The 55,540-nt window shown below is 67.5% G+C and carries 55 protein-coding genes (2 of these 55 cut by a window edge); 32 read left to right on the top strand and 23 right to left on the bottom strand.

What is annotated here, in order from left to right:
* Positions 1-1,049, bottom strand: partial view of a leucine--tRNA ligase gene (leuS, locus tag P0Y43_RS11950; RefSeq protein WP_275637468.1) — the 5' end (the start) only. 1,558 nt of this gene lie to the left of the window's left edge; only the first 1,049 of its 2,607 coding nucleotides appear in the window; the start codon lies at positions 1,047-1,049; the stop codon falls past the left edge of the window.
* Between the two features lie 237 nt (positions 1,050-1,286).
* Here leuS and P0Y43_RS11955 point away from each other — a divergent pair, with 237 nt between their 5' ends.
* On the top strand, positions 1,287-1,601 hold the full coding sequence (locus P0Y43_RS11955; protein ID WP_275637469.1) for a hypothetical protein: 315 nt from the start codon (positions 1,287-1,289) through the stop codon (positions 1,599-1,601).
* A 4-nt stretch (positions 1,602-1,605) separates the two neighbouring features.
* Here P0Y43_RS11955 and P0Y43_RS11960 read toward each other — a convergent pair whose 3' ends face one another.
* The gene (locus P0Y43_RS11960) at positions 1,606-1,734 is read right to left on the bottom strand and encodes a hypothetical protein (protein ID WP_275637470.1); all 129 of its coding nucleotides are present in this window, start codon (positions 1,732-1,734) and stop codon (positions 1,606-1,608) included.
* Here P0Y43_RS11960 and P0Y43_RS11965 point away from each other — a divergent pair.
* Positions 1,733-2,494 carry a YdcF family protein gene (locus tag P0Y43_RS11965; protein WP_275637471.1) on the top strand — a complete coding sequence of 254 codons (762 nt, stop codon included), beginning with the start codon at positions 1,733-1,735 and terminating at the stop codon, positions 2,492-2,494. The genes P0Y43_RS11960 and P0Y43_RS11965 overlap by 2 nt on opposite strands.
* A 113-nt stretch (positions 2,495-2,607) precedes the next feature.
* Here the strand turns inward: P0Y43_RS11965 and lnt are convergent, their stop codons facing one another.
* The 8 genes from lnt to P0Y43_RS12005 all read right to left on the bottom strand — a co-directional run bounded on the left by lnt (position 2,608) and on the right by P0Y43_RS12005 (position 10,282).
* The gene (lnt, locus tag P0Y43_RS11970) at positions 2,608-4,125 is read right to left on the bottom strand and encodes an apolipoprotein N-acyltransferase (RefSeq protein ID WP_275637472.1); all 1,518 of its coding nucleotides are present in this window, start codon (positions 4,123-4,125) and stop codon (positions 2,608-2,610) included.
* Between the two features lie 8 nt (positions 4,126-4,133).
* Positions 4,134-4,973 carry an HlyC/CorC family transporter gene (locus P0Y43_RS11975; protein ID WP_275637473.1) on the bottom strand — a complete coding sequence of 280 codons (840 nt, stop codon included), beginning with the start codon at positions 4,971-4,973 and terminating at the stop codon, positions 4,134-4,136.
* Between the two features lie 26 nt (positions 4,974-4,999).
* The gene (ybeY, locus tag P0Y43_RS11980) at positions 5,000-5,473 is read right to left on the bottom strand and encodes an rRNA maturation RNase YbeY (protein ID WP_275637474.1); all 474 of its coding nucleotides are present in this window, start codon (positions 5,471-5,473) and stop codon (positions 5,000-5,002) included.
* Positions 5,466-6,464: a PhoH family protein gene (locus P0Y43_RS11985; RefSeq protein ID WP_275637475.1), complete on the bottom strand. Its 999-nt coding sequence runs from the start codon at positions 6,462-6,464 to the stop codon at positions 5,466-5,468. Before P0Y43_RS11985 ends, ybeY begins: the two co-directional genes overlap by 8 nt.
* Before the next feature lie 294 nt (positions 6,465-6,758).
* On the bottom strand, positions 6,759-7,310 hold the full coding sequence (locus P0Y43_RS11990) for a tetratricopeptide repeat protein (protein WP_275637476.1): 552 nt from the start codon (positions 7,308-7,310) through the stop codon (positions 6,759-6,761).
* Between the two features lie 235 nt (positions 7,311-7,545).
* Positions 7,546-8,829, bottom strand: coding sequence for a glutamate-1-semialdehyde 2,1-aminomutase (gene hemL / locus P0Y43_RS11995; RefSeq protein WP_275637477.1), 1,284 nt, complete (start codon positions 8,827-8,829; stop codon positions 7,546-7,548).
* 17 nt (positions 8,830-8,846) lie between these two features.
* Positions 8,847-9,470 carry a thiamine phosphate synthase gene (gene thiE, locus P0Y43_RS12000; protein ID WP_275637478.1) on the bottom strand — a complete coding sequence of 208 codons (624 nt, stop codon included), beginning with the start codon at positions 9,468-9,470 and terminating at the stop codon, positions 8,847-8,849.
* Positions 9,471-9,484: 14 nt separating this feature from the next.
* Positions 9,485-10,282: a hydroxymethylpyrimidine/phosphomethylpyrimidine kinase gene (locus tag P0Y43_RS12005; protein WP_275637479.1), complete on the bottom strand. Its 798-nt coding sequence runs from the start codon at positions 10,280-10,282 to the stop codon at positions 9,485-9,487.
* A 264-nt stretch (positions 10,283-10,546) separates the two neighbouring features.
* Here P0Y43_RS12005 and P0Y43_RS12010 point away from each other — a divergent pair, with 264 nt between their 5' ends.
* From P0Y43_RS12010 to P0Y43_RS12025, 4 genes are all read left to right on the top strand, one after another.
* Entirely contained in the window at positions 10,547-12,523 is a 1,977-nt protein-coding gene (locus P0Y43_RS12010; RefSeq protein ID WP_275637480.1) for a sensor histidine kinase, read from the top strand.
* 160 nt (positions 12,524-12,683) lie between these two features.
* Positions 12,684-14,327 (top strand): acyl-CoA dehydrogenase family protein, encoded by a 1,644-nt coding sequence (locus tag P0Y43_RS12015; RefSeq protein ID WP_275637481.1) that lies wholly within the window; start codon positions 12,684-12,686, stop codon positions 14,325-14,327.
* Between the two features lie 82 nt (positions 14,328-14,409).
* Positions 14,410-15,897, top strand: a complete 1,488-nt coding sequence (gene amn / locus P0Y43_RS12020) for an AMP nucleosidase (RefSeq protein WP_275637532.1) — start codon at positions 14,410-14,412, stop codon at positions 15,895-15,897.
* A 6-nt stretch (positions 15,898-15,903) separates the two neighbouring features.
* Positions 15,904-16,533, top strand: a complete 630-nt coding sequence (locus tag P0Y43_RS12025; RefSeq protein ID WP_275637482.1) for a pseudouridine synthase — start codon at positions 15,904-15,906, stop codon at positions 16,531-16,533.
* A 46-nt stretch (positions 16,534-16,579) separates the two neighbouring features.
* Here P0Y43_RS12025 and P0Y43_RS12030 read toward each other — a convergent pair whose 3' ends face one another.
* Together P0Y43_RS12030 and P0Y43_RS12035 are read right to left on the bottom strand one after the other, a co-directional pair.
* Positions 16,580-16,783 carry a DUF2788 domain-containing protein gene (locus P0Y43_RS12030; protein ID WP_275637483.1) on the bottom strand — a complete coding sequence of 68 codons (204 nt, stop codon included), beginning with the start codon at positions 16,781-16,783 and terminating at the stop codon, positions 16,580-16,582.
* An 18-nt stretch (positions 16,784-16,801) separates the two neighbouring features.
* Entirely contained in the window at positions 16,802-17,278 is a 477-nt protein-coding gene (locus P0Y43_RS12035; protein ID WP_016712159.1) for an Lrp/AsnC family transcriptional regulator, read from the bottom strand.
* A 400-nt stretch (positions 17,279-17,678) separates the two neighbouring features.
* Here P0Y43_RS12035 and P0Y43_RS12040 point away from each other — a divergent pair, with 400 nt between their 5' ends.
* On the top strand, positions 17,679-18,512 hold the full coding sequence (locus tag P0Y43_RS12040) for a DUF6515 family protein (protein ID WP_275637484.1): 834 nt from the start codon (positions 17,679-17,681) through the stop codon (positions 18,510-18,512).
* 60 nt (positions 18,513-18,572) lie between these two features.
* Here the strand turns inward: P0Y43_RS12040 and P0Y43_RS12045 are convergent, their stop codons facing one another.
* Both P0Y43_RS12045 and P0Y43_RS12050 read right to left on the bottom strand, forming a co-directional pair.
* Complete coding sequence (locus tag P0Y43_RS12045; protein WP_275637485.1) at positions 18,573-19,442, bottom strand: cation diffusion facilitator family transporter; 870 nt, start codon at positions 19,440-19,442, stop codon at positions 18,573-18,575.
* A 25-nt stretch (positions 19,443-19,467) separates the two neighbouring features.
* Positions 19,468-19,887, bottom strand: coding sequence for a polyribonucleotide nucleotidyltransferase (locus tag P0Y43_RS12050; RefSeq protein ID WP_275637486.1), 420 nt, complete (start codon positions 19,885-19,887; stop codon positions 19,468-19,470).
* A 118-nt stretch (positions 19,888-20,005) separates the two neighbouring features.
* On the opposite strand from P0Y43_RS12050, the gene hrpB reads away from it, so the two are divergent.
* Positions 20,006-22,531 carry an ATP-dependent helicase HrpB gene (gene hrpB / locus P0Y43_RS12055; RefSeq protein ID WP_275637487.1) on the top strand — a complete coding sequence of 842 codons (2,526 nt, stop codon included), beginning with the start codon at positions 20,006-20,008 and terminating at the stop codon, positions 22,529-22,531.
* A 55-nt stretch (positions 22,532-22,586) separates the two neighbouring features.
* Here the strand turns inward: hrpB and P0Y43_RS12060 are convergent, their stop codons facing one another.
* Positions 22,587-22,949 carry a cupin domain-containing protein gene (locus P0Y43_RS12060; protein WP_275637488.1) on the bottom strand — a complete coding sequence of 121 codons (363 nt, stop codon included), beginning with the start codon at positions 22,947-22,949 and terminating at the stop codon, positions 22,587-22,589.
* 208 nt (positions 22,950-23,157) lie between these two features.
* Between P0Y43_RS12060 and P0Y43_RS12065 the strand changes: the two genes are divergently transcribed.
* The 8 genes from P0Y43_RS12065 to P0Y43_RS12100 all read left to right on the top strand — a co-directional run bounded on the left by P0Y43_RS12065 (position 23,158) and on the right by P0Y43_RS12100 (position 31,915).
* The gene (locus tag P0Y43_RS12065; RefSeq protein ID WP_275637489.1) at positions 23,158-23,982 is read left to right on the top strand and encodes a nuclear transport factor 2 family protein; all 825 of its coding nucleotides are present in this window, start codon (positions 23,158-23,160) and stop codon (positions 23,980-23,982) included.
* Positions 23,983-24,085: 103 nt separating this feature from the next.
* The gene (locus P0Y43_RS12070) at positions 24,086-25,561 is read left to right on the top strand and encodes an aldehyde dehydrogenase family protein (RefSeq protein WP_275637490.1); all 1,476 of its coding nucleotides are present in this window, start codon (positions 24,086-24,088) and stop codon (positions 25,559-25,561) included.
* Positions 25,562-25,613: 52 nt separating this feature from the next.
* Complete coding sequence (locus tag P0Y43_RS12075; protein WP_275637491.1) at positions 25,614-26,312, top strand: haloacid dehalogenase type II; 699 nt, start codon at positions 25,614-25,616, stop codon at positions 26,310-26,312.
* 24 nt (positions 26,313-26,336) lie between these two features.
* Positions 26,337-27,632, top strand: a complete 1,296-nt coding sequence (locus P0Y43_RS12080; protein ID WP_275637492.1) for an NAD(P)/FAD-dependent oxidoreductase — start codon at positions 26,337-26,339, stop codon at positions 27,630-27,632.
* A 108-nt stretch (positions 27,633-27,740) separates the two neighbouring features.
* Positions 27,741-28,793, top strand: a complete 1,053-nt coding sequence (locus tag P0Y43_RS12085) for an ABC transporter substrate-binding protein (protein WP_275637493.1) — start codon at positions 27,741-27,743, stop codon at positions 28,791-28,793.
* 79 nt (positions 28,794-28,872) lie between these two features.
* Positions 28,873-29,937 (top strand): ABC transporter ATP-binding protein, encoded by a 1,065-nt coding sequence (locus tag P0Y43_RS12090; protein WP_275637494.1) that lies wholly within the window; start codon positions 28,873-28,875, stop codon positions 29,935-29,937.
* Complete coding sequence (locus P0Y43_RS12095) at positions 29,934-31,115, top strand: ABC transporter permease (RefSeq protein ID WP_275637495.1); 1,182 nt, start codon at positions 29,934-29,936, stop codon at positions 31,113-31,115. The genes P0Y43_RS12090 and P0Y43_RS12095 overlap by 4 nt, the downstream gene beginning before the upstream one ends.
* Positions 31,112-31,915, top strand: coding sequence for an ABC transporter permease (locus P0Y43_RS12100; RefSeq protein WP_275637496.1), 804 nt, complete (start codon positions 31,112-31,114; stop codon positions 31,913-31,915). The genes P0Y43_RS12095 and P0Y43_RS12100 overlap by 4 nt, the downstream gene beginning before the upstream one ends.
* 102 nt (positions 31,916-32,017) lie before the next feature.
* Here P0Y43_RS12100 and P0Y43_RS12105 read toward each other — a convergent pair whose 3' ends face one another.
* Positions 32,018-32,785, bottom strand: coding sequence for an alpha/beta fold hydrolase (locus P0Y43_RS12105; protein ID WP_275637497.1), 768 nt, complete (start codon positions 32,783-32,785; stop codon positions 32,018-32,020).
* Between the two features lie 108 nt (positions 32,786-32,893).
* Between P0Y43_RS12105 and P0Y43_RS12110 the strand changes: the two genes are divergently transcribed.
* A complete protein-coding gene (locus tag P0Y43_RS12110; RefSeq protein ID WP_275637498.1) occupies positions 32,894-34,336 on the top strand; it encodes an HD domain-containing phosphohydrolase in 1,443 nt (480 codons plus the stop codon).
* A gap of 7 nt (positions 34,337-34,343) precedes the next feature.
* Here P0Y43_RS12110 and P0Y43_RS12115 read toward each other — a convergent pair whose 3' ends face one another.
* Positions 34,344-34,856, bottom strand: a complete 513-nt coding sequence (locus tag P0Y43_RS12115) for a hypothetical protein (RefSeq protein WP_275637499.1) — start codon at positions 34,854-34,856, stop codon at positions 34,344-34,346.
* A 95-nt stretch (positions 34,857-34,951) separates the two neighbouring features.
* Positions 34,952-35,608 (bottom strand): YciC family protein, encoded by a 657-nt coding sequence (locus P0Y43_RS12120; RefSeq protein WP_275637500.1) that lies wholly within the window; start codon positions 35,606-35,608, stop codon positions 34,952-34,954.
* 154 nt (positions 35,609-35,762) lie between these two features.
* Here P0Y43_RS12120 and P0Y43_RS12125 point away from each other — a divergent pair, with 154 nt between their 5' ends.
* A complete protein-coding gene (locus tag P0Y43_RS12125) occupies positions 35,763-36,494 on the top strand; it encodes a DUF2076 domain-containing protein (protein WP_275637501.1) in 732 nt (243 codons plus the stop codon).
* Positions 36,495-36,565: 71 nt separating this feature from the next.
* Positions 36,566-37,045: an NYN domain-containing protein gene (locus P0Y43_RS12130; RefSeq protein WP_275637502.1), complete on the top strand. Its 480-nt coding sequence runs from the start codon at positions 36,566-36,568 to the stop codon at positions 37,043-37,045.
* Positions 37,046-37,061: 16 nt separating this feature from the next.
* Here P0Y43_RS12130 and P0Y43_RS12135 read toward each other — a convergent pair whose 3' ends face one another.
* Positions 37,062-37,520: an Lrp/AsnC family transcriptional regulator gene (locus P0Y43_RS12135; protein WP_275637503.1), complete on the bottom strand. Its 459-nt coding sequence runs from the start codon at positions 37,518-37,520 to the stop codon at positions 37,062-37,064.
* Between the two features lie 153 nt (positions 37,521-37,673).
* Here P0Y43_RS12135 and yedA point away from each other — a divergent pair, with 153 nt between their 5' ends.
* Together yedA and P0Y43_RS12145 are read left to right on the top strand one after the other, a co-directional pair.
* Positions 37,674-38,576 carry a drug/metabolite exporter YedA gene (gene yedA, locus P0Y43_RS12140; RefSeq protein ID WP_275637504.1) on the top strand — a complete coding sequence of 301 codons (903 nt, stop codon included), beginning with the start codon at positions 37,674-37,676 and terminating at the stop codon, positions 38,574-38,576.
* Positions 38,577-38,660: 84 nt separating this feature from the next.
* Entirely contained in the window at positions 38,661-39,974 is a 1,314-nt protein-coding gene (locus P0Y43_RS12145; protein ID WP_275637505.1) for a DEAD/DEAH box helicase, read from the top strand.
* 128 nt (positions 39,975-40,102) lie between these two features.
* On the opposite strand, the gene P0Y43_RS12150 is transcribed toward P0Y43_RS12145, so the two are convergent.
* Both P0Y43_RS12150 and P0Y43_RS12155 read right to left on the bottom strand, forming a co-directional pair.
* Complete coding sequence (locus tag P0Y43_RS12150; protein WP_275637506.1) at positions 40,103-41,338, bottom strand: TIGR03862 family flavoprotein; 1,236 nt, start codon at positions 41,336-41,338, stop codon at positions 40,103-40,105.
* A 148-nt stretch (positions 41,339-41,486) separates the two neighbouring features.
* Positions 41,487-42,401, bottom strand: coding sequence for a histone deacetylase family protein (locus P0Y43_RS12155; RefSeq protein ID WP_275637507.1), 915 nt, complete (start codon positions 42,399-42,401; stop codon positions 41,487-41,489).
* Between the two features lie 226 nt (positions 42,402-42,627).
* On the opposite strand from P0Y43_RS12155, the gene P0Y43_RS12160 reads away from it, so the two are divergent.
* The 4 genes from P0Y43_RS12160 (at position 42,628) to P0Y43_RS12175 (ending at position 45,828) form a co-directional block, all read left to right on the top strand.
* A complete protein-coding gene (locus P0Y43_RS12160) occupies positions 42,628-43,197 on the top strand; it encodes a GNAT family N-acetyltransferase (RefSeq protein WP_275637508.1) in 570 nt (189 codons plus the stop codon).
* A 74-nt stretch (positions 43,198-43,271) separates the two neighbouring features.
* A complete protein-coding gene (gene tesB, locus P0Y43_RS12165; protein WP_275637509.1) occupies positions 43,272-44,141 on the top strand; it encodes an acyl-CoA thioesterase II in 870 nt (289 codons plus the stop codon).
* Complete coding sequence (locus tag P0Y43_RS12170) at positions 44,138-44,728, top strand: HAD family hydrolase (protein ID WP_275637510.1); 591 nt, start codon at positions 44,138-44,140, stop codon at positions 44,726-44,728. The genes tesB and P0Y43_RS12170 overlap by 4 nt, the downstream gene beginning before the upstream one ends.
* Before the next feature lie 89 nt (positions 44,729-44,817).
* Entirely contained in the window at positions 44,818-45,828 is a 1,011-nt protein-coding gene (locus P0Y43_RS12175; protein ID WP_275637511.1) for a zinc-dependent alcohol dehydrogenase family protein, read from the top strand.
* Positions 45,829-45,869: 41 nt separating this feature from the next.
* Here P0Y43_RS12175 and P0Y43_RS12180 read toward each other — a convergent pair whose 3' ends face one another.
* Together P0Y43_RS12180 and P0Y43_RS12185 are read right to left on the bottom strand one after the other, a co-directional pair.
* Positions 45,870-46,466 carry a putative adenosine monophosphate-protein transferase Fic gene (locus P0Y43_RS12180; protein WP_275637512.1) on the bottom strand — a complete coding sequence of 199 codons (597 nt, stop codon included), beginning with the start codon at positions 46,464-46,466 and terminating at the stop codon, positions 45,870-45,872.
* A gap of 3 nt (positions 46,467-46,469) precedes the next feature.
* On the bottom strand, positions 46,470-46,637 hold the full coding sequence (locus tag P0Y43_RS12185) for a YhfG family protein (protein WP_275637513.1): 168 nt from the start codon (positions 46,635-46,637) through the stop codon (positions 46,470-46,472).
* A gap of 206 nt (positions 46,638-46,843) precedes the next feature.
* Between P0Y43_RS12185 and P0Y43_RS12190 the strand changes: the two genes are divergently transcribed.
* From P0Y43_RS12190 to P0Y43_RS12220, 7 genes are all read left to right on the top strand, one after another.
* Complete coding sequence (locus P0Y43_RS12190) at positions 46,844-47,959, top strand: ABC transporter substrate-binding protein (protein ID WP_430540243.1); 1,116 nt, start codon at positions 46,844-46,846, stop codon at positions 47,957-47,959.
* Positions 47,956-49,017: a FecCD family ABC transporter permease gene (locus tag P0Y43_RS12195; RefSeq protein WP_275637514.1), complete on the top strand. Its 1,062-nt coding sequence runs from the start codon at positions 47,956-47,958 to the stop codon at positions 49,015-49,017. Before P0Y43_RS12190 ends, P0Y43_RS12195 begins: the two co-directional genes overlap by 4 nt.
* Positions 49,014-49,775 (top strand): ABC transporter ATP-binding protein, encoded by a 762-nt coding sequence (locus P0Y43_RS12200; RefSeq protein ID WP_275637515.1) that lies wholly within the window; start codon positions 49,014-49,016, stop codon positions 49,773-49,775. Before P0Y43_RS12195 ends, P0Y43_RS12200 begins: the two co-directional genes overlap by 4 nt.
* A gap of 271 nt (positions 49,776-50,046) precedes the next feature.
* A complete protein-coding gene (gene gabP / locus P0Y43_RS12205; RefSeq protein WP_275637516.1) occupies positions 50,047-51,441 on the top strand; it encodes a GABA permease in 1,395 nt (464 codons plus the stop codon).
* 147 nt (positions 51,442-51,588) lie between these two features.
* A complete protein-coding gene (locus tag P0Y43_RS12210) occupies positions 51,589-52,602 on the top strand; it encodes a PDDEXK nuclease domain-containing protein (protein ID WP_275637517.1) in 1,014 nt (337 codons plus the stop codon).
* A 264-nt stretch (positions 52,603-52,866) separates the two neighbouring features.
* Entirely contained in the window at positions 52,867-54,216 is a 1,350-nt protein-coding gene (locus P0Y43_RS12215) for an NAD(P)/FAD-dependent oxidoreductase (RefSeq protein ID WP_275637518.1), read from the top strand.
* Between the two features lie 16 nt (positions 54,217-54,232).
* A protein-coding gene (locus P0Y43_RS12220) for a gamma-aminobutyraldehyde dehydrogenase (RefSeq protein WP_430540244.1) crosses the window boundary here: on the top strand, positions 54,233-55,540 show its 5' portion. Its footprint extends 123 nt past the window's final position; 1,308 of the gene's 1,431 nt are visible here — the first part of the coding sequence; its start codon is at positions 54,233-54,235; its stop codon lies off the right edge, out of view.

Raw genomic sequence — 55,540 nt, forward strand, 5'->3', positions numbered from 1 at the left:
AAGTCACGCTCGTCGTGCGCCGGCACGGCCATCACGGCGCCGTCGCCGTAGTGCATCAGCACGTAGTTGGCGACCCACACCGGCAGCTTCTCGCCGGTCAGCGGGTGCTGGACGAACAGGGAAGTGGCCATGCCTTTCTTCTCCTGGGTCGCCAGGTCCGCCTCGGCGACGCTGCCGCTCTTGCATTCGTCGATGAACGCCTGCAGTGCCGGGTTGCCCTGGGCGGCCTGGGTGGCCAGCGGGTGCTCGGCGGCCACCGCCACGTAGGTGGCGCCCATCAGGGTGTCGGGACGGGTGGTGAAGACTTTCAGCGCCCCGGCGTGGCCAATGCTGGCCTGGTCGTAGGGGAACTGCACTTCCATGCCGCGCGACTTGCCGATCCAGTTGCGCTGCATGGTCTTGACCTGCTCAGGCCAGCCCGGCAGCTCGTCGAGGCTTTCCAGCAGCTCGTCGGCGTAGTCGGTGATGCGGAAGTAGTACATCGGGATTTCGCGCTTCTCGATCAACGCGCCCGAACGCCAGCCGCGGCCGTCGATGACCTGCTCGTTGGCCAGCACGGTCTGGTCGGCCGGGTCCCAGTTCACGGTACCGTTCTTGCGGTAGATCACGCCTTTTTCGAACAGGCGGGTGAACAGCCACTGCTCCCAGCGGTAGTAGTCCGGCTTGCAGGTGGTGACTTCGCGCGACCAGTCGAAGGCCAGGCCCAGGCTCTTGAGCTGGGCCTTCATGTAGGCGATGTTCTCGTAGGTCCATTTGGCCGGTGCGACGTTGTTTTTCATCGCGGCGTTTTCCGCCGGCATGCCGAAGGCATCCCAGCCCATCGGCTGCAGGACGTTCTTGCCCAGCATGCGCTGGTAGCGGGCGATCACGTCGCCGATGGTGTAGTTGCGCACGTGCCCCATGTGTAGCTTGCCGCTCGGGTACGGGAACATCGACAGGCAGTAGAAGGTGTCCTTGCCTGGCTGTTCGGTAACAGCGAACGATTGTTGCTCGTCCCAGAATGTCTGGGCGGCGGCTTCGATATCACGGGGCTGGTATTGTTCGTGCATGGCTACTTTGTATAGAGAAATGAGAGACCCTGTTTCCAGGCAGCGGAACCTCGCTGCGTCCGGCACTCCGGTGTCGTGAGAGTGAACGCCGTAGCATACATGAGCGCCGCGCGTCGTGGGAAACCCAAGTTGCGAATGGCGCCGCGCGGGCCGTTGGTCGCGGCGCACGGCTGCTTTTTGCAGTGACGCTAAGCTCATCTGTGGGGGAGATATTCTTATCTTCAATGAGGTGAACGGATGGGAGAGTCGCAGCTACCCGCAATCAAACCGGAGCTTTACGAACGCCTGATCGACCGCCTGGGCCTGGCACTCGAAGTGGCCAGGACCTCCGTGCGATTGCGCGACGAAATGCCTGCCGAACTGGAACTGCGCGGCCTGAGCCACGCGGAGTTCCAAGTGATCAAGGCCTACCTGGACTCGCTTCCGGAAGGCCGTTTCGTCAGTGCCGGTGCCTACCAGCAACCGGAGCCCGCCAAGGGCAAGATCGTCTGGCTCAAGGACAAGCAGCACCTTGCCGCAACGGCACGATCCAGAACGCAACCTTCCAGATAGCCGTTCAGGATTCAAGGCGCAGGTCGTCTTGCGCCGCTTCTTCGATACCTTCGCACTGATCGGCGCCGGCCTCGCTCTTGTTGCCCGGCGCCGATCCTCTTAGGCTGCACGCCTTCCATGGAGGTGTGTTCATGCCCATTCGCTTCTTCATCAAACAGTGGTTGATGCCGCCCGGCGTGTTGTTCCTGTTGCTGCTCGCGGCCTGGTGGTTGCGCCGACGGCGCCCGCGTCTGGCGGCGACATGCTTCACGCTGGGGCTGGGCGGGTTGTGGCTGATGAGTCTGCCGCTTGTGATGGAGGAAACCGCACGGCGGTTGGAGACCGAGCCGGCCCTGGCTGTCGAGCAGTGGGCCGGCCTGGCTGCGCGTGCCGACGTGATCGTGGTGCTTGGCGCCGGGCGCGAGCGTGGCGACCCGGCTTGGGGTGGGCAGGACCAGCCGACCGGGGTCGCGCTGGAGCGCCTGCGCTATGCCGCGCAACTGGCCAGGGCTTCAGGGCTGCCGGTGCTGACCAGTGGCGGGCTGCACTTCGGGGCCCCGCCCAGCGAGGCACGGATCATGGCCGAGCGGTTGCAGGCGGACTTCGGCGTGGCGGTGAAGTGGCAGGAAGAGGCCAGCCGCACCACCTGGGAGAACGCTCGGTTCAGCGCCGAGCTGTTGCAGTCGCTGGGCATTCGCCGGGTGGTGGTAGTGACCCAGGCCTGGCACATGCAGCGTTCACGCTGGAGTTTCGAGCGGGTCGGCTTCGAGGTGGTGCCGGCGCCGGTGGGATTCCTGGGGGGCGACCATGCGCGGCCGTTCGCTGGCTTGCTGCCGGAGAGCCGGGCGATGTGGCAGAACGGGCAGTTGCTGAACGAGGTGGTGGGGTTGGTGGGGTATCGGGTGTTCTATTGAGGTCGGTTGAAGCAGGGCTGGCCCTATCGCGAGGCAAGCCCGTTCCCACACGTGCGGCGATGTCCGTGTAGGAGCGGGCTTGCCCCGCGATAGGGCCGCATCAGGCGATACGCTCAAACGGTCCTGGCGATACGCCCGGCCAGCAGCGCCCAGCCCATCAGCAGCGCACAGACGATCACCAGCGGCCACGAGCGCCATTGCAGGTAGGGCGTCAACTGCTGCATCGGCACCACCTCGCCATACAGCACCGCGCGCTGGAACTGCGGGACCTGCGCGGTGATTCTGCCGAACGGGTCGATCAGTGCGGTCACGCCGTTGTTGGTGGCGCGGATCATCCAGCGGCCGGCCTCCAGGGCGCGCATCTGCGCCATCTGCAAGTGCTGCAGCGGGCCGATCGAGGTGCCGAACCAAGTGTCGTTGCTGATGGTCAGCAGCAGGTCGCTGCGCGCGGCAAGCCCGGCGGCGAACTCGGGGTAGACCACCTCGTAGCAGATGTAAGGGGCCACCTGGTAACCCTTGGCCTGCAGCAGTGGCTGGTCCTCGGGGCCGCGGGCGAAGTCCGACATCGGCAGGTTGAAGAACTCGATCAGGCCGCGCAGCACATCTTGCAGGGGCACGTATTCGCCGAAGGGCACCAGCTTCTGCTTGAGGTAGGTACCGTCGCCTTCGCCGGTCACGGTGATGCCGTTGTAGTAGCGGCGTTGGTGATGGACCACTTCACGTACCGGTACGCCTGTGATCAGCGCGGTATGCCGGTCGGCGGCGAAGTTGCCCATCACGCTCAGGTAGCCTTCGGCCTGGTCCTTGAGCACCGGCACGGCGGTTTCCGGCCACACCAGCAAGTCGACCGGCTTGCTGCTGAAGCTCATGTCCCGGTACAGCGCCAATTGCGCGTTGACGTGGGCCGGGTCCCATTTCAGCTCTTGCTCGACGTTGCCTTGCAGGGCCGCGACCTTCAGCGGCTCACCAGCCGGACGGGTCCAGGCGTGCTCCTTGAGTGCCACGCCGATCGTCCACGGCGCCACCAGCAGCGCGGCACCGATGGCCAGGAACGCCGGGCGCGCGCGTAGGCGGTTGAGGTTGCACAGCAGGGCCGCGGTCAGGGCCAGGGAGAACGAAATCAGCCATACGCCGCCCAGTGGCGCCAGGCCCGCGAGGGGGCCATCGAGCTGGCTATAGCCAGCGTACAGCCAGGGGAAACCGGTGAGGAACCAGCCGCGGAAGGCCTCTTGCAGCAACCACAGCGCGGCGAAGCACAGCGCGTCGGCCAGTGGCGCCTCATTGCGGCGCAACCAGCGCGCCCAGAGCCAGGCGGGCAGGGCGAAGAACCAGGCCAGGCAGGCGAAGAACGCCACCAGCAACAGGATCGCCAGCAGCGGCGAAGCGCCGCCGTAGGTGTTCATGCTGACGTAGATCCACCAGGTGCCGGCGCCGTACAGGCCGAAGCCGTAGCACCAGCCACGGCCCAGCGCCTGGCGCGGGGTGAGGTCGCGCAGGCCGAGGTAGAAGGCGACGATGGCCAGCAGCGCGAGCGGCCACAGGTCGAACGGTGCCAGGGCCAGGGTGGTGGCGGCGCCGGCCGCCACGGCCAGCAGGTTACCGGGCCAGCCGGGGCGGGTGATCCAGCGCATGGTTTTCCTTAACGGGTGATCGGGGTCAGGCGCAGCAAGTGTATCCGCCGGCTGTCGGCGTTGAGAATACGGAAGCGGTAGGCGCCGATCTCGGTGGTCTCGTTGCGCTTGGGCAGGTGGCCAAAGGCGCTCATCACCAGGCCGCCGACGGTGTCGAACTCGTCGTCGGAGAAGGTGCTGTCGAAGAAGCTGTTGAAATTGTCGATCGGCGTGAGGGCCTTGACCAGGAAGTCGCCGCTGGGCAGCGGCTTGATGTAGCTGTCCTCCTCGACGTCATGCTCGTCCTCGATGTCGCCGACGATCTGCTCGAGCACGTCCTCGATGGTCACCAGCCCCGCCACGCCGCCGTATTCGTCGATGACGATGGCCATGTGGTTGTGGTTGGCGCGGAACTCGCGCAACAGCACGTTCAGGCGCTTGGACTCCGGCACGAAGGTGGCGGGGCGCAGCAGGTCCTTGATGTTGAAATGGTCGCCGTTCTCCTTGAGGATCAACGGCAGCAGGTCCTTGGCCAGCAGGATCCCGAGCACATCGTCATGGCTTTCGCCGATCACCGGGTAGCGCGAGTGCGCGGCGTCGATCACCGCCGGCAGGAATTCGCGGGGCGACTGGCTGGCCTTGATGCTGATCATCTGCGAGCGCGGCACCATGATGTCGCGCACCTGCAGGTCGGCGACCTGGATGGCGCCTTCGACGATGGTCAGCGCTTCACTGTCGAGCAGCTTGTTCTGATGGGCTTCGCGCAGCAGCTCGAGGAGCTCCTGGCGGTTTTTCGGCTCATGGGCAAAAGCCTGGGTCAGTTTACCCAGCCAGGACTTTTGCCCGTTGCTCGATCGGTCTTCGCTCATGGCGGTTACTCGTGATCCTTGCAGTATCAGTGTGTGATTGATTCGGTTTCGTCGTCGGCGTAAGGGTCCGGGTGACCCAGTTCCGCCAGCAATGTTCGTTCCAGCGCTTCCATCTCTTCGGCCTCATCGTCCTCGATGTGGTCGTAGCCCAGCAGGTGCAGGCAACCGTGGATCACCAGGTGCGCCCAGTGCGCCTGCAGCGCCTTGCCCTGCTCGGCGGCTTCGCGCTCGACCACGGGCACGCAGATGACCAGGTCGCCCAGCAGCGGGATGTCGAGCAACTCGTCGGGCACGTCGGCGGGGAAGGACAACACGTTGGTCGCGTAGTCCTTGTGCCGGTAGGTGTGGTTCAGCTCGCGGCCCTCGGCTTCGTCGACCAGGCGAATGGTCATTTCCGAATCGGCGCTGCGCTGGCGCAGGGCCAGCTCGCACCAGCGGCGAAAGGCGTCGTCATCCGGGGCAGCGGCGTCCGTGGCCCGTTGCAGGTCGAGTTCAAGCATCTTTGGCGTGTGCCTCGGGCTTGGCCTGGCGGGCGTCGAAGCGGTCGTAGGCTTCGACGATGCGTTGCACCAACGGGTGGCGCACCACGTCCTTGGGCTGGAAATGGGTGAAGCTGATGCCCGGCACGTCCTTGAGCACCTCGATCACGTGCGCCAGGCCCGACTTGGTGCCGCGCGGCAGGTCGACCTGGGTGATGTCGCCGGTGATCACCGCGGTCGAGCCGAAGCCGATGCGGGTGAGGAACATCTTCATTTGCTCGAGGGTGGTGTTCTGGCTTTCGTCGAGGATGATGAAGCTGTTGTTCAGCGTGCGACCGCGCATGTAGGCCAGCGGGGCGATCTCGATCACCTGGCGCTCGATCAGCTTGGCCACGTGCTCGAAGCCGAGCATTTCGTAGAGCGCGTCGTACAGCGGGCGCAGGTACGGGTCGATCTTCTGTGCCAGGTCACCGGGCAGGAAGCCCAGTTTCTCGCCGGCTTCGACCGCCGGGCGCACCAACAGGATGCGCCGCACCTGCTCGCGCTCCAGGGCGTCGACGGCGCAGGCCACGGCCAGGTAGGTCTTGCCGGTGCCGGCCGGGCCGATGCCGAAGTTGATGTCGTTGGCCAGGATTTCCTTGACGTAGCGCTGCTGGTTGACCCCGCGCGGGCGGATGTTGCCCTTGCGCGTGCGCAGCGACACGCTGACTTCGTTGACCGCCGGGTTGTCGATGTTCTCGACCGTCGACTCCTGCAGGTACAGGTGCACGGTTTCCGGTGACAGCTCGGTGGCCTTGGCCTCGCGGTAGAGGCGGCGCAGCAGTTGCTCGGCAGCGGAGGTGGTCTTGGGTTCGCCGATCAGTTCGAACTGGTTGCCGCGGTTGCGGATCTCGATGGCCAGGCGTTGCTCGATCAGGCGCAGGTGCTCGTCGAACTGGCCGCACAGGTTGGCGAAACGGTGGGCCTCGAAGGGTTCGAGGATGAAGCGATGGGGTTGGATGGGAGCGTTCAAGGTCGTTTTTAGCCGCTCGTCGGCAATGGGTGTGAGCTCAAGAATAACCCTTGATCGGCGGTGGCGAAAGCACCCAAGCGATCAAGGGTCGATGCAGGCCTCTGCCGCAGTGCCAGCGCTCGATGAGTCCGTGCGTCAACCCGTGCATGCGGCTGCGTGCCTTCGCTGCGTACCGCGAGCCGTTGCTCGCTCGGTACTGGATTGTCGCACGGGAATTTGACGATTCGGTTATTCGCCGCACGCTCCGGTCGTTTGCCGGGGCGCGAAAGGCCAAGGCTTTAGGGCGCGCGGGCGTCAGGGGAGGGGCGAGAAGGGGGTACGGCCTTCAGCGCTTTGCAGCTCCAGCAGGTATTTGCGGAAGATCTGGCCGAGCACTTGGGTGGCGTGTTCGAGTTCGTCGCGAGGCATCTGCTCGGTGACTTCGTCGGCCATGTCCAAGGCATCCTCGGCGCCGTTGACCGCGGCGATCTTCAGCAGGATGTAGGCCTGTACGTTGTTGGCCTTGACCCCTTCGCCATGGAAGAACATGCCGCCGAGGCGGTACTGGGCCTGGGCGTGGCCCTGCAGCGAGGCCTTGCCGAACCAGTCGAGGGCCTTGCCCAGGTCTTTCGGGGCCTGGTTGCCGCTGTAGTAGAACTCGCCCAGTTCGTATTGCGCTTGGGCGTCCCCGGCGCCCGCCGTTCGCTCGCAGGCCTTCAGGGCGTTCTCCAGCTCCGAAGGCTGGGCATTGAGGGTGCAGCGGCCCGTTGCTGGAATCAGCAACGAGTTACCGCCCTCCGCCAGGGCCAGCAGGGGCTGAAGAAGCAACAGGCAGCCCATGGTCAGGGCGCGGCCGGTGCGGTTCATGGGGATCGACTTACCTCTGCAAAGCTGCGGCCAATGTCTCTGGTGGCACATTATGGGATAAGCAGCGCCTACCTTACAAAGTTTTACTCGATTTTCTGAAGAGAGGAATTAGTAGGCCTGGGTGTGACGGGGTTCATGTTTTGCAATGCTGGGGTGGTCATCGCGGGGCAAGCCCGCTCCTACAGAGACGGCGTGGTCCTTGTAGGAGGGGCTTGCCCCGCGATAGGGCCGGCCCTTACTTCAGTGCGGCGAACGCCCGCTCGGCTGCATCCAGGGTGATCGCCAGTTCCTTGTCGCCATGGGCGATGGAGGTGAAGCCCGCCTCGAACGCGCTCGGCGCCAGGTACACACCGCCGTCGAGCATCAGGTGGAAGAAGCGCTTGAAGCGCTCGGCATCGCTGGCCATCACGTCGTCGAAGGTGACGATGTCATCGGCACCGGTGAAGTACAGGCCGAACATCGCACCCGCCTGGGTGGTGACGAATGGCACGCCCGCGGCATCGGCGCGTTGTTGCAGGCCGTCGAGCATGCGGCTGGTGAAGGCGCTGAGTTCGTCGTGGAAGCCTGGGCGGCTGATCAGGCGCAGTGTGGCCAGGCCCGCGGCCATGGCCAGCGGGTTGCCCGACAGGGTGCCGGCCTGGTAGACCGGGCCGAGTGGGGCGATGCAGCCCATGATCTCGCGCTTGCCGCCGAAGCAGCCGACCGGCATGCCACCGCCGACGATCTTGCCGAAGGTCGACAGGTCCGGCTTGATGCCGTAGTGCCCTTGGGCGCCGCCCAGGGAGACGCGGAAACCGGTCATCACTTCGTCGAAGATCAGCACCACGCCGTGCTTGTCGCATTGCTCGCGCAGGCCTTCAAGGAAGCCCGGTGCTGGCGGTACGCAGTTCATGTTGCCGGCCACCGGCTCGACGATGATGCAGGCCACGCTCTGGCCGACATCGGCGAGGGTTTTCTCCACGGCGGCGAGGTCGTTGAACGGCAGGGTCAGGGTGTGCTTGGCGAAGTCCGCCGGCACACCGGCCGAACTCGGCACACCTTGGGTCAGCAGGCCGGAGCCGGCTTTTACCAGCAGGCTGTCGGAATGGCCGTGGTAGCAGCCTTCGAACTTGATGATGGCGTCGCGGCCAGTGTAGCCACGGGCCAGGCGGATGGCGCTCATGGTCGCCTCGGTGCCGGAGCTGACCATGCGCACCATCTCCATCGACGGCACCAGCGAGCAGACCAGGTCGGCCATTTCGGTTTCCATCGCGGTCGGCGCGCCGTAGGACAGGCCGTGCTGCAACTGGTTGCGCACCGCGTCGAGCACCTCCGGGTGGCCGTGGCCGAGGATCATCGGGCCCCATGAGCCGACGTAGTCGACGTAGCGCTTGTCGTCCTCGTCGATCACATAGGCGCCTTCGGCATGCTTGAAGAACAGCGGGGTGCCGCCGACGCTCTTGAAGGCGCGCACCGGCGAGTTGACACCACCGGGGATGTGTTTCTGGGCTTGGGCGAACAGGGTTTCGGAACGGGACATGGGGTCTTCTCTCGAAATCAGGAAGCGAACAGGGCGTTGAAGGCGCGGGCGCGGCGGGTGACTTCCTGCGCGTTGTCGGCACCGAACAGGCCGTGGATCACCGCCAGCAGGTCGGCGCCATGGGCGACCAGCGGGGCGGCGTTGTCGAGGGTGATGCCGCCGATCACCGCGATCGGCAGCTTGACCTGGGCGCGCGCCTGTTCCAGCAGCTCGACGCTGGCGGCCGGTGCGCCGGGCTTGGTCACGGAATTGAAGAAGCGGCCGAAGGCCACGTAGCTGGCACCTTCGGCGGCGGCCTGGGCGGCCAGCTCGAGGCTGGCGTGGCAGGTCGAGCCAATGATGGCATGGCGCCCGAGCAGGGCGCGGGCCGGGGTCAGCGGGCCGTCGGTCTGGCCCAGGTGCACGCCGACGCCCAGGCGCGCGGCCAGCTCGGCGTCGTCATTGATGATCAACTGGGCGCCATAGCGTTCGCACAGGGTCTTCAGCGCTTCGGCCTCGCGCAGTCGGCGGGCCGCGTCGTCGCCCTTGTCGCGGTATTGCAGCAGGCAGACACCGCCTTCCAGCGCAGCCTCGACGTGGGACAGGAAACGGCCGGCGAGCAGCTGGCTGTCGGTGATCGCGTACAGGCCGCGTAGCTTCATGGCAAGGCCTCGTGTCAGGAGCAGAAGTCCAGGGGCAGGCGACGCGGCACGTATTGGCCCTTGCCCAGTTGCTCGGCGTCGCGCAGGGTCCGCCAGGTGTAGTCCAGGGCGCTGCGTACGGCGCTTTGCAGCTGTTCGCCCAGGGCCAGGCGGCCGGCCAGGGCGCTGGCCAGGGTGCAGCCCGAACCGTGGTAGCTGCCGGGCAGGCGCTGGCAGGTCCAGGTGTGTTGCTGGCCGTCGCGGCTGTACAGGCGGTTGTGGATTTGCTCCTCGTCGCCGTGGCCGCCGGTGATCAGCAGGTGCTGGCAGAACGGCAAGAGTTTCTCGGCGCATTCGTCGGCGGTGCCTTGCGGCAGCTCGGCGAGGATGCGCGCTTCCGGCAGGTTCGGCGTGGCGATGGTGGCGCGTGGCAGCAGGCGCTCACGCAATGCGTAGCCGACCTCGTCCTTGCCCAGGCGGCCACCGCCGCCGGCGCGCAGCACCGGGTCGCAGACCAGCGGCAAGTGCGGGTGCGCCGCCAGCAGCTCGGCGACGGTGTCGACCATCTCGATCGAGCCGAGCATGCCCAGCTTGACCGCCGCCACCGTGGAGTCGGCGAGCACGGCGTTGGCCTGGGCCAGCACCCAGTCGCGGTCGAGCACGCGGAAGTCGGAAACGTTGACGGTATCCTGCACGGTCAGGGCGGTCACCGCGGGGGCGGCGTGACAACCTTGGGCGAGCAGGGCTTCGATATCTGCCTGCAGGCCGGCGCCGCCACTGGGGTCGTGGCCGGAGAGACAGAGGACAACGGGGCGGGAGCTGTAGGTATTCATGGTCGGCGAGCTTACCACCAAACCCTTTGGCGCGAATCGGCCTGCGCGGGGATTTTGCTGTTCACTTGGTCAGGTTTTAACGTTTGCCAGGCCTGTAAGTATTGTTCTAGAGCCTTTTTGCATAAATGGGTAATAGCAGCTGGCCAGCTTGCAAAGCTATGCTAGAGTGCTCGGATAACTCGATCAACGGCACTGCCGGATCGCGTCGCCTCAAAGGGAAGGGAGGCACCGAGGACGTGACCGCACAGGCCATGCTGGGGCTGTATGCGCTATTTGCTGATTGTGCTTCTGGGCTGCCTGCCCATGCTGGCGGGAGCGGTCGATTTCGACAGCGCCACCCGACAACTTCCTCTGGGCAAACTGATGCAGGTCTTCGAAGACCGCGAAGGCACCGCCACCATCGCCCAGGTCAGCGCCCCCACGTTCGCTGGCCGCTTCCGTCAACATGACCAAGACGTGCTCAATGCCGGCTATTCCACCTCGGTGTTCTGGATTCGCCTGGACCTGCGCCCTGTCGGCCCGCCGGCCGCGCCCCGGCAGTGGCTGCTGGAGCTTGCCTACCCGCCGCTGGACCACCTGGAGCTGTACCTGCCGGACGGCCAGGGCGGCTACCGCCTGGCCCGGCGCACCGGCGACGCGCTGCCCTACGACAGCCGGCAGATCCTGCAGAACAACTACCTGTTCGAGTTGCCGTTGGTCGCCGGCCAGCCGACCACGGCCTACCTGCGGCTGCACAGCGAAGGGTCGGTGCAGGCGCCGCTGACGCTCTGGTCGACCGACGCCTATATCGAGGCGCAGCCCACGCGCCTGTATGTGCTGGGCATGATCTACGGCGTGCTGCTGGTGATGCTGGTGTACAACCTGTTCATCTACCTCAGCGTGCGCGACGTCAGCTACCTCTACTACATCTTCTACATCGCCTCGTTCGGCCTCTACCAGGTGTCGGTCAACGGTGCTGGCGTCGCCTACTTCTGGCCTGACAACCCCTGGTGGACCAACGCCGCCACGCCTTTGTTCATTGGTGCCGCCGGCCTGTTCGGCTGCCAGTTCGCCCGCAGCTTCCTGAAACTGGGCCGGCTCAGCCGTGGCCTCGACCGCCTGTTGCTGCTGCTGATGGGCGCGGGCGTGCTGGTGGTGGTGCTGGCGGTCAGCATGCCCTACGGTGTGGCCTTGCGCATGGCCACCGGCCTTGCCCTGGCGTTCACCGTGAGTATCTTCGCCGCAGGGGTGTTCGCCTGGCGGCGCGGGGTTCGGGTGGCGCGTTGGTTCGTCGTCGCCTGGTCGGCGTTTTTGCTGGGAGGGCTGGTCAATACGCTGATGGTGCTCGGCTACCTGCCCAACGTGTTCCTGACCATGTACGCCAGCCAGCTGGGCTCGGCGTTGGAGGTGGCGCTGCTGTCGCTGGCGCTGGCCGACCGCATCAACAGCCTGCGCGAGGAACAGGCGCGGGCGCTGCGTGACACCGGGCGTACCCTGGAGCACCTGAACCAGCAACTGGCCCGCAGCAACCGGCTGAAAGATGACTTCCTCGCCACCGTGACTCACGAGTTGCGCACCCCGATGAACGGCGTGATCGGCTCGCTGGAACTGATGCAGACCGTGCCCATGGGCGCCGAGCAGGCCCAGTACCACCGTACCGCGACCGGCTCGGCCCAGGACATGATGGCCATGGTCGATGACATCCTCATCCTCACCGAGCTGCAGGCCGGCCGCCTGCGCGCCCACGGCGCCCCGTTCAGCCTGCGCCGCCTGCTTCAGGAACTGCGCGCCGGCTACGCCGGGCAGGTATTGGGCAAGGGGCTGTACCTGAGCGTTGACATCCCCGACGACTTGCCCGACGGGCTGGTGTGCGACGCGCAGAAGCTGGCGCGCTGCCTGGCCTGCCTGGTGGACAACGGCCTGAAGTTCACCCACCAGGGCGGCGTGATGATCCAGGCCCGCGGACGGTGGGCCGGGCCGGACAGCCTGGTGTTGAGCCTTACGGTGAGCGACAGCGGCATCGGCTTCGAAGACCTCGACCAGGCGATCCTGTACCAGCGTTTCTTCCAGGTCGACGGCTCCATGACCCGGCGCTACGGCGGCTTGGGCATCGGGCTGTCGATCTGCCGGCAGTTGGGCGAGTTGATTGGCGCGCGGTTGTCCCACGAGTCGACGCGCGGGCTGGGGAGTCGTTTCGAGCTGTCGTTGACGGTGGCCGTGGCTCAACTGCAGGTGCCCTCCGGTCACGTAGCCCATTCATGAGTGCCCTGGTCGCGGGGCGCCGTGGCTCCCTGTAGAAGCGGGCTCGCCCCGCGATAGGGCCGGCAAATGCCCCCCGAACTGTCCTTTTTGCCCCTATGCCCCCCCGGCATTGAATGCTTCACTGGAGATTCCAGGCCCGACCGGATCCAGGGAGCCCCCGATGAACCTGCACCAGTACGCCGAAACCCACGAGGTCACCAACCAGCCCCCGTCGCTCGACGGCGCCAACCTCTATCGCCTCGACCAACCCCTGCAGGAATGGTCCCGCCGCTTCGGCGCCAGTTGGGCCGAGTCGCGGATCGACGCCTACGGCGCCCTGGCCGGCGGCCCGCTGATGGCGGCAGGCTTCCTGGCCAACGCGCACAAGCCTGAATTCAGCAGCCACGACCGCTACGGCCACCGTATCGACCTGGTGGAGTTTCACCCCGCCTACCACGAACTGATGCGCACCGCCGTCGAGCACGGCCTGCCCTCGCTGCCCTGGGCCGACCCACGCCCCGGTGCACACGTGGCCCGCGCCTCGATGACCTACCTGCACAGCCAGGCCGAAGCCGGCACCGGCTGCCCGCTGACCATGACCTTCGCCGCCGTGCCGGCGCTCAAGCTGCAGCCGGAGCTGGCGCAGTACTGGCTGCCCAAGGTCCTGGCCCGCGAGTACGACCCGCGCAACGTCGGCGATCGGCACAAGGCCGGGGTGACCCTCGGCATGGCCATGACCGAGAAGCAGGGCGGCACCGACGTGCGCGCCAACACCACCCGCGCCTACCCGGTCGGCACCCCCGGCCCGGGGCAGGCCTACGAGCTGGTGGGCCACAAGTGGTTCTGCTCGGCGCCGATGTGCGATGCCTTCCTCACCCTGGCGCAGACCGAAAAAGGCCTGAGCTGCTTCCTGCTGCCGCGTCACCGCCCCGACGACCAGCGCAATCAGTTCTACATCCAGCGCCTGAAGAACAAGCTCGGCAACTGCTCCAACGCCTCCAGCGAAGTGGAGTTGCGTGGCGCCCTGGCCTGGATGATCGGCGAAGAGGGCCGTGGCGTACCGACCATCATCGAGATGGTCGCCATGACCCGCTTCGACTGCATGGTCGGCTCCAGCGCCCTGATGCGCCAGGCCCTGACCCAGGCCGCGCACCATTGCGCGCACCGCAAGGTCGGCGGGCGCGTGCTTGCCGGGCAGCCGTTGATGCAGAACGTGCTCGCCGACCTGGCCCTGGAAAGCGAGGCGGCGTTGGCCCTGAGCCTGCGCATGGGCCAGGCGTTGGACCAGTTGGACGACCCGCAGCAGGCGCATTTCGCCCGCCTGGTGACGGCGGTGGGCAAGTACTGGATCTGCAAGCGTGCCCCGGGAATGATCAACGAAGCCGCCGAATGCCTGGGCGGCGCGGGCTACGTGGAGGACAGCATCCTGCCCCGGCTGTACCGCGAGGCGCCGGTCAACTCCACCTGGGAGGGCTCGGGCAACGTGCAATGCCTGGATGTGTTGCGCGCGTTGTCCAAGGAGCCGGGTGTGCTCGACGCGCTGTTCGCCGAGCTTGGCGACGGCCACGGCGACCCGCGCCTGGCCGCGCATATCGGCAACCTCAAGGGCGCCTTCGCCGACACCGACGATATCCAGTACCGCGCCCGCCAGCTGACCGAGGACATCGCCGTGGCGTTGCAGGCCAAGCTGCTGCTGGAGGCCGGCAACGCCGTGGTCAGCGACGCCTTCATCGGCAGCCGCCTGGGAGGCGGTGGCCGGGTGTACGGCGCGTTGCCGCGTGGCGTCGATGCCCAGGCCCTGGTGGCGCGCGCCACGCCGCTCTGAGCGCGTTGCCCCGTGATAGGGCCGTCACTGACCACCGGGGATGTTTTTAGCGCAGAAGGCAGGCAAGATGGAAACCCTGCATGTGCCAGAAGACAGGAAGCCCAGCGTGAGCCAAGCGTTTGTAGTCGTTGATACCCCCGAACAGGCCGTCGACCGTCTGGCGGCCCTGCATGAACAGGCCACCGGGGCCCTCAGTCAGGCCCTCAAGCGCTACCTCAAGGACCGCACCGAGCCGGACCAGGACCAGCGCGCGCTGTTCCGCTACCCGGCCCTGCGCCTGACCTACTACAGCCACGGCGAAGTCGCCGCCACCACCCGCGCCTACGCCAAGGTCCAGGTGGCCGGCACCTACAGCGTCACCATCACCCAGCCGGCCGCCTTCCGCGGCTACCTGCTGGAGCAGTTGCGCCCGCTGATGAGCGACTACACCGTCACCCTCGAAGTCGGTGTCAGCGAACAGAACATCCCGTACCCCTACGTGGTCGACCAGGGCGACGAGCTGGCCGGTAGCGGCATCACGGCCGCCGAGCTGGCCCGGGTGTTCCCCAGCACCGACCTGTCGGCGGCCACCGACAACATCGCCGACGGCCTGTGCGACTGGGGCAGCGCCGAGACCCTGCCGCTGGCGCTGTTCGACGCCGCCCGCGTGGACTTCTCGCTGCGCCGCCTGGTGCACTACACCGGCAGCGACTGGCGCCACGTGCAGCCGTGGATCCTGCTGACCAACTACCACCGCTACGTCGACCAGTTCATCGGCCACGGCCTCGAGCAGCTGCGCCAGGACCCGCGCTTCGTGCGCATGGTCCTGCCCGGCAACGTGGTGATCGAAAAGGGCATGGACGACGGTGAGACCCAGGCCCTGGTGGCCAGCGTGGTCTGGCACCGCTACCAGATGCCGGCCTACCACCTGATCGCCGCCGACGGCGACGGCATCACCCTGGTCAACATCGGTGTCGGCCCGTCCAACGCCAAGAACATCACCGACCACCTGGCCGTGCTGCGCCCGCACTGCTGGCTGATGATCGGCCACTGCGGCGGCCTGCGCCAATCCCAGACCATCGGCGACTACGTGCTGGCCCACGCCTACATGCGCCGCGACGGCATCCTCGACCGGGTGGTGCCGCCGAACATCCCGATCCCGGCCCTGGCCGAGGTGCAGTTGGCCTTGCAGGAAGCGGCGGCGCAGGTCACCGGCGAGCGTGGCGAGGAACTGAAGAAGCGCTTGCGCACCGGCACCGTGCTGACCTACGACGACCGCAACTGGGAGCTGCGCTGGGCCCAGGAGCGGCCATTGATCAACCTGTCGCGCGCGGTGGCGGTAGACATGGAAAGCGGCACCATCGCCGCCCAGGGCTATCGCCTGCGGGTGCCTTACGGCACGCTGCTGTGCGTGTCCGACAAGCCGCTGCACAGTGAGATCAAGCTGCCTGGCTCGGCCAATGCCTTCTACAACCGTGCGGTCAGCCAGCACCTGAAGATCGGCATCGCCGCCCTCGACCTGCTGCGCACCGAGCTCAACTCGCTGCACTCGCGTAAACTGCGCAGCTTCGATGAGCCGCCGTTCCGCTGAGGATCCATGCCCCTGCCTCCCCGCTCCAAGCCGCGCCGCCCGCTGGCGCGGCCCGCCGGCCCGCGTCGCCAGCCCAAGGCGCCGCCGGCCGAGCCGCGTCTGATCCTGTTCAACAAGCCCTTCGATGTGCTGACCCAGTTCAGCGACGGCGAGGGCCGCGCGACCCTCAAGGACTATATCGACATCCCCGGCATCTACCCCGCCGGGCGCCTGGACCGTGACAGCGAAGGCCTGCTATTGCTGACCAATGATGGCCGTTTGCAGGCGCGCATCGCCGACCCCAAGCACAAGTTGCCGAAGACCTATTGGGTGCAGGTGGAAGGGGAGCCGAGCGAGGCGCAGTTGCGCCAGTTGCGCGAGGGGGTGGCGCTCAACGACGGGCCCACGCTGCCGGCCGAGGCGCGTTTGCTGGATGAGCCCGAACTGTGGCCGCGCAACCCGCCGGTACGCTTTCGCAAGAGCGTGCCGACCTGCTGGCTGGAGTTGGTGATCCGCGAAGGGCGCAACCGCCAGGTGCGACGGATGACGGCGGCGGTGGGCTTGCCGACGCTGCGCTTGGTGCGGGTGCGGATCGGTGATTGGGCGCTGGAGGGGTTGGCGCAGGGGTGCTGGCGCGAGGTCGCCGCGAAGCTGTAGGGGGTTGTGCCGGCCCTATCGCGGGGCAGCAGCACAGACCCCGCGTCTAAACCCCTTCAAGCATCCCCACCACCACGCTCTTGATGATGAACGCCAACACCCCCAGCCCCAGCACGAAGAACAGGATCAACGTGCCGAAGCGCCCCGCCTTGGACTTCTTCGCCAGGTCCCAGACGATGAAGCCCATGAAGCCGATCAGCACCGTGACCAGGATGATCATCATCCACTCTTCGAATTTTGCAGGATCCATCGGTGTGCTCCCGGTGCGTCAGCGCAGGTGGGTCAAGGGCATTTCGGTGCTGGCCAGCACCTGGTTGAGCACGAAGCTCGAGCGCACGCTGGTCACGCCCTCGATCCGGGTCAGGCTGCCGAGCAGCAATTTCTGGTAGTGGTCCATGTCCGGCACCACCACTTTCAATTGGTAGTCCGCATCCATGCCGGTCACCAGGCTGCATTCGAGCACCTGGGGCAGGTTGCGGATGGCCGCCTCGAAGGTCTCGAAGCGTTCGGGGGTGTGGCGGTCCATGCCGATCAGCACGTAGGCGGTCAGGCTCAGGCCAAGCTTCTTGCGGTCGAGCAGCGCCACCTGGCGCGAGATGTAGCCGTCGTCCTCGAGCTGCTTGACCCGCCGCGAGCAGGGGGAAGGCGAGAGGCCGATACGCTCGGCCAGCTCCTGGTTGGAGATGCGCGCATCGCGCTGCAATTCGGCGAGGATGCTCAGGTCGTAGCGGTCGAGCTTGCTCATGGAGAAGGCCTTTTCTGTGCGGATTGCGGCGAATTATCGATCCAGGGTGAAAAATTGCGCAAGTGCTATTTATCAGAGCAATCTTCGCAATCCTCTGCCGGTGCCTGTGCCGTATCGTTATCACCAGAATCACTGCCCGGACATCAGTCCACGGCGACGCGCCCCAGGCGGGCGGTCGCGGCCAGCCATCCCATCGGATCCGCCTGGCACCGGGCTACACACCTTCCAGAAGAGGGTGTGAGGTGAGCCGACGCCACAAGCGTCGAGCACGGACGACAATTCCCGAAGGGAGGCCCAGCGGCCTCCCTTTTTTAATGCCTGCGATTTTCATCTGCCCCCCGGCTGCCCACGGTAGACTGCCGACAGTTTCAACCGGGTTTTCTTCGTCGAGAGGGGCAACATGAGGTCGCGCATCTGGCAGTGGGCGGGTGTTGGTTTGCTGGGCATGGGCATCAGCCTTGGGGCTGTGGCCCAGGGGCCGGGCGATGGGCGTGGCGGGCATGGCCCGCAGGATCCCAATGGCGGCGCCATGGGCAGCTCGCCGCTCAACGCCCGTGACGAGGTGCGCCAGACCGAGCCACCGCGCCAGGGCTACTATCAGGACATCCCCCGGCGCAACGGCGACTACCGCCACTGGCAAGCCGGCGGTCCCGGCCCGCGCCCTGGTGGCGACTGGCAAGGTCGGCCCGAGGGCCACGGCAACGGCTGGGGCCCCGGGCCGCAGTACCGTCCGGGGCACACCATCGAGCGCTTCCCCGACCGTTACTGGAAGGTGCCCTACCGTGGGCAGGACTACTTCTATTCCGGCGGCTACTGGTACCGCCCGCAGGGGCCGGGCTACGTGGTGGTGCGCCCGCCCTATGGCGTGCGGGTCGGCTACCTGCCGTCGTATGCGCGGGAGGTGTGGCTGGGCGGCGCGTTGTTCTTCCTGGTGGCCGACACCTATTACCAATACCAGGCCGACAGCCGCGAGTACGTCGTGGTCAACCCGCCCGTGGCCGCGCCGGCGCCGGTGCAGCCGCCGGGTAATGGTTACGACGTGATCGCCTACCCGATGTATGGGCAGGGGCAGGAACAGCAGGATCAGGACCGCTACCAGTGCCATCGTTGGGCGGTGAGCCAGTCGGGGTTCGACCCGGCCACGGCGAGCTATGCGCCGCCGGGAAATGTGGCCGAGCAGTATCGGCGGGCGTTGGGGGCGTGTTTGAGTGGGCGGGGGTATAGCGTCAACTGACGGGGCGGGTGTTGTTACTGGCCCTATCGCGGGCTTGCCCCGCGATAGGGCCGGAGCTGACTAGACCGGATCGGCATGCACCAGCACATCCGCCTTCGGATAGCGCGCGCGGATCGCCCGCGACGCCTCCACGCACAACGCATGCGCCTCATGCAGCGCCAGCCCACCCGGCAACTCCAGGTGCAATTGCACGAACCATTGGCTCCCCGACACCCGTGTGCGCAGGTCATGTGCCCCCTTCACCCCGGGAATCGCCAGCACCAGCTCGAGCATGCGCTCGCCCACATCGGCGGGCAGCTCCTGGTCCATCAGGATGGCCGTGCTCTCTCGGGCGATCTGCACCGCGCTCCACAGGATGTACAACGCGATGCCCAGCCCGAACAGCGCATCCAGCTGCGGCCAGCCGAACCGCGCCAGCAGCAGCGCCAGCAGGATGCTGCCGTTGAGCAGCAGGTCGGAGCGGTAATGCAGCGAGTCGGCGCGCACCGCCGTGGAGCCGGTGGCGCGGATGACTTTGCGTTGAAAGGCCAGCAAGCCCAGGGTCAGCGCCAGCGACAGCAGCATCACCGCGACGCCCGCGCCGGTATCACCCAAAGGCTGCGGTGATTGCAGGCGCTCGACCGCCTGCACCCCGATCAGCACCGCGCTGACGCCGATGAACAGCGCTTGTGCCATACCGGCCATGGCCTCCGCCTTGCCGTGACCGAAGCGGTGGTCGTCGTCGGCCGGGCGCAGGGCGTAGTGCACCGCCAGCAGGTTTAGAAAAGACGCCACCGCGTCCAGTGCCGAGTCGGTGAGCCCGGCCAGCAGGCTCACCGAGCCGCTCAGCCACCAGGCCACGGCCTTGCTCAGCACCAGTACGGTGGCCACCGCCAGCGAGGCGCGGGTGGCAAGGCGCAGCAGGCGTTGGTGTTCGGCGCTGGGCGTCATGCTCGGGGGGAAGTCCTTGTGTCGATCAGGCAGCCGGTACCAGGCCGTAGGCGGCCAGTTGCTCGACGCTGCCGCGGTGCTGGATCAGCCGCGGGTCGTTCAGCGGCAGGCGCTGGCCCAGTTCGCTTTCGAGGATAGCCTGCAAGCGGCTGTTGTCGACCGTGCCGTCGGCCTTGATGGCCGGCTTGAGCAGCGCCGGGTCGACGTGGGCGGTCTGGCCGCCGGGGTAGTAGATGGCGCCGGTGGCGAAGTCGACGCCGAAGGCGATCAGGCCGGGGATCACGTAGAACAGGATGCCGATGGCATCCAGGGCCACGATCACGGGGTCGACCTTGCCTTCGATCTGGCCGCGGCGATCAGGGTAGAACAGGGTGCCGCAGGCCGTCAGCTGGGTCAGCAGGGCGGCGATGAGGGCGCCACCGAGGACGCGGGAATGGATGCGCATGTGAATCTCCGGGAAGGTTGCGACTTAAGGGCAGGCAAAACGCCTGCACCTGTGGCTAAGACCATGATAAGGCAGGCTCGGTTCGCCGTTATACTCGGTCGATCGTTCGAGGACCACCATGATTCCATTACCAATCGATGCCGTGTTGCCAGCACTGCGCCACGCCTTGCGCGAACGCGACGAAGCCGTGCTCGAGGCGCCGCCCGGCGCCGGCAAGACCACCCGCGTGCCCCTGGCCCTGCTCGACGAGCCGTGGTTGGCCGGGCAAACCATCCTGATGCTCGAACCGCGTCGCCTGGCGGCGCGCGCGGCGGCCGAGCGCCTGGCCAGCGAACTGGGGGAAAAGGTCGGCGAAACCGTCGGCTACCGCATCCGCCTCGACAGCAAGGTCGGCCCGCACACACGCATCGAGGTGGTCACCGAAGGCATCCTCACCCGCCGCCTGCAAGCGGACCCGGCGCTGGAGGGCGTCGGCCTGGTGATCTTCGACGAATTCCACGAACGCAGCCTGGACGCTGACCTCGCCCTGGCCTTGAGCCTCAATGGCCGCGAGCTGCTGCGCGACGATCCGCCGCTGAAGATCCTGCTGATGTCCGCCACCCTGGAGGGCGGGCGCTTGTCGCGGCTGCTCGACGACGCCCCGATCGTCAGCAGCGAAGGGCGCATGCACCCGGTGGACATCCGCTGGGGCCGGCCCTTCCAGCCCGGCGAGTTCATCGAGCCGCGGGTGGTCGACTGCGTGCTGCTGGCGCTGGCTGATGAGGCCGGCAGCCTGCTGGTGTTCCTGCCCGGCCAGGCGGAGATCCGCCGCGTGCACCAGTCGCTGCAGGACGCCCTCGGCGAGCGCCGCGACATCCTGCTCTGCCCGCTGCACGGCGAACTCGACCTCAACGCCCAGCGCGCCGCCATCGAGCCGGCGCCCAGTGGTCTGCGCAAGGTGGTGCTGGCGACCAACCTCGCCGAGACCAGCCTGACCATCGATGGCGTGCGCGTGGTGATCGACGCCGGCCTCGCTCGCGTGCCGCGCTTCGACCCCGGCAGCGGCATGACCCGCCTGGAGACCCAGCGCATCGCCCGCGCCAGCGCCACCCAGCGCGCGGGCCGCGCCGGGCGCCTTGAACCGGGGGTGTGCTACCGGCTGTGGTCCGAGGCCCAGCACGAGCAACTGGCCGCCCACGGCAGCGCGGAAATCCTCCAGGCCGACCTGGCCGGGTTGGCCTTGCAACTGTCGCGCTGGGGCGTCACCCCCGAGCAGTTGCGCTGGCTCGACCAGCCGCCCGGCGCCGCCTACGCCCAGGCCCAGGACCTGCTGGCGCGCTTGGGCGCGCTGCGCCCCGGCAGCCGCGACACCCTGAGCGAGCACGGCCAGGCAATGGCCGAACTGCCCGCCCACCCGCGCATCGCCCACCTGCTGCTGCGCGGCCAGGACCTGGGCCTGGCCGCCATGGCCTGCGACCTCGCCGCCCTGTTGGGCGAGCGCGACATCCAGCGCGGCGGCGGCGCCGACCTGCACACCCGCCTGGCCCTGGTCAGCGGCGAGAACAAGGCCGCGCGCGGCGGCCAGGGTGGCGTGCAGCGTGCCCGCCAGTTGGCGCGCCAGTATCGCGGCCTGCTGCGTGGCAAGCCCGGCGCGGCGGTGGCCGACCCCGAGCACCCGCGCTGGCTCGGCGCCCTGCTGGCGCTGGCGTACCCCGATCGCATCGCCCAGCAGCGCCGCGAGGGTGGCGCCGAATACCGCCTGGCCAACGGCCGCGCGGCGCTGTTCGCCGAGGTCGACGCGCTGATGAAATGCCCGTGGCTGGTGATCGCCGACCTCGGCAGCCGCCAGGGCCAGCGCGAGGAGCGCATCTACCTGGCCGCCGAGTTCGACCCGACGCTGCTCGACGGCGTGCTGGCCGAGCAGGTGCAAAGCCTCGATATCCTCGACTGGGACGAACGCGAACAGGTGCTGCGCGCCGAGCGCCAGCGCAAGGTCGGCGAACTGGTGCTCAGCCGCGAGCCGCTGCCGGGCCTGGATGACGACGCCCGCGCCCGTGCCTTGCTCGGCCTGGTGCGGCGCAAGGGCCTGGCGCTGTTGCCCTGGACCCCGGAGCTACGCCAGTGGCAGGCGCGGGTGGCGTTGCTGCGCCAGTTGGACCTGGAAAAGGCCGGTGAAAGTGAATGGCCGGACCTCGGCGATGAGGCCCTGCTGGCCAGTCTGGAAGGGTGGTTGCAACCGTACCTGGGCAAGGTCTCGCGCCTGAGCCACTTCGCCCAGCTGGACCTCTCGTCGATCCTGCGCAACCTGCTGCCCTGGCCGTTGCCGCAACAGTTGGAGGCCCAGGCGCCGCAGGCGATCGAGGTGCCGTCGGGCTCGCATATCCGCCTGGACTACAGCGAGCACCCGCCGATCCTCGCCGTGCGTTTGCAGGAGCTGTTCGGCCTGGCCGACACTCCGCGCATCGCCCAGGGCCGCCAGCAGGTCAAGCTGCACCTGCTGTCGCCGGCGCGTCGGCCGGTGCAGGTGACCCAGGACCTGGCGAACTTCTGGCGCACCACCTACGCCGAGGTGAAGAAGGACCTCAAGGGGCGCTACCCGAAGCATTACTGGCCGGATGACCCGCTGGTGGCCGAGGCGACGGCGCGGGCCAAGCCGCGCAAGTAGACCGCGTTGGCTTCATCGCGGGGCTCGCCCCGCGACAGGGCCGGCCGCCTCCCCCTCAACGCACGATGAAAAACACCTTGCGCACCACCGTGAGGTTCTCCCAGGTACCCTCGAACCCTGCCGCCACCACGAAACTGTCCCCGGCCGCGAACTCCCGGCTCACCCCCTCGCGGTCGGTCAGCCGCACCCGCCCTTCGAGCAGGTGGCACAGTTCGTCGAAATCACAGCTGCACCGCTCCAGGTGCGGCCCCGCCTCCCAGATCCCGGCCATGGCCTGGCGTCCCGGCTGCACATAGTGGCGCCAGCTGCTGGCGTGGTAGGGCGCATCGACCAGCGCGGGGTCGTCGACGACGCTCTGCACCGGCGCGAGGTCGGGGTTGGCGAAATCGATGATATGGCGGGGCAAGGCAGTGGGCATGAAGGCTCTCCAGGTGGTTGAAAAACATCAGGGGCGTCAGCACCAGCCTGCCCGCGACACACCGGGTGATCGCGCGGCGGCTCTGGCTGTATGCTGGCCATGAATGGCACGGCAGGCGCGTGCCGGATCTTTTTAATGGCGAGCGGCGGCGAAGCAAATGCCACCCCGCTCTGTGCGGGCACGCCCGGACGACGATGGGAGGCGCAGGATGAGTACCGAGGCGGGTTGGGGCACTTCACTGGCAGGGCAGGTGTACCAGGCATCGCCCGAAAGCGCGGCGACCCATGAGCTGGTGATGCGCTACCACCAGGCCTGGTGCGAGCAGGACATCGACGCGCAACTGGCCATGCTCGACCCCGACGTGGAATACACCGATTTTTTCCAGGGCCGGCGCATCGCCCTGGGCGAGCTGCGCGACTACCTGATGACCAGCATGACGGCGGGCGACGAAAGCCAGGTCTACACCGACCGCCTGCGGGTCGACGGCGATACCGCCTTCCTGCAATACCAACTGAGCCTGCAGGGCACCCGCGGGTTGGTCTCGTTCCGGGTCTGCGAGGCGATCACCGTGCGCAATGGCCTGGTGGTGCGGGTCAACGAGCATGCCTCGTTGATCACCCGCCATGACATGCTCGCCAGCCGTTTCGGCCAGCGCGCAGCGGGCAGCCGACTGGGGCTTTCGGCCCGTCAGCTCGGCCAGTTGGCCAGTGACCTGCAGCAGTACTTCGAGCAGGGCCGGCCCTTCCTCAACCCAGACCTGGACATGCCTCAGGTGGCCCACGTCACCGGCTACACCCGTAACCAGATCTCGTTCTTCCTCAACCAGGTGCTGGGCTGCTCGTTCTACCAGCACATCAACCAACTGCGCCTGCGCCATTTGCTTGGGCAACTGGAGGGCGTGGGCAGCGCCCAGCGCATCGACGAGTTGGCCAAGGCGGCCGGTTTTCGCTCGCTGTCGACCTTCTACCGCTGTTTCCGCGAGGAGACCGGGCTGTCGCCCAAGGCCTACCTGGAGCGCCAGGCGGCAGGGTGAATTCGTGCGGGCCCGCGTGTAGGCGCGCAGTGTCCGCCGGGCGTCGCCCCGGCCGTATGCTTTCTCCCATGACAGGCCATCGCGGCCAGCACAGGAGAACAGCATGTTCGGTCAACTCTTCATCGACGGCAGGTGGCAGGCGCCGCTCGACGGGCGCTACCTCGAGGTTCACGACCCGGCCAGCGAGGCGCTGATCCAGAGCGTCGCCGCCGCCAGCGCGGCAGACGTCGACCAGGCCGTGCAGGCCGCCCGCCGCGCCTTCGACCACGGCCCCTGGCCACGCCTGAGTGGCCGTGAGCGTGGCACGTGCCTGAGGGCCATCGCCGCGGGCCTGCGCGCCCGGCGCGACGAACTGGCGCGCCTGGAGGTGCGCGACAACGGCAAGCCACTGGCCGAGGCGCAATGGGACGTGGACGACGCGATCGGCTGTTTCGAGTACTACGCCGGCCTGGCTGAACACCTCGACGAGCAAGGCGTGGCGATCGAACTGCCCGACCCGCGCTTCGCCTGCCACGTGCGCCATGAGCCGCTGGGCGTGGCCGGGCAGATCATCCCCTGGAACTACCCGCTGCTGATGGCCGCCTGGAAAGTCGCGCCGGCCCTGGCCGCCGGCTGCACCTGCGTGCTCAAGCCCTCCGAGCTGACCCCGCTGAGCGCCCTGGAACTGGCCAGCATCGCCGCCGCCGCCGGTTTGCCGGCGGGCGTGCTGAACGTGGTCACCGGCCTGGGGGCCGAGGCGGGCGCGGCATTGTCGACGCACCCGGGGGTGGACAAGCTGGCCTTCACCGGCAGCGTGCCCACGGGCCGCGCGATCATGCAGGCGGCGGCCCAGGACATCAAGAACGTCAGCCTCGAACTGGGCGGCAAGTCGGCGTTCATCGTCTTCGACGACAGCGACATCGAGGCCGCCGTGGAGTGGGTGCTGTTCGGCATCTTCTGGAACCAGGGCCAGGTCTGCTCGGCCACGTCGCGTCTGCTGGTGCAGGACGGCCTGCATGACCGGCTGATCGAACGCTTGGTCGAGGAGGCCCGGCGCATCCGCATCGGCAACGGCCTGGAGGCGGGCACCCTGCTCGGGCCGCTGGTCAGCGGCGGCCAGCACGCGCAGGTACTGGCGGCCATCGACCGGGCGCAGGCCGAGGGCGCGCGCCTGGTGTGCGGTGGCGGCCGCCCGGCGCACCTGGCGCAGGGCTGGTTCGTCGAACCGACGGTGTTCATCGACACCCCGCTGCACAGCGCCCTGTGGCGCGAAGAGGTGTTTGGCCCGGTGCTCGCGGTGCGGCGCTTCGCCGATGAGGCCGAGGCGCTGGCGCTGGCCAACGCCAGCCGCTTCGGCCTGGCGGCGGCGGTGATGTCCGCCGACCCCGCGCGCTGTCAGCGCGTGGCCCGCGGCCTGCGCGCCGGGGTGGTGTGGCTGAACTGCTCGCAACCGACCTTCACCCAGGCGCCCTGGGGCGGCTACAAGCACAGCGGCATCGGCCGCGAGCTCGGCGAGTGGGGCCTGCGCAACTACCAAGAGGTCAAGCAAGTCACCGAATACCGTAGCGACCAGCCCTGGGGCTGGTACCTGAAACCCTGACCACCCCGCGTGGGCACGCTGCCTGCGCGACCATCACGAGGAGAACAACAACATGCTGACGGGTGAAAAGCCGACCTGGCTGACCTTCGACTGCTACGGCACGCTCATCCAGTGGGATGAAGGCGCTCATGCCGCCGTGGCGCGGGTTCTGGAAAAACATGGGCGCACCGATGTGTCGATCAAGGCGGTGATCGCCCGCCACGACGCGCGTGAGCACGTGCTCGAACAGGCCGAGCCGTTCATGAAGTTCCGCCAGGTCGTCGCCTTGAGTTTCGTCGAGGCCATGGCCGAGTTCGGCATCCACACCGACCAGGCCGACTTCGACCTGCTGATCCAGAGCATTTCGGCGATGCCGCCGCACCCGGAGGTGGTCGCCGCGCTGGTCGAGCTCAAGGCCATGGGCTTCAAGCTGTGCATCGTCTCCAATACGGAAGATGCGGTGATCGCCGGCAACGTCGCGCAACTGGGCGGCACCATCGACCGGGTCATCACCGCCGAGCAGGCCCAGGCCTACAAGCCGTCGCCGCGCTTGTTCCGGCATGCCTGGCGTGAGCTGGGGGTGCAAGTGGACGAGGTGGTGCACATCTGCGCCTCGCCGTTGCTGGACCTGACCGCCGCGCGTGAGCTGGGTTTCCGCTGCGTGTGGATCGACCGCGGCACCGGGCGCCAGCCGCCCCATGACTACCGCCCCCACGCGACCCTGCCCGACCTTTCGGGCGTCCCCGCGTTGTTCCGTTCGCTGGGCTGGTAGCCCTCACACAGGCAGGTGCGCACCATGAACACGTTCAAGCTTCACTCGCTGCTCCAGCCGCTCGATGTGCCGGCCTGGGCCGCCACGGTGGCCGAAGCCGCGCCGCAACGGGCGGCCTTGCAGGAAGACCTGGAGGTCGACGTGGCCATCGTCGGCGCGGGTTACACGGGGCTGGCAGCGGCCATCGAACTGGCCTCGCGCGGTGTCAGCGTGGCGCTGCTGGAGGCCGGTGTGGTCGGTGGCGGCGCCTCTGGGCGCAATGGCGGGCAGATCAACCCCGGGCTCAAGCTCGACCCGCATGTGGCCCTGGCCAAGCACCCGGATATCGCCGAGCACGCCCTGGACTTCGCCGGCGGCGCGCCGGACCGGGTGTTCGCGCTGGTCGAACGCTACGCCATCCAGTGCCAGATCAAACGCACCGGCTGGTTGATGCCGGCGCATCGGCAAAGCGCCGAGCGCGACCTCGAGCGGCGCGCCGAGGGCTGGCGGCGCCGGGGTGTGCCGGTGCGCACGCTGGGCCGCGAGGAAACCCGCAAGGTCACCGGCAGCGAGGTCTACACCGGGGCCATCGTCGACCCCCGTGGCGGCAACCTGCAACCGTTGAACTACGTGCGCGGCCTGGCCCGCGCAGCGCTTGCCGAAGGCGCGCGGCTGTTCGAGCACACCCCGGTGCGCGCGCTCAGCCGCCAGGGTGAGCGCTGGCTGCTGAAAACCCCGCGCGCGCAACTGCGCGCCGGCCATGTGCTGCTGGCCACCAACGCCTACACCGATGGCCTGTGGCCTGGGCTGAAGCAGACCATCATCCCGGTCAGCTCGTTCCAGATCGCCACCGTGCCGCTGGCGCCGGAGCTGGCCAACACGGTACTGCCGCTGGGGCATCACGCCGCCGACACCCGGCGCTTGATCCAGTACTTCCGCAAGGACCCGGCCGGCCGCGTGTTCATGGGCGGCGAGGGCAATGCCGGCGGGCCGAAGCGCCCGGAGGACTTCTCGCACCTGTACCGCGCGCTGCTGGCCACCTACCCGCAACTGGCCGGGGTGCAGATCGAGTACGCGTGGTCCGGGCGCCTGGCGGTCACCCCCGAATACCTGCCGCATGTGCACGAGCCGGCGCCGGGCATCAGCGCCGTGCTCGGCTGCCAGGGCCGGGGCGTGGCGCTGATGACCGCGATGGGGCAGTCGGTGGCGGCGCACATCCTCGACCGCGCGGTGCCCACGGGCATTCCGGTCACGCGCCTCAAGCGCATCCCGTTCCATGGCTTGAACCAGTTGTACGCGGCGGTGGCGTCGAGCTACTTCCGCCTGATGGACGTCGGCTGAGCCGACGCCCGGGAAGGACCCTGATCCGTGTTGCCGTGGTGTGCGTCAGGTCCCGGTTCATACTTCATGAAGCTGGACTTCACATGAAATAACAATCAGGAGAATGTCATGTTGAAGCAGTTCTGCTGTACCCGCTTGCTGGGTGTCGCGCTGGCCATGGGCAGCGCGGCGGCGAGCGTCCCCTCGGTGGCCGCCGACCTGACCGTGGTGGCCTGGGGCGGTGTGACCCAGGACGCCTTGCGCGCGGTGTATTTCGAACCGTTCGCCAAGGCCAACGGGGTCAATGTGATCGAGGATTCGTGGAACGGCGGCTATGGCGTGCTGCAGGCCAAGGTCAAGGCCGGCAAGCCCAATTGGGACGTGGTGCAGGTGGAGTCGGACATGCTCGAGCTGGGCTGCGCCGACGGCATCTTCGAGACCCTCGACCTCAGCACCATCCCTCGCGACAAACTGCGCCCCGACGCGGTCAACCCCTGCGGCATCGGTGTGTACTACTGGTCGGTGGCCCTCGGCTACGACGCCGACAAGCTGGCCAAGGCGCCGCAGAGCTGGGCCGATTTCTGGGATGTGAAGCAGTTCCCCGGCAAGCGCTCGCTGCGCAAGGGCGCCAAGTACAACCTGGAGTTCGCCCTGCTCGCCGACGGTGTCGCGGCCGAAGACCTGTACCAGGTCTTGGGCACCCCGGAGGGCGTCAACCGCGCCTTCCGCAAGCTCGATGAGCTGCGCCCGTACATCGTCTGGTGGGAGGCCGGCGGCCAGCCGTTGCAGTACCTGGCCTCTGGCGAGGTGGTGATGGCGGCGGTGTACAACGGCCGGCTCACCAGCATCAGCAAGAGCGAGGGCAAGCACTACAAGCTGGTGTGGGACGGCAGCATCTACGCCCTGGACAGCTGGGCGATCCTCAAGGGCGCGCGCAACAAGGCCCAGGCCGAGCAGTTCATCGCCTTCGCCAGCCAGGCGCAGCACCAGGCCAAGCTACCCACCTACGTGCCCTACGGCGTGCCCAACCTCGACGCCTCGGCGCAGATCGCCCCGGACGTGTACGCCGACCTGCCGACCCACCCGGACAACCTGCGCAACGCCATCGCCCTGAACACGGCGTTCTGGAACGACCACCTCGAAGACCTCACCACCCGCTACAACGCCTGGCTGGCCAGGTAAGGGCGCGCCCGGGGCGGCGTGCGCCCCGGGCGCAGACAAGAACAACAACAGGCTCGGCGCGTGCCGAGCAGGAGGCCCCATGGCTGATTCAGGAATACGCTTCGTCGACGTCACCAAGCACTACGGTGCCATCCGGGTGATCGACGCTCTTTCGCTCGATATCCAGGAGGGCGAATTTGTCAGCCTGCTCGGGCCCTCGGGGTCAGGCAAGACCACCCTGCTGATGATGCTGGCTGGCTTCGAAAGCGTCAGCGGCGGCAAGATCATTGTCAACGGCGTGCAGGTCAATGCCTTGCCGCCACACAAACGCGACATGGGCGTGGTGTTCCAGAACTACGCGCTGTTCCCGCACATGACCGTGGCCGAGAACGTCGCCTTCCCGTTGCGCATGCGTGGCCTGGGCCGCGCCGAGATCGCCACGCGGGTGGCCCGCGCGCTGGACATGGTGCAGCTCAGCGCCCAGCTCGAGCGTCGCCCGCACCAGCTCTCCGGCGGCCAGCAGCAGCGTGTGGCCTTGGCCCGCGCGCTGGTGTTCGAGCCGCGCGTGGTGCTGATGGACGAGCCGCTCGGCGCGCTCGACAAGCAACTGCGCGAGCAGATGCAGTTGGACATTCGCGCCCTGCACCAGCGCCTGGGGCTGACCATCGTGTTCGTCACCCACGACCAGTCCGAGGCGCTGACCATGTCCGACCGCATCGCCGTGTTCAACCGCGGCAAGATCGAGCAGATCGGCACCCCCCGGGAAATCTACGACCAGCCACGCACGCGCTTCGTCGCGCAATTCATCGGTGAGACCAACCTGCTCGAAGGGCGCCTGGTGAACATCGACGGCCCGCGCGCCGATGTGCTGCTGGGCAGCGGTGTGAAGATCCGCGTGCCAGCGGCCGGCTTCGATGTCGGCCAGCAGGTGCTGGTGTCGGTGCGCCCGGAACGTCTGAGCCTGGGCGACAGCCCGCGCGACGGCAATTCGCTGGCGCTGCGCCTGGTCGATTCGGTGTACCAGGGCGACCACCTGCGCGCCCAGCTCGCCAGTGAGCACATGACCCTGACCGCGCGCCTGTGCCGGTCGCTGCCGGAGCGTTCCCAGGGCGCCGACGTGGTGGCCCATTTCGACCCGCGTGACTGCTGGATGATCGCCTCATGAAAGCGCAATCCCTCACCAACCGTCACGCGGCTGCGCTGCTGGTGCTGCCGCTGCTGCTGTTCATGCTGGCGTTCTTCGTCTGGCCGCTGGGCACGGTGATGCACCAGGCGGTGTCGGACAACGCCGTGCTCAAGGTGCTGCCGCTGACCCACCGAGCCGCGACTGGCTGGGACGGGCAGACGCTGCCCGGCCCGCACCTCGAACAGGCGCTGGTCAGCGACCTGCGCAACGCCGAGGACCAACAGGCGGTCGGCGAAATGGTGCGCCGGCTCAACAGCGCCCAGCCCGGTTTTCGCACCCTGATCGCCCGCACCCAGGCCGCGGCCCGCGCCAGCGACGGTGTGCTCGAGCTGCGCACGGTGGACCCGCGCTGGGCCGAGCTGCGCTACTGGCAAACGGTGCGCGGCGCGCTGTCGCCGCTCACCGACCGCTTCCTGCTCGCGTCCCTGGACCTTGAGCGCGATGGCCGAGGGGCCATCGTCGACATGGCCAGCGACGCTTCGGCCAACCGCGCGATCCTGCTGCGCACCTTCGCCATGACCGCGACCATCACCCTGGCCTGCCTGCTGCTCGGCTACCCCTATGCGGTGCTGCTGGCCGCCAGCACCGGTTGGCGGCGCAGCCTGCTGTTGGGGGCGGTGCTGCTGCCGCTGTGGACGTCGCTGCTGGTGCGCACCACCGCCTGGTTCATCGTGCTGCAGGACAATGGCCTGCTGAACCGCCTGCTGATGCTGCTGCACCTGACCGACAGCCCGGTGGCGCTGATCTTCAACCGCACCGGGGTGATCATCGCCATGACCTATGTGTTGCTGCCGCTGATGGTGCTGCCGATCTACAGCGTGCTGCTGTCGATTCCGCGCAACCTGATGCCGGCTGCCGGCTCCCTGGGCGCACGGCCGCTGCGCGCGTTCATCGAGGTGATGCTGCCGTTGAGCCTGCGCGGGGTGAGCTCGGGGGTGCTGCTGGTGTTCATGTCGGCGGTGGGCTACTACATCACCCCGGCGCTGATCGGCGGGCCGAAGGACCAGATGATCAGCTCGGTGATCGCCTTCTACGCCACCGGCGCCGCCAACTGGGGCATGGCCAGCGCCCTGGGGTTGGTGCTGCTGCTGATCACCCTCGTGCTGTACGCCCTCTACCAGAGGCTTTCCCACCGTCAACAGGGAGCAACTTCATGAAAACCCATCCGCTTCTGGCCCTGTTCGGGGTGCTGATGGTGGTGTTCCTGCTGGCGCCGTTGCTGGTGGTGCTGCCACTGGCCTTCACCTCCAGTTCGTTCCTGGTCTACCCGATGCCGTCGGTGTCGCTGCGCTGGTTCGAGCGCCTGTTCAGCGTGCGCGCCTGGGAGCTGTCGATCATCAACAGCTTGATCATGGCCTGTGGCGCGACGGTGCTGGCCACCAGCCTGGGCACCTTGGCGGCGTTGGGCCTGCGGCGCAAGGGCCTGCGTCTGGGGGCGACGCTCAACGCGCTGTTCATGCTGCCGATGGTGGTGCCGGCGGTGGTGCTGGGGGTGGGCATGCAACTGCTGCTCGAACGGCTTGGGCTGAACAACAGCTATGGCGGGGTGATCATCGCCCACACGGTGCTGGCGATCCCGTTCGTGATGGTCAGCGTCAGCGGGGCGCTGGCGGGTATCGACACGCGCACGGAACTGGCCGCCGCGAGCCTGGGGGCGAGCCCGGCCACGGTGCTGCGCACGGTCACTTTGCCGCTGGCGTTGCCGGGCATTCTCACCGGAGCGGTGCTGGCCTTCGCCACGTCGCTGGACGAGGTGGTGCTGACCTTGTTCGTCGCCGGCCCCGGCCAGCGCACCTTGGCGTTGCAGATGTTCTCCAGCATCCGCGAGAACATCAGCCCGGAGATCGCTGCGGCGGCCTTCCTGTTCATCGTCGGCACCCTGGCGATCGGCCTGTTGCTGGCCTGCGCCCGGCGGCGCTTGCAGGTGGCGCGGGGCAAGGCGCCGGCGTTGGCCTGAGCTGCACCGGCCCCATCGCGGGTGTCAGCCCGCCCCCACAGGGACCACGCGGCCCTCGTAGGAGCGGGCTTGCCCGCCAGAGGGCCGGTAGCCCCAACCCCCTTACTTGCCGCCGGCCTTGTCCACCGCCTGCAGGATCACCTTGGCCACTTCAGCCGGTTGCGACTGCTGCGGCACATGGCTGGTGTTCAGTTCGGTGGTCTGCGCGCCGATCTTCTTGGCGAAGGCGCGTTGCAGGTCCGGGTTGATCATGCGGTCCTGCTTGGCCACCACGTACCAGTTTGCCTTGCCGTTCCAGGCCGCCGCGCTGGTGGTGTCGGCGAATGCCGAGGCGCGGATCGGGCCCTGGGTCGCGGTCATGATGTCGGTCTGCTCGCGGGTCAGGTCTTGGGCGAAGTCGTTGGCCATGCCCTGCGGGGTCATGTACAGGTAGCCGTTGCGGTCGGCGGCGATCTGCGCAACGCCCGGTGCCGGGAAGTCCTTGGCCAGGTCCTTGCTGGCTTGCCCGGCGTCCGGGGCGAAGGCGGCCACGTAGACCAGGCTGCGGACCTTGGCGTCGGTGCCAGCCTGGCTGATCACCGTGCCACCCCACGAGTGGCCGACCAGCACCACGTCGCCGTCCTGGTTGTTCAGCACCCGGCGGGTGGCGGCGACGTCCTCGGCCAGCGAGGTCAGCGGGTTCTGCACCACGGTCACCTTCACCCCCTTGGCCTGCAGCAGCGGCACGACCTTGCCCCAGTCGGAGCCGTCGGCGAAGGCGCCGTGGACGATCACCACGGACGGTTTGGCGGTGTCGGCATGGCTGGCGGCCACGCTAAAGAGCGACGCGGTCATTGCCATTGCCACGGCAAGCGTTTTGAATCGGAACATGGCGGTACCTCCTGTGAGTGGTGTGGCGATTGTCGGGAGTGCACGCTTGCCTGGGTATCGGTCGTTTATCCGAGCCTGCCCCGATCAACCCTCGACTGTGGAAACCCCATGCACGAACACCCCGTTATCGATTGCCTCACGCTAGAAGACGCCATGCTGGCGTTGTCCATGGTCGGCGACCTGAGCATGGGCCAGCCCCTCGACCAGTCGCGGCGCACCGCGCGCCTGGCGCGCCAGTTGGCCCAGGCCTGCGCGGGCGACGGCGAGCACCTGCGGGTGGCCGACCAGGTCGCGCTGTTGCGCTGGTCGGGTTGCACGGCCAACGCCGAAGGCTTCACCCGCCTGCTTGGCGACGACGTGTCGGGCCGCCAGGCGATGCTCAGCCAGACCCTCGGGCCGGCCGGGCAGCGGGCGTTGCGCAAGACCTCACCGCTGGCGCGCGTGCACTGCGAGGTGGCCGGCGAGGTCGCCTCGGCGCTGGGCCTGACGGTTCCGGTGGAGCAGGGCCTGCGCAATGTGTTCGAGCACTTCGATGGCAGTGGCCGACCCTACGGGCTGAGCCACCCCGAGATTCCCGAGGTGGTCTACCAGGTGGTGCTGGCCGGTGACCTGGAGATCCTCTCGCGGGCCCATGGCGTCGAGGCGGCGCTGGCGTGGATCGCCGGGCAGGCCGACCGGCGCTACCCTGCGACACTGGTGGCCGAGTTGACGCGCCATGCCGAGGACTGGCTGGCGCTGTTGCAGGCCCCCAGCGCGCCCGTCGCTGGCCTGGGCGGTGAGGCCGACGTGCAATTGACGCTGGTGGCCAACGTCATCGACCTCAAACTCTCCTGGCTGGCCGGTTACTCGCGTGCCAGCGCTGACCTGGTACGCGCCGCGGCCAACCTGATGGGCCTGCCGATGGCCGCCCAGGCGCGCCTGGGCAAGGCCGCGCTGGTGCACGGCGTGGGCCGCGCGGCGGTGCCCAACCGGGTGTGGAACACGCCGGGCGCGCTGCTCGACGGCGATCGCGACCAGATCCACCTGGTGCCCTGGTGGACCCAGCGCGCCTGCGCCCAGGTACCGGGCCTGGCCGATGTGGCACAGCTGGCCGCGCATGCCTACGAACGGCTCGACGGCAGCGGTTATTTTCGCGGCCTGGGGGCCGAGAGCCTGCAACCGGAGCAGCGCCTGCTCGCCGTCGCGCTGGCCTGGGAGGCCCTGCGCGCCGAGCGGCCGTGGCGACCGGCGTTCAGCGCGCAGGAGGCGGCCAAGGTGTTGCTGGGCGAAGCCGCCAACGGGCGTCTCGATGCGCAGTGCTGCGAGGCGGTGATCGCCGCGGCCCGTGGCGAGCGGCAATGGGCGGGCAGAGGGGGGAGCGGTCTGTTGAGCGAGCGCGAGAGCGAAGTGTTGCGCCTGATCAGCCTGGGCAACAGCAACAAGGAGACCGCCCGCTTGCTGGGTATCAGCCCGAGCACCGTGCGCACCCACGTGGAGAGCACCTTCCGCAAGCTCGAATGCACCACCCGCGCCGCAGCGACCCTGAAGGCGTTGACCTTGGGCCTGTTGTGAGGCCGCCTCAGTTCTCCTGCTGGAGGAGGAAGGTCAGCACTTCGCCCTCGTTGACATTCAACTGGTACATTGCCTGCCCGCTGCGGTGGGGGTCGTCGCGGATCGCGGCGACCCGATGGCCTTGATGATCCCGCAGGTGGCAGATCAAGCCCTCGTCGGTCATTTCCAACGGCTCGATCTTCCAGTCTTCGGTGACGTCGGCATGCCAGTAGAACCCCAGGTAGCCATTGACGCTGATGCCCAGGCGTTTCGGCGAAGGGGGGCCAGCAGAGGTCTTGGCCGGCCCAGGGATGCTGATCGCATAGTGCAGGCGGTTCTCGCTGTGGGAGCGGTAACTGAAGGTCAGGGTCAGTGACGCCTGGACGCCGCCGGCCAGCAGCCAGTCATGCCCCGGCGCCAGCCCCCAGGAGAACTTGTCCGAGTCGCGGCTCAGGCGCAAGGGCACGTTTCGTGAGCCGGCGCGTGCGTAGAGCTTGCCCTTGAACGACCTTGCGTAGGTGGTTTGAATGAGGGGGTCCATGAGCTTTCCTCGCATTGATGGGAACGCGCAGGTTAATGGGCCGCTCCCCCTCGATGGAGTTCGAAAATATTCCCCGCCAAACCCCAGGCGCCCGTTCAGGCGCCGGCCTCGCCCTCCAGCAGCATGAACAGGCGGTACAGCACCACGCTGCTGAACAGTTGCAGGAAGCCGCTGAGGCTGTCCAGGGCCAGTTGCAGCGCCGGTTGCGGTTCGGCGAAGGCCATCAGCAGCAGGCCGTCGAGCAACCACAACGGCGCCAGCACGGCCAGCACGCAGACCAGGATGCGCATGAAGTGCCCGGTGGTCATCCGCGCGCTCTCGCGCATCGACTGGACCACCGGCAGCCCGCGCAGCACCAGCAGGTATTCGGCGAAGATCAGGTTGATCATGATCCACACCCCGGGGAAGACGAACAGCGCCAAGCCCGCCATGATCAGCAGCGAACTGATCAGGATCAGCAGCGCCATTGCCGGCCACAGCTGCACCGCGCGGGCGAACAGGTTGCGCTTGCTGACGTGCTGGCCGTTGCTGCGGGTGTCGAGGTAGAGGATCAGCGCGGCGCTGTACAGCGGGTAGAGCAGCAGGCTGACCAGCATGCCGTAGGCCGGCGAGGCCTGATCGCCCAACTGGCGGTACAGCACCTGGGTGAGCAGGGCCTCGAGCACCACCAGCGGCAGGCACAGCTGGGCGATGCTGGCCAGGTGGCGGCGGAAGAAAAACAGGGAGTCGCGCAGGATGCTCAACGGGTTCATCGGTCTACATCACATGGAAAAAAGCAGGGCGTAACTTTAGCCCAGACCCACGGCCAGCTGAAAAAAGTTTCATGGTGCGCGTAATTGAATCCCGTGGGCGCACCCCCCATCTTTGACCTTGTCCGATGTCTTGCCCGGCCCCACGAGGTAGCCCATGAACACTGAAGAGCAAACCCTGATCGATGGCCTGTTCGCCCGCCTCAAGCAGGCCGAAGACCCGCACCAGCCGCGCGATGCGCAGGCCCAGGCGCGTATCGAGGAGCATGTGCGCCAACAGCCGTCGGCGCCGTACTACATGGCCCAGGCGATCTTGGTGCAGGAAGCGGCGATCAAGCGCCTGGACGAGCAGAACAAGCAGCTCGAAGCCGAGCTCAAGCAGGCCCGCGCGCAGCAGCAAGAGGCCGCGCGGCCGAGCGCGGGCGGTGGCGGGTTCCTGTCGAGCCTCTTCGGTGGCAACCGCAGCACCGAACCCCAGCGCCCGGCGACGCCGCCCAGCACTGGCGGCGGCTGGCGCGAGCCGGCGCCACAGGCTTATGCGCCGCCTCCTCAGCCGCAGCAGCCAGCATTCAACGCCGCCCCAGCGCGCAGCGGGGCCAGCAGCTTCCTGGGCGGTGCCATGCAAACCGCCGCGGGCGTGGCCGGGGGCGTGCTGCTGGCGCAAGGCATCAGCAGCCTGTTCAACCACCATTCGCAACCCCAGGAAGTGGTCGAGGTGATCCGCGAGGAGCCGTCACCGGCCAGTGACGCCGGCGGCTGGAACGACAACGACAGCCAACGCCAGGTCGCCGACAACGGTGGTTGGGGCAACGACCAGGGTGGCTTCATGGACAGCGACTACGGCAGCGATGGCGGCGGGTTCTTCTCGGACGATGACACCTTCGTTTGAGGGTAGTGGCATACTGTTCGGCATCCGGGGGCGCTTTGCGCCCCTTTCGTTACGCAACGAGGTGCCTGGGGTTGAAGAAGATCGCGCTGTTCGCCGATGTGCAGAACCTCTATTACACCGTGCGCCAGGCCCATGGCTGCCACTTCGACTACACCGCCCTGTGGGCGGAGGTCAGCCGCGAGGGGCAGATCGTCGAGGCGGTGGCCTACGCCATCGACCGAGGTGACGCCAAGCAGCAGCAGTTTCAGCGCATCCTGCGCAACCTTGGGTTCGAGGTGCGCCTCAAGCCGTTCATCCAGCGCAGCGATGGCTCGGCCAAGGGCGACTGGGACGTGGGCATCACCCTGGACGTGATCGACGCCGCCGCGCGGGTTGACCAAGTGGTGCTGGCCTCGGGCGATGGCGACTTCGATCTGCTGATGGAGCGGGTGGTCGAGCGGCATGGCACCGAGGCGGTGGTGTATGGCGTGCCGGGGTTGACGGCGCTGTCGCTGATCCGTGCCGCCAGCCGCTATGTGCCGATCGAAGGCAAGTTATTGCTGCGTCATTGAAGGCCCCATCGCCTGTTCACCCTTTCCTGCCATTCCCCTGCAGTTGCTCCAACGGCACCCGCCGCTCCACCGCGCTGGACAGAATGATCGAGGTCTTGCTGAAGCCCAACTGCGAGACCTGGTTGATCAACGCCTCCAGCTCATGCATCGACCCCACCGCCGCCTGCATGATCACGCAGGGGTCGCCGGTCACCCGGTGGCACTCGGTGAGCTGCGGGATGCGCGCCAGCGCATCGTAGGCCTGCTGGTTGCCATGGCTGGCCAGGCGCAGCTCGATCACGCATTGAATTGGCAAGCCGATCTTCTCCAGGTCGACCTTGGCCGCATACCCGGTGATCACCCCGCTGGCCTCCAGCTTGGCCACCCGCTCGGCCACCGCCGGGGCCGACAGGTTCACCTGGCGCGCCAGTTGCGCATAGGTGGCGCGGCCGTCCTCGAGCAGGGCGGCGAGCAGCATGCGGTCGTATTTGTCCATGTCGTTCAGGGTCTCCGGTCATTCAACGGAAAAGGGCCCGTATAACCGTTCATTACAAAGTGTTTTGGTGTTTTAAACGTGTTTTGTAACTTAAGTTTGCTGAGGGCGCTTTCTAAACTAAGTCACCCGTAAACGGATTTCGAGTGATTTTCCATGCCTGCCCCCCGTCGCTTTCCCTGGTTGCTGATCGGTGCCTTCCTTGCCTTGTACCTCGTCTGGGGCTCCACCTACCTGGCCATCCGCATTGGCGTGGAGTCGTGGCCGCCGATGTTGATGGCTGGCGTGCGTTTCGTCATCGCCGGCGGCTTGCTGTATGGCTTTCTGCGCTGGCGCGGCGTGCCAGCGCCCACCTGGCCGCAATGGCGCGCCGCCGGGGCCATTGGCTTCCTGTTGCTGAGCTGCGGTAACGGCGGTGTGACCCTGGCCGAGCATGCCGGGGTGGCTTCGGGCGTGGCGGCGCTGGCGGTGGCGACGGTACCGCTGTTCACCCTGCTGTTCGGGCTGTTGTTCGGGCATCGCAACTCGCGGCTGGAGTGGGCGGGGATCTTTCTGGGGCTGGCCGGCATCGGCTTGCTCAACCTGGGTTCGAACCTGCAGGCCAGTCCCATGGGCGCGGTGCTGATCCTGTTCGCCGCCGCGGCCTGGGCGTTCGGCTCGGTGTGGAGCAAGAACCTGCCGTTGCCCCAAGGCGCCATGGCCAGCGCCGCCGAGATGCTGGTCGGCGGCGGCGCGCTGCTGCTGGGCAGCGCCCTGAGCGGTGAACGCCTGGCCGAGATGCCGAGCGCCGCCGGTTGGGGCGCGTTGGCCTACCTGGTGTTCTTCGGCTCGATCGTCGCCTTCAGTTCGTACATGTACCTGCTCAAGCACGTGCGCCCGGCGGCGGCCACCAGCTATGCCTACGTCAACCCGGTGGTGGCGGTGCTGCTGGGCATCGCCTTCGCTGGCGAGCAGATCGGCGCCGAGGAGTGCATGGCGATGGCGGTGATCGTCGGCGCGGTGGTGCTGATCGGCTTGCCGCAGTGGCGCAAGGCGCCGCAACAGGCGCGGGCCTCCTAGGGCCGCCTTGCGTCGCGAAAGGGGCGCGAAGCGCCCCCCTCAGGTAAACTGCGCGCCGTCGCTGAACCCCCACACGGTATTGCCATGAATTTCGCCAAACTCGGCCTGATCGAACCGCTGCTGCGCACCTTGCAGCAGCTGGACTACACCACCCCCACCCCGGTCCAGGCCCAGGCCATCCCCGCCGTGCTGGCCGGCCGCGACCTGATGGCCGCGGCCCAGACCGGCACCGGCAAGACCGCTGGCTTCGCCCTGCCGGTGCTGCAACGCCTGGCCCTGGAAGGCGAGAAGGTGGCCAGCAATTCGATCCGCGCGCTGGTGCTGGTGCCGACCCGCGAGTTGGCCGAGCAGGTGCATGCCAATATCCGCCAGTACGCCGAGAACCTGCCACTGAGCACCTACGCGGTGTATGGCGGCGTCAGCCTCAACCCGCAGATGATGCGGCTGCGCCGTGGCGTCGACCTGCTGGTGGCCACCCCGGGCCGGCTGCTCGACCTGTTCCGCCAGAACGCCTTGAAGTTTGGCCAGGTGCAGACCCTGGTACTGGACGAAGCCGACCGCATGCTCGACCTGGGCTTCGCCGAGGAATTGCAGGCCGTCTATGCCGCGCTGCCGCGCAAGCGCCAGACGCTGCTGTTCTCCGCCACCTTCTCCGAGCAGATCCGCGTGCTCGCGGGGCTGGCCCTGAACGACCCGCTGAGCATCGAGGTCAGCCCGCGCAATGCCGCCGCCAGCACCGTCAAGCAGTGGCTGGTGCCGGTGGACAAGAAGCGCAAGGCCGACCTGTTCTGCCACCTGCTGCGCAAGCAGCGCTGGAAGCAGGTGCTGGTGTTCGCCAAGACCCGCAATGGCGTCGACCAACTGGTCGAGCGCCTGCTGGGCGAGGGCGTCAACGCCGACGGCATCCACGGCGACCGCCCCCAGGCCAGCCGCCAGCGCGCGCTGGACAGCTTCAAGGCGCGCGAGGTGCAGGTGCTGGTCGCCACCGATGTGGCCGCCCGCGGCCTGGACATCGACGACCTGCCGCTGGTGGTCAACCTCGACCTGCCGATCAACGCCGAGGACTACGTGCACCGTATCGGCCGCACGGGCCGGGCGGGCAACAAGGGCGAGGCGATTTCGCTGGTGTGCGCCGACGAGGTGCAATTGCTGGCGGCGATCGAGACCTTGACCCGCCAGACCCTGCCGCGCCATGAAGAGCCGGATTTCATCCCCGACCACCGGGTGCCGCAGACCGATGCCAACGGCCAGGTGCTGAAGAAACCGAAAAAGCCCAAGAAACCCAAGGAAAACAGCGCCAAGCGTGGGCTGGGCAAATGGATGGACAGCAGCACCGAGCCGGCGGCGCCGGTCAAGGCCGTGCGCAAGGTGCCGAGTTTCAACAAGCGCAAACCCTAAGCACGAATGCTCCCGCAGGCATCACCGCTGATGCTGGAAACAGCGTCGTACCTGTGGGGGCGAGCTCGCCCCGCGATGAGGCCGGCACTGATGCGACAAGGCAGTTGCTCCCGCAGGGGGCAATTGCCTCAGGGCTGAACCCACTTCGCCGCCGCCTGCCCAGCCCGCAAGCCACTGGCAAAACACGCCGTCAGCAGATACCCACCGGTCGGCGCCTCCCAGTCCAGCATCTCCCCGGCACAGAACACGCCCGGCAACTGGCGCAGCATCAACCCCTCATCCAGCGCCTCGAAGCGCACCCCGCCCGCCGTGCTGATCGCCTCGTCGAGCGGCCGTGTGCGCACCAGCTCGATCGGCAGTGCCTTGATCGCCCGCGCCAAGCGCATGGGGTCGGCGAAGGTCGCCGCGTCGGTCAGCTCGCGCAGCAGCGCCGCCTTCACCCCCTCGATCCCCAACTGGCCGTGCAGGTGCTTGGCCATCGACCGCGACCCGCGTGGCTTGGCCAACGCCTGGGCGACCTTATCCACAGGCCGGTCCGGCAGCAGGTCGAGCAGCAGGGTGGCGCGCCCGTCGCGATTGATCGCCTCGCGCAGCGGCGCCGACCAGGCATACACCAGGCTGCCTTCCACCCCTTGCGCGGTGAGGATGAACTCGCCTCGGCGCGCAGCGGCGCCGGGCACGCTCAGGGCGATGTTCTTCAGCGGCGCGCCGGCGAACTTGTCCTGGAGCAGTTGGCTCCAGCCCGCCACCTCGAACCCGCAGTTGCTCGGCTGCAACGGCGCGATATCCACACCCCGCCCGGCCAGCAGCGCCAGCCATGCGCCATCGGAGCCCAGACGCGCCCAGCTGGCGCCGCCCAGGGCGAGCACCACGGCATCGGCCCGCACCTGCAGCTCACCTTGTGGATAAGCCACCCGCAGCGCGCCGTCGGCCTGCCAACCCAGCCAGCGGTGACGGGTGTGGATAACCACCCCGGCGTCGCGCAGGCGCTTGAGCCACGCGCGCAGCAGGGGCGCGGCCTTCATGTCGCGGGGGAACACCCGGCCCGAGGTGCCGACGAAGGTTTCGATGCCCAGGCCGTGAATCCACTGGCGCAGGGCGTCGGCGTCGAAGCCTTGCAACAGGGCATCGACCTGCGCGCTGCGCTCGGCATAGCGCGCCACGAACGCCGGGTACGGCTCGGAATGGGTGATGTTCATGCCGCCGACGCCCGCCAGCAGGAACTTGCGCCCCACCGAAGGCATCGCGTCGAACACCTCGACCGCCACCCCGGCCTGGGCCAGGGCCTCGGCCGCCATCAGGCCGGAGGGGCCAGCGCCGATCACGGCAACGAGGGGGCGAGTAGGGGAGCGGGGGTCGGTCATGGCGGCGGCAGGCTGTGGAAAAGAGCCGGCATTCTACCCCAGCACACCCCGCGCAGGCACTGCACAAAAAACGATCAAAGCTTTGCAGGTCAGGCAGTTAAAGGGCCGTAGCGGCTTTCCCGCAGGTTATCCACAGGCGGTTCCACAGTCATTGTGCACAACCCAGCACCCGTGCGGCGCTGTGGTGCAGGATGCCGTGGCGCCGGGCCAGGGCCTCGCGGTCCTTGCTGTAGCCGCCACCGATCACCCCGACCACCGGGATGTCGCGGCCCAGGCAGTGGCGCAGCACCGCCTCGTCGCGGGCGGCCAGGCCCTGGTCGGTGAGTTGCAGGTAGCCCAGGGCGTCGTCCTTGTGCACATCGACGCCGGCGTCGTACAGCACCAGGTCGGGCTGGTACAGCGGCAGCAGGTAGTTGAGCGCGTCGTCGACCACCGCCAGGTAGGCGGCGTCGCCCATGCCGCGGGGCAGGGGGATGTCCCAGTCGCTCTGGGCCTTGCGCGCCGGGAAGTTCTGCTCGCAGTGCAGCGACACGGTGATCGCCTCCGGGGTGTCGTGGAGGATGCGCGCGGTGCCGTCGCCCTGGTGCACGTCGCAGTCGAAGATCAACACCCGATGCACCCGCCCGGCTTCAAGCAGGTAGCGGCTGATCACCGCCAGGTCGTTGAAGATGCAGAAGCCTGCCGGGTGGTCGTAGTGGGCGTGGTGGGTGCCACCGGCCAGGTGGCAGGCGATGCCGTGTTGTAAGGCCATCTCGGCGCTCAGCAACGAGCCGCCGACCGCCCGTACCGTGCGCCGGGCCAACGCTTCGCTCCAGGGCAGGCCTAGGCGGCGCTGGTCCTCGCGCGACAGTTCGCCGTTCATGTAGCGCTCGATGTAGGCGCGGTCGTGGGCCAGGGCGAGGATGTCGTTGGGGCAGAGCTCGGGGCGCAGCAGGGCCTGGTCGGTGGTCAGCCCGCTGGCGATCAGGTGGTCGTGCAGCAGGCGGAACTTGTCCATGGGGAAGCGGTGGTCCGGGGGGAATTCCGGGCTGTAGTCTTCGTGGTAGATCAGCGGTAGTGGCATGGTCGGGTCGTATGGCGGGCCTCTGGCGATGATGGCCGTCATCGCAGCCGTGGGGCAAGCCCGCTCCCACAGATACCCCGTGAAGTGTGAAGCCTGCGGGGTACTCGTAGGCGCGGGCTTGCCCCGCGATGCGGCCGCCGCTCACCCGGGAGCAGGGCATTGGCTGCCGAAAACCCCGCTGGCGCCTACGCTGTAGACTGCGACACCGTGAACCCGGAGTTGGCCCATGACCCCCATCCTCAGACTGGAGAGCGCGCGCCTGGTGTTGCGCCAATGGCAGGACGACGACCTGCGCGAGTTCGCCGCGCTGTGCGCCGACCCGCAGGTGATGCGCCACTTCCCCGCACCCATGACGCGCCTGGAGGCGGCGGCGCTGATCGGCCGGGTGCGCGGCCACTTCAATGAGTACGGCTTCGGCCTGTGGGCCCTGGAGCGCAAGGACAGCGGCGCCTTCATCGGCATGACCGGGCTGCTCAACGTCAATTTCGACGCGCCTTTCGCCCCCGCGGTGGAAATCGGCTGGCGCCTGGCGCGGCGCCACTGGGGCCTGGGCTTCGCCAGCGAAGCGGCGTGGACCTGCCTGCGCTGCGCCTTCGCCCAACTGCACCTGGACGAGGTGGTGTCGTTCACCACCGAGGGCAACCTGCCGTCGCAGAAGGTGATGCAGGCCATCGGCATGGCCCATGACGCGCAAGGCGCCTTCGAGCACCCGCGCCTGCCGCCCGGGCACCCGCTGCGCCCCCATGTGCTCTATCGCATCGACCGCGCGCGCTGGCAGAACAACCTGCGGGGTTGACCGCCCCGTCATGCCCGGTGGCGCCGACAAATTCTGTATCATCTGTGCCCATGACGCCCCTTGGAGAGCCCCCGATGAGCCATGTGTTGGACGACCTGGTCGACCTGTTGAGCCTCGAATCCATCGAAGAGAACCTGTTCCGCGGCCGCAGCCAGGACCTGGGTTTCCGCCAGCTGTACGGCGGCCAGGTGCTCGGCCAGTCGCTGTCGGCGGCCAGCCAGACAGTCGAGGACGCGCGCCACGTGCACTCGCTGCATGGCTACTTCCTGCGCCCGGGCGACGCGAGCATGCCGGTGGTCTACTCGGTCGACCGCGTGCGCGATGGCGGCAGCTTCAGCACCCGGCGGGTCACGGCGATCCAGAAGGGCCAGCCGATCTTCACCTGCAGCGCCTCGTTCCAGTACGACGAAGAAGGCTTCGAGCACCAGGTGCAGATGCCCGACGTGGTCGGCCCGGAGAACCTGCCCAGCGAGGTCGAGCTGGCCCGCGCCATGGCCGACAAGCTGCCCGAGCGCATCCGCGACAAGGTGCTGTGCGCCAAGCCGATCGAGATCCGCCCGGTGACCGAGCGCGACCCGTTCGACCCCAAGCCCGGCGACCCGGTCAAGTACGCCTGGTTCCGCGCCGACGGCGCGCTGCCGGACATCCCCGCGCTGCACAAGTACATGCTCGCCTACGCCTCGGACTTCGGCCTGCTGACCACCTCGCTGCTGCCCCATGGCAAGTCGGTGTGGCAGAAGGACATGCAGATCGCCAGCCTTGACCACGCCTTGTGGTTCCACCGCGACCTGCGCGCCGACGACTGGCTGCTGTACGCCACCGACAGCCCCTGGGCCGGCAACGCCCGTGGCTTTACCCGCGGCAGCATCTTCAACCGCGCCGGCCAGTTGGTGGCGTCCTCGACCCAGGAAGGGCTGATCCGTCACCGCAAGGATTGGGCATGAGCCTGGGCAGCATTCGGCACTGGGTGTTCGACATGGACGGCACCCTCACCGTGGCCGTGCATGATTTCGCCGCCATCCGCGAGGCGCTGGACATTCCGCCCGAGCACGACATCCTCACCCACCTGGCGGCGCTGCCGCGGCAGGAGGCCGAGGCCAAGCACGCCTGGCTGCTGGAGCACGAGCGCGACCTGGCGATTGCCTCGAAGCCTGCCAGCGGCGCGGTGGAGCTGGTGCGCGAGCTGGCCGAACGTGGCTGCCGCCTGGGCATCCTCACCCGCAACGCGCGCGAGCTGGCGCACGTGACCCTGGAGGCCATCGGCCTGGCCGATTGCTTCGCGGTGGAGCACATCCTGGGCCGCGACGAGGCCGCGCCCAAGCCCAGCCCCGATGGCCTGCTGAAGATCGCCCGGGCCTGGGGCGTGGCGCCGGAGGCGTTGGTGATGGTCGGTGACTACCGTTTCGACCTGGACTGCGGCCGCGCCGCCGGGGCGCGCACGGTGCTGGTGAACCTGCCGGACAACCCCTGGCCGGAGTTGGTGGACTGGCATGCCGCCGATTGTCGGGCGTTGCGGGCGATGTTGGGCTGAGGCCGGCGGCCCTATCGCAGGCTTGCCCCGCGATAGGGCCATCAGCGTCTAAGCTGCACTCACCCCTTACTCCACCCAAGGAGACCCCCATGCCCTTGAAGGCGATCTACGTCGAGCCCGGTGGCGGCTACGGCAATGTCCACCTCGGCGCCTGCGAAGCCCCCGCGCCCCAGCCCGGCGAAATCACCGTGCGCCTGCACGCCAGCTCCCTCAACTACCACGACTTCGCCGTGGTCAGCGGCATGTGGGGCCCGAGCGAACGGCGCATCCCCATGGCCGACGGCGCCGGCGAGGTCATCGCCGTCGGCGCCGGTGTCAGCGAGTTCAAGGTCGGCGACGCCGTGGTCAGCACCTTCTTCCCCGGCTGGCTCGACGGCCAGCCCGAGGTCGAAGGCTTCGCCTCGGTGCCGGGCGACGGCATCGACGGCTACGCCCGCGAGCAGGTGACCGCCCGCGCCACCGCCTTCACCCTGGCCCCGCAGGGCTACAGCCATGCCGAAGCGGCCACCCTGACCACCGCCGGCCTCACCGCCTGGCGCGCGCTGATGAGCGACGACCACCTCAAGCCCGGCGACACCGTGTTGGTGCAGGGCACCGGCGGCGTGTCGATCTTCGCCCTGCAATTCGCCAAGCTGGCTGGCGCCACGGTGATCGCCACCTCGTCCAGCGACGCCAAGCTCGAACGCCTCAAGGCCTTGGGCGCAGACCACCTGATCAACTACCGCAGCACCCCGGCGTGGGGCGAAAAGGCGCGGGCGCTCACCGACAACCGCGGCGTCGACCATGTGATCGAGGTCGGCGGCCCGGCGACCCTGGAGCAATCGATGATCGCCGCGCGCATTGGCGGGCACGTGTCGTTGATCGGCATTCTCACAGGCGTGGCCGGTCAGTTGCCGCTGGTGCAGGCACTGGTGCGGCAGATCCGCCTGCAAGGCGTGCTGGTGGGCAGCCGCGCGCAGCAGCAGGCGATGGTCCGGGCGATCGACGCCAATGGGCTGCGGCCGGTGGTGGACAAGCATTTCGAACTGGAGCAGATCGTCGAGGCGTTCCAGTACCAGGAGAGCAATCGGCATTTTGGCAAGATCTGTTTGAGTTGGTGATGCCCATCAGGGTGATCACCGGCAGATTCGCCGCACCATCATCATTCGGTGATGGCTGGCCCGATGCACTGGTCGAAGATGCGTTCCAGCGCCGAATAGTCGCAAACGACGGCATCGATGTTGGCGTCTATCCAGGCCTGTGGTTCCACACGCCACCAGTCGATCTCGAACCCTGCATTGAGGATCAGGTGTTCGAAGAGGATACGTTGGGCGCGCCCATTCCCTTCGCGAAAGGGGTGGACCATATTCAGGTCGCCAAAGCGCTCGGCGATGGCGACGATCAGCACGTCGCGTGCGTCGCCTTCGTACCAGCCTGCGCGAGCCATGGCATTGAAGACCTTGGTGGCCTCGGGTTCTATACGGTTGACATTGCAAAAGCGCGTATCACCCTTGGAGATATCGAGGGTACGGATGTCGCCTGCCCATTCGTAGATATCTTCAAACAGCGCGCGGTGCAGGTTTTGCAGGTAGGGCAGGTCGTAGGGGGGAGGGGTGAAGCCGATCTGGCTTGCGGCTAATTCTGAAAAGTCTCGCTCGGCATTGAACAACTCAGTGTCGTCATGGATGTTCAACCGGTTGGTCAGGACTGTTGTGCCGGGGTAGCAGTAGGCATCCTGCCCGACACCGTATTTATCCAAGGATCAACCCTGCCGGCGGTACTGGCGCAGAAGCTCTTCGCGCGTGGGAAGTTTGCGCTCTGCAGACTCCGGGGTGACGTCGTACCCTTCAAGCCGCAGGCTCGCCGTGTAATTGGAGCGTCGGGTCTTGATGCAATATGCCTTCTTGGTTTCCAAGCTGATGCCTTTCACTTGGGTACGCCTCGAATCAGGGGTGAACGAGCGTTGATTATAGCGAAAACAACGCCCCGTTGCGCAGGTTAAGCCGACCGGCGCGCCCTTACTTTCCATGACAATTGGCCGACATTCCCATACCCCCTCGGCCAGCCCCTCCTGCCTAGAATGCCCGGTTTCAAATGAGACCCATTCTCTGCCACGCCTGCCCCGAGGAATCCCCGATGCCCTCCATCTCCCGCCCCTGGCGGCGCCTGCTGCCCGCCCTGATGCTCCTCGCCGCCTGCGCCGGCCTCGCCCAGCCGGCCAGCGCGGTACAGGTGACCGACGTGCTGGGCCGCAGCGTCACCCTCGACCATGCCCCGCAACGCATCGTGCTCGGCGAGGGCCGCTTGTTCTTCGCCCTGGCGCTGCTCGACCGCGACAACCCGTTCCAGCGCGTGGTCGGCTGGCAGAACGACATGCGCCTGCTCGACCCGCACACCTACGAGGCCTACGCCCAGCACTACCCGGCCATCACGGAATTGCCGCTGATCGGCCAGGCCTCGGAGCAGAGCGTCAGCGCCGAGCAGATCCTCGCCTTGAAACCCGACCTCGCTATATTCAGCATCGCCGGCGAAGGCCCGACCCAGCACAGCCCGGTCGCCGACCTGCTGGCCCAGGCCGGGGTGCCGGTGCTGTTCATCGATTTTCGCGTGCACCCGATCCGCAACACGCGGGTCAGCCTGCAAGCCCTGGGCACCTTGCTCGGCCGTGACAAAGAAGCGCACCAGTACCTGGACTTCTACGACCAGCACCTGGCGCGAATCACCCAGCAGGTCGCCGGGCTCAAGGACAGCGAGCGGCCCAAGGTCTTCCTCGAGCTGCTGGCCGGCGTGTGGCAGGCGCCAGGGCACACCACCGGCAAAAGCGGCCTGGGCAGCGTGGTCGAGGCCGTTGGCGGGCACAACATCGCCGCCGACGTGGTGCCGGGCGCGCTGGGCGACGTCAGCGTCGAATACGTGCTCAAGGCCGACCCGGACGTCTACATCGCCACCGGCAACCGCGCCCCCGGCGTGCTGCTGGGGGCCGGTGTGAGTGCCGACACCGCCCGGCAGAGCCTGGCGAAGATCACCGCGCGCCCCGAGTTCGCGCCGCTGCGGCCGATCCAGGCCGGGCAGGCCCACGCCTTGTGGCATGACTTCTACAATTCGCCGTTCAACATTCTCGCCATCGAGGCCATGGCGCGTTGGGTCCACCCCGAGCGCTTCAGTGGCGTCGACCCGCAGGCGACCTTGGGCGAGATCAACGGCATGCTCAAGGTGGGGCTCGACGGCCACTACTGGATCGACGCCAAGTGACCGCACTGGCCCATGACGGCGCCGCCCTGGCGGCCTGGCGCTACCGGCGCCTGCTGTGGCGGCGGGCATTGCTGGTGATGGGGCTCGCGGCGTTGCTGCTGTTGTCGGTGCTCGGCGACCTGGCCAGCGGCGCCTCAGGGATGGGCCTTGGGCAGTTGCTGCACGGGGTGTTCGACCCGTCGGCCTTGAGCGCCACCGAGCGGGTGATCATCTGGAACGTGCGCCTGCCCTACGCGTTGATGGCCGTGCTGGTGGGCGGCGCGCTGGCGCTGGCCGGCGCCGAGATGCAGGCGATCCTCGACAACCCGCTGGCCAGCCCCTTCACCCTCGGCGTGTCGTCGGCGGCGGCGCTCGGCGCCTCGCTGGCCATCGCCTACCCGCTGGCCAGCCTGTGGATTGCGCCCAGTGTCCAGGTGACGGTGATGGCCTTCATCTTCGCCTGCCTGTCGGTGTTCCTGCTGCAAGCCATGGCGCGCCTGCGTGGCGCCGGCGTCGAGAGCCTGGTGCTGTTCGGCATCGCCCTGGTGTTCAGCTGCAATGCGCTGGTGTCGCTGCTGCAACTGCTGGCCACCGAGGACGTGCTGCAACAGTTGGTGTTCTGGACCCTCGGCAGCCTGGCGCGGGCCAACTGGCAGAAGCTCGGCATCCTCGCCGCGGTGCTGTTGGTGCTGCTGCCGTTCTCGCTGCGCGCCGCCCCGGCCATGACCCTGCTGCGCATGGGCGAGGACCGCGCGCGCAGCTTCGGCGTCGACGTGCGGCGCCTACGCTTCGCCTCGCTGCTGCGCATCAGCCTGTTGTCGGCCACGGCGGTGGCGTTCGTCGGCACCATCGGGTTCATCGGCCTGGTCGGGCCGCATATCGCCCGCTTGCTGGTGGGCGAGGACCAACGCTTCCTGCTGCCGGCCAGCGCCCTGGTGGGGGCGCTGCTGCTGTCGCTGTCGTCGATCGCCAGCAAGCTGATCCTGCCGGGGGTGATCGTGCCGGTGGGCATCGTCACCGCGCTGGTGGGGGTGCCGGTGTTCGTGTTGTTGGTATTCCGGCGGGGGAGACGCTTGTGAGTCTGTGTATCGAAGGGCTGTCGGTGGCCTATGGGGCGCGCACGATCATCCCGCAACTGAGCTTGCCGGCGTTGCCTGCCGGCAGCCTGGTGGCGTTGGTCGGGCCCAATGGCGCGGGCAAGTCCACGCTGCTGCGCGCCTTGGCGGGGCTGGAGCGGATGAAAGGGGCGCTGACGCTCGATGGCGAGGAGGTCACTCGCCTGGGCTTCGCCGAGCGTTCCCGGCGCCTGGCCTACATGCCCCAGCAACTGCCGCCGGGCATCGCGCTTGGGGTGCTGGAAAGCATCGTCGTGGGGCTGCGGGTCAGTGGCGCCGACGATGTGCTGGGCACCGCCTTCGCGGCGTTGCGTCAATTGGGCATCGAGCACCTGGCCGAGCAGCCGCTGGGCAGCTTGTCGGGCGGGCAGCGGCAATTGGTGGCGTTGGCTCAACTGCTGGCACGCAATCCGCGGGTGCTGTTGCTGGATGAGCCCACCAGTGCGCTGGACCTGCATTACCAACTGCGGGTGATGGACGCGGTGCGCGAGCGCGTGGCGGCGCACCGGTTGCTGGCGGTGGCGGTGCTGCATGACCTGAACCTGGCGGCCAGCCATGCCGATTGGCTGGTGATGCTGCACCAGGGGCGGGCAGTGGCCCATGGGGCGCCGGCCGAGGTGCTGCGACCGCAAGTGCTGGCTGAGGTGTATGGGGTGCAGGCGCGGGTGGAGCGGTGTTCGCAAGGGCGCTTGCAGGTCTTGGTGGATCGGGCGTTGCGCTGAGGTCGAGGGCCCTATCGCGGGGCTAGCCCCGCGATAGGGCCGTTGCAGACACCCCCATGTCGCAATCGAACCGATTCCTGGCGCGCCCGAACAATTTCCCCCCTCCCCACGCTGTTTGAATGACCCCGACCCAGCGGTCACCTCGCCCTCCAAAGCGTGAACAACGTCAACAACAGCGCTCTGCGGATTTGCCAATTCCCTGTTTTCAAAGGAGATTTCTAGCGTACGCCTGCCCCTTTTCCTTGTGTCAGCAAAAAAGAGAACAACATCAATGAACACCGTGGAATCCGATGGCAGCACCCTCGCGCAAGGGTTCAAGCCACGTCATGTAACGATGCTGTCGATCGCCGGCATCATCGGCGCCGGCCTGTTCGTCGGCTCCGGCCACGCCATCGCCGCCGCCGGGCCGGCCACCATTCTTTCGTATTTCGTCGCTGGCACGCTGGTGGTGTTGGTGATGCGCATGCTCGGCGAAATGGCCGTCGCCCACCCCGACACCGGTTCCTTCTCCACCTACGCCGACCAGGCCATCGGCCGCTGGGCCGGCTATACCATCGGCTGGCTGTACTGGTGGTTCTGGGTGCTGGTGATCCCCATCGAGGCGCTGGCGGCAGGGCATGTGCTCAACGCCTGGTTCCCGCAGGTCGACAGCTGGATCTTCGCCTTGGCCTCGGTGCTGCTGCTGGCCTGCACCAACCTGTTCAGCGTGGCCAAGTACGGCGAGTTCGAGTTCTGGTTCGCCATCCTCAAGGTCACGGCGATCCTCGGCTTCATCGGCCTGGGCTTCGCCGCCTTGCTGGGGTGGCTGCCCGAACGCGAGGTCAGCGGCCTGGGCACGTTGATGGAGCAGCACGGCGGCTTCGCGCCCAAGGGCGCGGCGGCGGTGATCGGCGCGTTCATCACGGTGATGTTCAGCTTCATTGGCACGGAGGCGGTGACCATCGCCGCCTCCGAGTCCAGCGACCCGTCGCGCAACATCGCCAAGGCCACGCGCTCGGTGATCTGGCGCATCAGCACGTTCTACATCCTGTCGATCTTCGTGATCATCTCCATCGTGCCGTGGAACGACCCGCAACTGGCGGTGGTGGGCTCGTACCAGCGGGCGCTGGAGATCATGAACATCCCCAACGCCGCGTTCATGGTCGACCTGGTGGTGCTGGTGGCGGTGACCAGTTGCATGAACTCGTCGATCTACATCGCCTCGCGCATGATGTATTCGCTGGCCAAACGCGGTGACGCCCCGGCGCTGCTCAAGCACACCTCCAAGGTTGGCGTGCCGCGCGCGGCGGTGTTCGGCAGCACGCTGATCGGCGCGGGCATCGCCATCCTCAACTACTTCGCGCCCAAGGGCGTGTTCGAGTTCCTGCTGGCCAGCTCCGGCGCCATCGCCTTGCTGGTGTACCTGGTGATCGCCATTTCCCAGCTGCGCATGCGCCGGCGCCTGGAGCGCGAGAACGCCGAGTTGAAGTTCCGCATGTGGCTGTTCCCCTGGCTGACCTGGGCGGTGATCGTGTTCATCGGTTGCGCGCTGGCGGTGATGATGTACACCGAGGAGCACCGGGCGGAGGTGAGTGCGACGTTGAGCCTGGCGATCTTCATTTCGTTCCTGGGGATCGTCACTGCGCGTGGGCATGGTCGCAAGCTGGCCGTGCGCTCGATGGGGTGAGCGGCGCGGTTGTAACTGATTATGAGGAGGGGCACCTGGACTAGGTGCCCCTCTGTCATATGCCCCAACGTCCTCGGAGCGGTCCGACATCTTCTGGCCCGTCCCTTGGATAGGCTTCCTGGTTTTGTTGATGCCAGGATTCCTTCAATGCAAGCACGACAGCAACCGGGCCAGGCAGACGCCTCGTCGCTTTCCAGGGATGATCGATTCGACGAGGTCGTGACCCTGATCCACTCGGCACGCCAGCGCTGCATGCAGGCGGTCAACACGCAGCTCGTCGAGCTGTACTGGCAGGTCGGGGCCTACATCAGTCGCAAGATTGAGCGTGCCGAGTGGGGCGATGCGGTAGTCAGCCAGCTGGCCGGGCACTTGGCACGGACGCAGCCGGGGTTACGGGGTTTTACCCGACCTAACCTGTTCCGCATGCGCCAGTTCTACGAAGCGTATCGCTACGACGGAGTTGTCTCACCGCTGGTGAGACAACTGCCGTGGACCCACAACATGATCATCCTCGGGCAGAGCAAGCGGGTGGAAGAGCGAGCGTTCTACCTGCGGATGGCCATCCGCGAACGGTGGTCCAAACGCGAACTGGAACGGCAGATGCAGACCGCCCTGTTCGAACGCAGTATCACCGACCCGCTCAAGGCGTCCGCATCCTTGACTCAGGCTCATCCACAAGCCCTGTCGGTATTTCGCGACGCCTATATGGTCGAGTTCCTCGACCTTCCCGAAGCCGATCTGCACAAAGGTCTGTTGCAGCGCTTGAAAGACTTTCTCGTCGAACTGGGGCGTGACTTCTGCTTCGTGGGTTCCGAGTATCCACTGCAGGTCGGCGGACGTGATTTTGCCGTGGATCTGCTGCTGTTCCACCGGGGGCTCAACTGCCTGGTCGCGGTGGAGCTAAAGGTCGGACGCTTCGAACCCGAGTACATGGGCAAGCTGGATTTCTACCTCGAAGCGCTGGATCGCAACGAGCGCAAGGCGCATGAAAATCCCGCCATCGGTGTTTTGCTGTGTGCCAGCAAGCATGACGAGGTGGTCGAGTACGCGCTCAATCGCAGCCTGTCACCCGCCCTTGTCGCCGAATACCAGACTTGCCTACCGGACAAAGCGCTGCTGCAAGCGAAGCTGCAGGAGTTCTATGCGCTCGATACCCGCTGAACCCCTTCATTCCTGTTGAACCTGTCGGGGCCGCTGCATGGCTTGAGTCCACGTGCGTGTGGCTTGCATCTGATTGCGCTGCGCAGCGGCCTGCGCGCTTTCAAGCAAGGCGCTAGGTAGCGAGCTTGCACCGCATAACCCCTTCCTCTCTCTCCAATGCTTGCAACCACTCGTCAAATAATCAATTGACGAATATCAGAATCAATATTAGCTTAACCATTAAATCGAACAATAAATATCGCATAGCGATACGTGAGGCTTAAATTGTACGATCCACTGGTTGATGCGACCCCCGGCCGAGCCCTGGCCCATGCGCCGTCCTACTGGGCCGACACCGCTGGCGCGCCGGTCGCCGACGATGGCCCGCTGCGTGGCGACGAGGCGGTCGAGGTGGCGATCATCGGCGCCGGCTACACCGGGCTCAGCTGCGCCCTGCACCTGGCCCGCGAACATGGCGTTCGCGCCGTGGTGCTGGAGGCCAACCAGACCGCCTGGGGCTGCAGCGGGCGCAATGGCAGCTTCGCGCGCATCTCCGGGGGCCGGGTGCCACTGGCGGCGTTGATCGAGCGCTACGGCGCTGACACCGCCAAGGCCTACTTCAACGAGATGCGCCAGGCGCTGGACACCACCCGTGCGCTGATCCGCGAGGGCAACATCGACTGCCAGGCGCAGCCCGACGGGGTCTACAAGGTCGCCAGCCGCGCCGAGCACGTGGCCTCGCTCAAGCGCGAACTCGGCCTGTACAACGACCTGCTCGACTACCCGGCGCGCTTCGTTGCCGCCGAGGAGCTGCAAGAGGTGCACGCTGGCGCCGAGTCATTCGGCGCGCTGCACATGCCCGATGGCTTCAGCATGCACCCGCTGAAACTGGCCTGGGGCATCCAGCGCATGGCCCGTGAGGCCGGCGCGCGGGTGCACACCGGCTCGCCGGTCACCGCCTGGACCAGCAGCGCCAACGGCCACCGCCTGGTCACCCCCGGCGGTGTCATCACCGCGCGCAAGGTGGTGGTCGCCACCAACGGCTACACCTCGCGCCAACTGCACCCGGCGCTGACCGGGCGGATCCTGCCGGTGCATTCGCAGATCATCGTCACCCGGCCGATGACGGCGGCGGAGAAGGCCGCCAGCCTGCCCGGCGGCGACTGCATGTTCGACACCCGCAACCTGCTGTTCTATTACCGCCGCCTGCCCGACGACCGCATCCTGTTCGGCGGGCGCAGCGCGGTGAATGGCCGCGATGCCGAGAACCCGCTGCACCGCCAGCGCCTGCTGGCCGCGCTGTGCCGCAAGTTCCCGGCGCTGGCCGGCATCGACGTGGACTACAACTGGGGCGGCTGGGTGGCGGTCACCAACAACTCGTTGCCGCACTGCTACCCCATCGAGGGCCTGAGCAACGCCTACACCGGCGGCGGCTATGCCGGCAGCGGCGTGTCGTTCTCGCTGCAGACCGGCAAGCGCCTGGCGCAGATGGCCTGCGGCGAGCAGCGCCCGACCGCGGTGCCGTTCCTGCACCAGGCGCCCAAGCCGTTCCCGTTCCAATCCTTCCTGCGTGTCGGCCAGCGCATGGCCTACGCCTGGTATCGCTTCAAGGACGCCGAGCGGGCGTCTGTCTGACTGACTGGAGAGCGTGATGATCTATAGCGAATACCTGATCGACGGCGAGCTGGTGCGTGGCCACGGCGATGCCTCGGTGGTGCTGGCACCGGCCGACGAGCGCGAGCTGCACGTGCTGGCCGACGCCTCGGCGGCGCAACTGGACGCTGCCGTGGACGCCGCCGAGCGGGCCTTCCCAGGCTGGGCGCGGACCCCGCCACGCCAACGCGGCTACCTGCTGCTGAAGCTGGCCGAGCGCATCGAGGCCGAGGCACAGGCCCTCGGCACCCTGGAAAGCCAGAACTGCGGCAAGCCGTTGCAAAAGGCCATCGGCCATGAAGTGCCGGCGGTCGCCGACGTGTTCCGCTTCTTCGCCGGCGCCGCGCGCTGCCTGCCGGGCAGTGCCGCCGGTGAATACGTCGCCGGCAGCACCAGCATGATCCGCCGCGACCCGCTGGGCGTGGTCGGCCTGATCGCGCCGTGGAACTACCCGCTGCTGATGGCCGCGTGGAAGCTCGCCCCGGCCCTGGCGGCGGGCAATACCGTGGTGTTCAAGCCCTCGGAACTGACCCCGCTGAGCGCCCTGTACCTGGCGCGGTTGTGCGCCGAGATCTTCCCGCGCGGGGTGGTCAACATCCTCTCCGGGCGTGGCGCCACCCTGGGCGCGCAACTGAGCGCCCACCCCAAGGTGCGCATGGTCTCGGTCACCGGCGACATCGCCACCGGCCAGGCGGTGGTCCGCGCGGCGGCCGGCAACCTCAAGCGCACTCACCTGGAGCTCGGTGGCAAGGCGCCGGTGCTGGTGTTCGCCGACGCCGACATCCCCGCAGCGGTGCGCATGTTGCGCACCGGCGGTTACTACAATGCCGGGCAGGACTGCACCGCGGCGTGCCGGGTATACGTGGCCGAGTCGGTGCGCGAGCAGTTCCTCGAGGGCCTGGTGGCCGAAGTCTCGACCCTGCGCACCGGCCACCCCGAAGACCCGGCCAGCGACTTCGGCCCGCTGATCAGCCGTCGCCAGCAGGAACGCGTGCAAGGTTTCGTCGAGCGCGCCGTGGCCTTGCCGCACGCTGAGCTGCTGGCAGGCGGGGCGATTCCCGACGGCCCAGGGTTCTTCTTCCAGCCCACGGTGATCGCCGGCGTGCGCCAGGACGACGAGATCGTGCAGAAGGAAGTGTTCGGCCCGGTGGTCTCGGTCACCAGCTTCGATGACGAAGAGCAGGTGCTGGCCTGGGCCAACGAAAGCGAATACGGCCTGTCGGCCTCGGTGTGGACACGTGACGTGAAAAAGGCCATGCGCACCGCCAGCCAGTTGCAGTACGGCTGCGTGTGGGTCAACCAGCAC

Origin of the sequence: Pseudomonas entomophila (assembly GCF_029193575.1) — a bacterium.
GTDB lineage: Bacteria > Pseudomonadota > Gammaproteobacteria > Pseudomonadales > Pseudomonadaceae > Aquipseudomonas > Aquipseudomonas entomophila_G.

Coding starts and splice junctions, on each gene's coding strand:
- P0Y43_RS11955 (WP_275637469.1), top strand. CDS start 1,287: ATGGGAGAGTCGCAGCTACCCGCAATCAAACCGGAGCTTTACGAACGC.
- P0Y43_RS11965 (WP_275637471.1), top strand. CDS start 1,733: ATGCCCATTCGCTTCTTCATCAAACAGTGGTTGATGCCGCCCGGCGTG.
- P0Y43_RS11960 (WP_275637470.1), bottom strand. CDS start 1,734: ATGAACACACCTCCATGGAAGGCGTGCAGCCTAAGAGGATCGGCGCCG.
- lnt (WP_275637472.1), bottom strand. CDS start 4,125: ATGCGCTGGATCACCCGCCCCGGCTGGCCCGGTAACCTGCTGGCCGTG.
- P0Y43_RS11975 (WP_275637473.1), bottom strand. CDS start 4,973: ATGAGCGAAGACCGATCGAGCAACGGGCAAAAGTCCTGGCTGGGTAAA.
- ybeY (WP_275637474.1), bottom strand. CDS start 5,473: ATGCTTGAACTCGACCTGCAACGGGCCACGGACGCCGCTGCCCCGGAT.
- P0Y43_RS11990 (WP_275637476.1), bottom strand. CDS start 7,310: ATGAACCGCACCGGCCGCGCCCTGACCATGGGCTGCCTGTTGCTTCTT.
- hemL (WP_275637477.1), bottom strand. CDS start 8,829: ATGTCCCGTTCCGAAACCCTGTTCGCCCAAGCCCAGAAACACATCCCC.
- thiE (WP_275637478.1), bottom strand. CDS start 9,470: ATGAAGCTACGCGGCCTGTACGCGATCACCGACAGCCAGCTGCTCGCC.
- P0Y43_RS12005 (WP_275637479.1), bottom strand. CDS start 10,282: ATGAATACCTACAGCTCCCGCCCCGTTGTCCTCTGTCTCTCCGGCCAC.
- P0Y43_RS12010 (WP_275637480.1), top strand. CDS start 10,547: ATGCGCTATTTGCTGATTGTGCTTCTGGGCTGCCTGCCCATGCTGGCG.
- P0Y43_RS12015 (WP_275637481.1), top strand. CDS start 12,684: ATGAACCTGCACCAGTACGCCGAAACCCACGAGGTCACCAACCAGCCC.
- P0Y43_RS12025 (WP_275637482.1), top strand. CDS start 15,904: ATGCCCCTGCCTCCCCGCTCCAAGCCGCGCCGCCCGCTGGCGCGGCCC.
- P0Y43_RS12030 (WP_275637483.1), bottom strand. CDS start 16,783: ATGGATCCTGCAAAATTCGAAGAGTGGATGATGATCATCCTGGTCACG.
- P0Y43_RS12035 (WP_016712159.1), bottom strand. CDS start 17,278: ATGAGCAAGCTCGACCGCTACGACCTGAGCATCCTCGCCGAATTGCAG.
- P0Y43_RS12040 (WP_275637484.1), top strand. CDS start 17,679: ATGAGGTCGCGCATCTGGCAGTGGGCGGGTGTTGGTTTGCTGGGCATG.
- P0Y43_RS12045 (WP_275637485.1), bottom strand. CDS start 19,442: ATGACGCCCAGCGCCGAACACCAACGCCTGCTGCGCCTTGCCACCCGC.
- P0Y43_RS12050 (WP_275637486.1), bottom strand. CDS start 19,887: ATGCGCATCCATTCCCGCGTCCTCGGTGGCGCCCTCATCGCCGCCCTG.
- hrpB (WP_275637487.1), top strand. CDS start 20,006: ATGATTCCATTACCAATCGATGCCGTGTTGCCAGCACTGCGCCACGCC.
- P0Y43_RS12060 (WP_275637488.1), bottom strand. CDS start 22,949: ATGCCCACTGCCTTGCCCCGCCATATCATCGATTTCGCCAACCCCGAC.
- P0Y43_RS12065 (WP_275637489.1), top strand. CDS start 23,158: ATGAGTACCGAGGCGGGTTGGGGCACTTCACTGGCAGGGCAGGTGTAC.
- P0Y43_RS12070 (WP_275637490.1), top strand. CDS start 24,086: ATGTTCGGTCAACTCTTCATCGACGGCAGGTGGCAGGCGCCGCTCGAC.
- P0Y43_RS12075 (WP_275637491.1), top strand. CDS start 25,614: ATGCTGACGGGTGAAAAGCCGACCTGGCTGACCTTCGACTGCTACGGC.
- P0Y43_RS12080 (WP_275637492.1), top strand. CDS start 26,337: ATGAACACGTTCAAGCTTCACTCGCTGCTCCAGCCGCTCGATGTGCCG.
- P0Y43_RS12085 (WP_275637493.1), top strand. CDS start 27,741: ATGTTGAAGCAGTTCTGCTGTACCCGCTTGCTGGGTGTCGCGCTGGCC.
- P0Y43_RS12090 (WP_275637494.1), top strand. CDS start 28,873: ATGGCTGATTCAGGAATACGCTTCGTCGACGTCACCAAGCACTACGGT.
- P0Y43_RS12095 (WP_275637495.1), top strand. CDS start 29,934: ATGAAAGCGCAATCCCTCACCAACCGTCACGCGGCTGCGCTGCTGGTG.
- P0Y43_RS12100 (WP_275637496.1), top strand. CDS start 31,112: ATGAAAACCCATCCGCTTCTGGCCCTGTTCGGGGTGCTGATGGTGGTG.
- P0Y43_RS12105 (WP_275637497.1), bottom strand. CDS start 32,785: ATGTTCCGATTCAAAACGCTTGCCGTGGCAATGGCAATGACCGCGTCG.
- P0Y43_RS12110 (WP_275637498.1), top strand. CDS start 32,894: ATGCACGAACACCCCGTTATCGATTGCCTCACGCTAGAAGACGCCATG.
- P0Y43_RS12115 (WP_275637499.1), bottom strand. CDS start 34,856: ATGGACCCCCTCATTCAAACCACCTACGCAAGGTCGTTCAAGGGCAAG.
- P0Y43_RS12120 (WP_275637500.1), bottom strand. CDS start 35,608: ATGAACCCGTTGAGCATCCTGCGCGACTCCCTGTTTTTCTTCCGCCGC.
- P0Y43_RS12125 (WP_275637501.1), top strand. CDS start 35,763: ATGAACACTGAAGAGCAAACCCTGATCGATGGCCTGTTCGCCCGCCTC.
- P0Y43_RS12135 (WP_275637503.1), bottom strand. CDS start 37,520: ATGGACAAATACGACCGCATGCTGCTCGCCGCCCTGCTCGAGGACGGC.
- yedA (WP_275637504.1), top strand. CDS start 37,674: ATGCCTGCCCCCCGTCGCTTTCCCTGGTTGCTGATCGGTGCCTTCCTT.
- P0Y43_RS12145 (WP_275637505.1), top strand. CDS start 38,661: ATGAATTTCGCCAAACTCGGCCTGATCGAACCGCTGCTGCGCACCTTG.
- P0Y43_RS12150 (WP_275637506.1), bottom strand. CDS start 41,338: ATGACCGACCCCCGCTCCCCTACTCGCCCCCTCGTTGCCGTGATCGGC.
- P0Y43_RS12155 (WP_275637507.1), bottom strand. CDS start 42,401: ATGCCACTACCGCTGATCTACCACGAAGACTACAGCCCGGAATTCCCC.
- P0Y43_RS12160 (WP_275637508.1), top strand. CDS start 42,628: ATGACCCCCATCCTCAGACTGGAGAGCGCGCGCCTGGTGTTGCGCCAA.
- tesB (WP_275637509.1), top strand. CDS start 43,272: ATGAGCCATGTGTTGGACGACCTGGTCGACCTGTTGAGCCTCGAATCC.
- P0Y43_RS12170 (WP_275637510.1), top strand. CDS start 44,138: ATGAGCCTGGGCAGCATTCGGCACTGGGTGTTCGACATGGACGGCACC.
- P0Y43_RS12175 (WP_275637511.1), top strand. CDS start 44,818: ATGCCCTTGAAGGCGATCTACGTCGAGCCCGGTGGCGGCTACGGCAAT.
- P0Y43_RS12190 (WP_430540243.1), top strand. CDS start 46,844: ATGCCCTCCATCTCCCGCCCCTGGCGGCGCCTGCTGCCCGCCCTGATG.
- gabP (WP_275637516.1), top strand. CDS start 50,047: ATGAACACCGTGGAATCCGATGGCAGCACCCTCGCGCAAGGGTTCAAG.
- P0Y43_RS12210 (WP_275637517.1), top strand. CDS start 51,589: ATGCAAGCACGACAGCAACCGGGCCAGGCAGACGCCTCGTCGCTTTCC.